Here is a 42979-nt window from a genome sequence, read left to right as displayed (position 1 = left end):
TGGTCGCTCTCCTCATCCTCACCACCGCCGTCGCGGCGCCTATCTATCTGGCCCAACGCACGCCCTACGCCAAGAACGGCAGCGACTGGGCGCAGATCAGCCAGATTGTGAGAGCCCACGCCACGCCTGGGGATGCCATCGTCTTCGACGGCCATGCTTCGCCCTCGCGTCGTCCACGTTTGGCATTGCACACCTACCCGACCGGTTTCGTGGGCCTCAAAGACGTCACATTGAAAACGCCGTACCAGCACTCACCAACCTGGTACGACCTCACTTATTCGGTCGCTCAAGCCGACGCGCGCGGACGACTCACCGGAATTATGCGGGTCTGGCTGGTCGAGTACATCGTGTCCGGCATACCCGACACCTATGCTCTTACCGACCTCCAGAGGGCAGGGTTCTCAACCACGAAAACCTACAACACCCACAGCAGTCGGATTATTGAACTGACCCGGCTATAGAGAACCCCACCACCAACAGGCATAACCCCGTGTGCACGCTAGAGGCGAGGGCCGCGATGGGAAAAAGACCAGCAGGCGCCATTTTCGAACCCTCGGCCGTCATCGTCACCGCCGCACGCGCCATGAGCCACGAGTACGAATTTGGCGGACATTAGAAATTGCACAGGCCGACGCGTCGACCCGTTGCGCGCCCACGCGAACCTCAACACCACTCAGCTGCGTCTCGTCCACGCCCAGTGTGAGGTGGTGCGCGCGGCTCTGGTGCTAGTCGCTGTGGCAGTACCTCGATGGGTGAGGCCCTAGTGGATTCGCTGGGCTATCGCTCTCCCTTTGGCGCTCACTGATCCAAAAATGTTCGGATGGGGAAACGCACCGTCCCCGACTCCATGACTGCCGATATTATCCACGGTGGGTTCGATTTTTAGCGGGGTCCCGGTGGATCTACCTGCCCAGGTTTTGTGCCGCTTTCTTTCAAGTGCAAAGCTGCGATTCGGGATAATTACGCCTAGTTTCATGCGCTCACGCGAGTGCGATCGAGACTGCTAGCCGACCCGATCGAACGGCTGAAAGCGGAACGCTGACTGACGCATCGACGTGTAGGGTCTGGCGCCGAAAGTCAGTCCCTCGCGGTGAACGCGCGGCGGCGGGCCGGGGCCTCCGGCTGGCTGGGCGCCCTTGAATACCGCGAATCTTCTCTGCATCGCTGGAACGACGACTGACGCCGGCCACGGTTGCCCGGCGGTCGGGCGTGGGCCCTACCGCAGCAGCTGGTGCACGAGCTGGTTCCCCAGCCAGGTCTCGTACTGTGTCGGGGTCCAGCCGCGCTCTAGCACCAGCGACCGGTAGACCTCGGGCAGCACGAGGGTGAGGTAGATGTCCAGCGCTCGCGCGGCGTCCATTCTTGGCCGCAGGTGCGCTGCGATCGACTCCAGGTACGCCCCGACCCCGCGTTCGCGGTTGGTGAGGATGCCGGCGGTGATCCTCGCGATGTCCGCGTCGACGCGGGCGCCCTCGAGGTGGGTCGTCACGACGTCGTACATCTGTTCGTACTGGTGCCGCTGCAGGCCGGCGCTGATCCGCAAGCCCTCCTCGGGAGTCCCGGCGGCGGCCTGTACCCACGTCTTGGTCACGGCGAGGGGTTCGATCGCCAGGCGAGTGACCTCCTGCAGGATGTTCGCCTTGCTGCCCAGCGCGGAGTAGACGGTCTGGACTGGGATGTCGGCCCGCTCGGAGATCGCCGCGATGGTTGTGGCCACGTAGCCGCGTTCGGCGAACAACTGCCGGGCGGCTGCAGCGATCTGAGAGCGGGTCGCGGCCGTTTGGCGCTGCCGGTGCGTGGGGCCGACCTTGACATTCACCTCTTCAAAGTAGCACTCTTGTAGTCCTAGCTTCACTATGACGAGAGGGGGCGGACCCAACCATGGGTGCCCTGCCAACGATGACACCGGTCCTGATTGTGGGCGGCGGCCCCGCGGGCCTGACCCTCTCGTTGCTGCTGTCCCGACACGGGGTCCCATCATTGCTGGTGGACAAGCGGACGCGGCCTTCGACGCTGCCGCGGGCCCGCGGGATCCATGCTCGGGCAATGGAGATCGCGCGCAGCTGCGGGGTGGAGGACGCGCTGCGGGCGGTCGAGCTGCCGATCACGCCGGGCGTGCGGTGGCACTCCGTGCTGAGCGCCCCGCTCGCACGCAGTGAGCGGTTCAGCGCGGCGGTCGACGACGACGACGTCAGCCCGTGTGAGGGGCTCGCGGTGGCCCAGGACGTGTTGGAGGAACAGCTCCACGCTCACGCCGCCGGCCGGCCGACCGCGACCGTACGGCAGGGTGTGGAGCTCACCGGGCTGGAGGTGGACCCCGACCGTGTCGTCGCGACAGTGGTCGAGACCGACGGCGGGCGCGAGCAGCGCGTCGAGGCCCGCTACCTGGTCGCGGCGGACGGCGTCCACAGCGGCGTCCGGAGCCGGCTCGGCATCCCGATGGACGGCGAGCCCGACCTGGGCGCCCGCACCTGGATCGCCTTCCGCGCGGACCTAAGCCCGTATGTGGGGCGGAACCCGCACGGCCTTTACGTCCTCACCGGCTCAAGTTCGGTGTTGCTGTGGACCCACCCTGACGACCGGTGGGTGCTCAGCGGCCCCGTCGACCCCGCTGACCCCGACGGAGCGCACGCCGCCGATAAGGTCCGCACGGCGATCGGCGACTCACGGCTTCCTGTCGAGGTGCTCGGCCACCGCGTCTGGACGGCAGCCGCCCAGACCGCGCGGCGGCTGCGGTCCGGCCCGGTCTTCCTCGTGGGAGACGCCGCCCACCGGGTACCGCCCGCCGGGGCGACCGGGGTGAGCACCGCGATGCACGACGCCCACAACCTGGCCTGGAAGCTCGCCGCCGCGCTCGATGGCCGGGCCGGTGACTCGCTGCTGGAGACCTACGAGGCCGAGCGGCTACCGGTCGCTCGTCGCACGGCCGCCGAGGCCCGGGCGATGTGGGAAACCTTCGCCGGCCGGCCGCCGGCGCAGCCCCAACGCTCGATGCGCCAGATCGACATGGGCTACCGGTACGTCTCGGCGGCCATCACGGACGACGACCCTACTGCCCCCGACCCCGACGCCCCCGGCTCGGACTACACCCCGACCGCCCGCCCGGGCTGCCGCGCCCCGCACTTGTGGCTAGACGCCCGGCGGCGCCAATCCACCCTTGACCTGTTCGGCGCCGATCTCGTTCTGCTCTCCGACACAGGTGCCGGCTGGGCGGAGGCCGCGCGCAAAATCAGCGCCGACCCCGCGACACCGTTGCGCTTCCACCGAGTCGACGCGCCCGGCTGGGCCGAACGCTACGGCGTCCGAGCAGGCGGCGCCGTCCTGGTCCGGCCAGACGGGCACATCGCCTGGCGTCGCCCCCACCCCTATACCGACCGGTCCGGCGCGGAGGCGGCAGCGCTCAAGACGGCAATACGCACCGCCCTCTGCGCCGCGGGAGCGGGCGCAGATACGAGCAGTGGCTTACCTACAGCCTGACCTCCGCCGTACTGCGGGCGGATAAACCCGTTGGCAGAGCAGGACTGTTCGGAGCAGCCCGATGTAAGACCTCGATTGAAGTCTCAGTGGAGCAGGGAAGCGTGGCTCTCTCAGGCCTGCTGTACCTTCGATGAAACCAACAGCCATTGGCATATCCGCTGAGTAGGGCGCCCGGTGAGGGAACGGCGGATTCAAGCGGTCGTTGCAACGATGGGCTTTTCTGGATTTGACAGTAGTCGTTGCATGGCTTGGGCGGGGGTGATCCCGCCAAGTGTTTTGCGGGGCCGATTGTTGAGTTCGGTTGCCACTTCGAGCAGCCGTTCGGGTGAATGGATAGAAAGGTCGGTGCCCTTCGGAAAGTATTGGCGCAGCAACCCGTTCGTATTCTCGTTGGTGCCTCGTTGCCAGGGCGAGTGTGGGTCGCAGAAATAGATCGCCATCTTGGTCGCCAGGGTGATCTGCCGGTGCTGGGCCAGCTCGGTTCCCTGATCCCAGGTCAGGGACTTGGCCAGCCGTTCGGGAAGGGTTTTGATGGTTGCCAGCAGGCCATCACGAACGGTGATCGCGTTGTGGTCGCCGGGAAGGTGGACCAGCATGGTGAACCGGGTCTGACGTTCCACCAAAGTTGCAATCGCGGACCGGCAGTTCGACCCCAGGATCAGATCCCCCTCCTAATGACCGGGAACAGCACGGTCGGCCACTTCCGCAGGCCGCTGGCTGATCATGATCATGTCCGGGATCTTGCCCGAGTTTTTTGCGGCAGGTCGTCTTGGACGTCTGATCGCGCGGCCGGTGCGCAAGTGTTGATGCAGGTCAGCCCGCAAGTGGCCACGACCTTGAACATAGAGTGCTTGGTAGATCGTCTCGGGACTCACCCGCATCTCCTGCCGGTCCGGAAATACCACCGCCAGATGATCACTGATCTGTTCCGGACTCCATTTCACACACAACTTCGCCTGCACCAAGGATGCCAGTTCCGGGTGGTCGAACTTACTCCCCTTGGGGCGGCGGCCCCGATGCTCGGCCTGTTTCTGCGCAGCATACGGGGCATACCGGGTTCGTGCTCGCGGGCCGGTCTTGGATCCACCTCGGGCCAGCTCCCGACTGATTGTGCCGGCCGAGCGGCCCACTTCGACAGCGATCATCCGCATACTGGTCCCCGTCAGGTGCAGGTCAGCGATCTGCACCCGCTCCTCCACAGACAGGTAACGCCCCGATAGCTTCGGCTTCGGCAACGGAACCCGACCTCCTGTCGGTTGCCGCCAACGCCGTCCAGTTCGTCGATTCACCCCCACAGCATCACACGCCGCAGACGACGTCGAACCCCCGGCAACTAACACCCAGAACCGTTCCCGCTTCTGAACCAACGCATCCTTCGACCACACAGACAACACCTCACAGACAAACGAGTGTTGCAACGACCGGCTGAACCCGCCGTTCCACTACCGGGCGGTTCGCGTCAGGAGCCCGCTACACAGAACGCCATGATGGCCTGCTGCACGGGGAGCAGGGACGCTTTGAAGCGATGGCCTACGAACGCGCGATGTTCGATCGCGTCGGCGCTCATCTCCTGACCTCGCTGGAACGGCGGGCACGGGTTGAACTGCACGCCAAGAGGAGCGGTATCGAGGAGCGACGCTGTGATCTGGTACGACGCCAGCAGATCTGCGTGCGTACCTGGTCCATCGGTTATGAGCACATCTGCAGACCGGACCGCGGTTTCGAGATCTTCCACCCATCTCGCCCCGGGAATAGCAAGTTCGGCGGGGCAACACTGCACCAGATCGAGAGTCAGGACTCGGGCGGCTTCCTGCCAGGCGCGAGCGACGTTACCGTCCGCACCGACGAACACAAAGCGCAGAATCCGCAGGTCGCGCTGATCACGCAACGCATACAGGTCGGACAGCACCTCGCACGGGTGGTTCATGTCGGTCATCGCGTTGATCACAGGCAGAGCGTTGGCTGTCGCCAGTTCCTCGATCACGTCGATCCGAGCATGACGGACCACGAGAACGTCGGCCCACAACTTCAGGGAGCTCGCAACGTCCGCCAACGCCTCCGGTTTGTCGAGCGTCTCACTGGGGAACACGACCGGCTGCAAGCCCATCAGCGAAGCGCCACGCTCGAACGAGATCCTGGTGCGAAGGCTCGTCGGCGGGAAGAACATCACCGCAGAGCCCGAAAACTCTCGACCCGAGCCAGCACGGTAAGCATCTGCCAGGGCAAAAACTTGCTCGACATCATCAGCCGTCCACTCATCGAGTCGAACTAGATTACGCATCCGCCCACCCTATTTGACTACCGGACAGCGGCCGATAGCCGAACCTCTCCTGGGACAGTTGTGACGTATCCAAAATAGATTGGTCGCGCTGCTTCCACACGGCCCCACTATGAGTGCACCGCAATCGCGGTCCAACTCGACAGAAGCTTTCGGGCAACTCCATCCTGGGACTTGGTGTAGCTATTGCCGTGGAAGCCAACCGGCTACGCGGCCGTTGAACCAGTCTGGGCGTTCCAGCGGGATTCCGTGCCCACAGCCGTTGACAATCTCAATCTCACTGGCAGGCAGCGCTGTGTGAATGACCGCAGCGGAGTCACGCATCAAGGCGCGTTCTCGCCGTCCGACCATCACGAGTGCTGGACCGCGAAACTCTGACCACGCTGCCGGTAACTCGAATCGCATGTTGTCCCCAACGGCGGCGAGCAGCGTAGCTTTCGAAATGTGGGCACTTGTGTGAATGTAATCTTCCATCAGCTCCGGGGGCACAAATAACTCCCGAGCTTGCACTCGGGCGAACCTGCGATTTCGTGCCAGGGGTGCGGCAGCCCCCAGTGCGCGGAGAATGAGCCCCGTAAAGGGCATCGCTTTTGCCTGGGCGCTGACAACCATCGCCCGATCTACGAGTTCGGGGTACTTGGACGCAAGTTCGATAGTGAGCTGTGCGCCCAAGGAAAATCCGATGACGGCCGCGGGGGTCGAGCCGCCACACGACAGCACCTGGCGGAGAGCATCCACCGTCTCGGTGTGTGACCGGTACGGCTCATCGGCGCTCTGGCCATGGCCGGGAAGATCGGGCACCAGCACCTTGTACTCCGATTCGAGGCTCCCTCGAAGTGATTTCCACATCCACCCGGCTACCCCACCGCCGTGTAAAAGAAGCACTGGAGAGCCGTCTTGGGGACCGAAGCTACTTACATGCATAATGATGATGCTCTCACTAGGCCAGGCGGTCATGTTGAAGCGCCCGTATGCCGAACCTTGGGTTCATGCGGTGGTTGCAACACTTAGTGAATGGGTGTTGTGATTGTGAGATATTCGATTTTCGTTAGACCGGATCTGATGCAGGTCTTCTGGGCTCGGATGCAGGCGGGCGATTTCATCTCCGAGGCTGTTGAGCTGATTAAGACCAGCAGACGTACCGGGCACCGCATCCTGCTTGACGCTGGAGGGGTTCGACCTCGCCGTGGCAGGGATCTGAAGGGACGCTGCTTGAGCTTTGCGGAACGGGAAGAGATCGCATTACTGCGCATCCAAGGTCAAACATTGCGAGAGATTGGCGCGGCGGTCGGTCGGTCCGCGTCGACAATCTCGCGTGAGCTACGACGGAACCATGTGGTGGGGATCGGTTATCGAGCAACGAACGCTCACGCTCTCGCGTTTGACCGTGCCGCACGACCAAAGCCTGCGAAGCTGCACGTCAACACGGAACTGCGTGCGAAAGTGGAGCGGGACTTAGCGAAAAAGTATTCTCCGGAACAGATCGCGGGCCGGTTGCGAGTCGAATTTCCCGACAGGGAGGGAATGTGGGTGTCGCCGGAAACGATCTATCAATCTCTTTACGTTCAATCCCGAGGAGCGTTGAAACGAGATCTGACCAGCTATTTACGCACCGGTCGGGCCGTTCGCCGGCCATCCCGGAAAGTTGGACAGCGCAAAAACCGGATCCCGGACATGATCAACATCTCGGAACGTCCCGCGGAGGCTGACGATCGCGCAGTGCCCGGCCATTGGGAAGGCGATCTGATCATCGGCAAAGGAAACCTCAGCGCAATTGGGACCCTGGTCGAGCGCACCACCAACTACACGATGCTGCTTCATCTTCCCGATGGCTATACCTCAGACCTTGTGCGGGACGCTCTCACGGCGAAAATCAAAACACTTCCCGACTCCCTGAGGCACTCATTGACCTGGGATCAAGGAACCGAGATGGGGCAATGGAAAACCATCAGCATCGATGCGGACATCGATATTTACTTCTGCGACCCCCACTCGCCCTGGCAACGCGGAACCAACGAGAACACCAACGGGTTGTTGAGGCAATATTTCCCCAAAGGAACAGACCTCTCAATCCACAGCGCCGAAGACTTGGACTGGGTCGCCCAGGAACTCAACGATCGCCCCCGCAAACGATTAGCGTTTACCAAGCCGATCGAACTGATCGAGAAGCTCTTGTTGCAATAACCGCTTGAATCCGCCGAACGTCTAAAGCGACGCGAGTCCGGTCAGCTTTGCCGACGCCGATGAAACGGTGGGTATCAAGCTTCTAGAGCTTCTTGACCATTTCAATTTCGTTCTTGCTGGAGTCGAGGTTGTAGGGGACGGTGTGACCGGTGGCTACAAAGCCCCGGCGTTCGTAGGTTTTTCGTGCGCGAGAGTTCTCTTCGTGCACATGGAGAGTCAACTGGTCGCCCTCGGTGCGTGCCCAATCTTCGACGGCCGCTAACAAGGCATCGGTCAGTCCCAACTTGCTGCCACGAAAATCGGGGGCTACAGATACGCCCACGAGAAGGGGGCCGGTGTCGTGATCTGGTACGAATCCGGCCATCGTCCCGACCCAACGCCCAGACTCGGCAATTGCAGCGATCGCGATGCCGTGAGCACTTGCGCCGCGCCGTCCGCGCATCCTCCACTCAGCCTCGTCGTAGCTCAGCGCTTCCTCAAGCGATTCAGCAAATGCTGTCGGGGTATCGCGAATCATTTCCAAGCGCAGATCACGAACTTCACGCCAGTCAGCATCGGTTGTTGGACGGATTAAGAATGCGTATGTACTCACCACAGTGAGCCTAACTCAGGGCGCGAAGCCGGATCCGAAGACGAACGTCTTACGGAACGCTCAAACTTCGAGTCCATCGCGGATGACGGTGTGGCCGGATGGCCACTCCGACAGGGGCGCCCGGACAGACAGCGCCAGCGCTGGCCCGGTGTAGGTCTCGGGCTGCAGCTCGTTGTCAATCATGCGAGTCACCTGACCTGGAAGCTCTTTCCACCCAGCCCGTTCGTAGAACCGCACTACATCCGGGCGACAGGTCAAGAAGCCGAACGGCAGGGCCAGATCGTGGAAGCTGATCGACGCCTCTTCCAAGAGACGAAGTCCGATGCCAGACCGATGAAGCGAGGGATCGACACCAACCAATCCCACGTCCCCGACTAACAGACTCGAATCATCATTGATGCGGAGCATCCGTCTGAGAAATCCGAGATGAGCCACGGGCCGGCCCTCCGAGTACCCGATGACACGTCCTTCCGGACGCGCGCCTGACCAACTGCGACCCTCGGCGAACGTGGCGGCGTGATCCGGATATATGCGCGATAGAAGCGCTGCAACCGCATCGTGCTCGTCGCGTGAAAGATCTGCCTCCCACCGGAGTCTCCATACCAGGCCCACCATCACGCCAGGGTAGCCAAGACGCTGAGTGGGACAGGGCCCAGAGGCTTTGGAGCCCTCAGAAGGAACCTTGAATGCGACAACTCGCAATGCCCGGCAGCGGATCCGCCGTGTCGTTGGTTACTGAGAATTAGCTAGCGGCAGGTTAGTTGGTAGATGAGCGTCCGAATATTTTCCCTAGCTTGGGCAGCGGCAACTGGAGGGGGTATGCGATCCGCCGATCAATGAAGTCGTTGCTGGGCGACTATTTGCCGGTGTGTGGCGATGATGTGATCGAGCGCGCCCCGCATCGTGTCGAACGACGTCCAGATGAAGGTCTCTGTTACCTGCATCACCTCGAACAGGCCGTCGCGCTCCTCGACGAACCCAAGAAATCGTTCCGCCGCTCCGGCGGGATACCGAGAATCGCATACTCGCCAGGCTCGGCCGGATACGTGCTCGAGCGTGAACGCTTCGTCTAAGCGCTCGCGCAATTGGCGATCAATGCGTGCAGAATCGTACTGCCCCGTGTGGACAGAAGTTGTCAGGTCAGTCACTGTGGTCCTCAGCTCGCTCACATACTCGGCAGGCACCAAGGGCCGGAGTGACTACGGTCAGAGTCTCTCGACCGCCGCTGGATGTCAAGCCCGCCACGCTAACGTGTGACGGGCTCCGCCCGGGTGACATATTCAAGCTCCGATGACGCTCTCTTCAAATTGGGCAAACAGGTGGGGCTTCGCCTGCCACAGGTCGCTGGGAACTCGCCGGACTCCGCGGCGATAGACTGCGCGCGGGGAGACTAGTGCTTCCTGGACTCTTCCGAAGCTTGCCTGGGTTCTCCGGATCCATCGATGCTTTGTTGAAGGCACTTATGATCTCGGCGTCGTCCCAGGTGGTCGAGTTGGGCTTTGAGTCGTTGTGCGCACCGTTTGTGACTGAGCTCAAGGTCACCGGCGCGGCTATCTCTGTGTCGGCCCATCACGGCCGCCAATCCTCGGTCTGCGCCAGCGGCGGCCTCGCCGCCCAACTTGACACGCTCCAGTTCGAACTAGGCGAGGGCCCTCGCCGGGAAGTTCTCGCCTCGCGTTCCGCGGTCCTCTGTCCGGATGTGGCTGAGGTGAAGGACTCCTCCTTCCCCGTCTTCCTCGAGGCCGCTAAGGGGCTTGGGGTGGAGTCCATGTTCGCGTTCCCTATGTTGATGGGTGCAGCTCTGGTCGGCGTCGTTGATCTGTACTGCACCACAGCTCGTCCCGCTGATGCCGAATTCGTTGCACGCGCCATGCTCATGACGGGCAGGGTGGCGGGCGCCGCCGTGCAGAGGGCGCTGCACTCCGCTGAAAACCACCGCTCTGACGAGTCACCCCTGGCGCCTGCGCTGAGGCGAGAGGTTCATCAAGCAACCGGGATGATCATCTCCCAGTTAGGCATCACCGCCACCGAGGCCTTCTCCCGACTCCAAGGACACGCGTTCGCGTCCGAGAAACGGATCGAAGAGATCGCACACGATGTCGTATCGCGAACACTTACCTTCGCCGACCTCCCCGAATGAAATCCCAAAATGAGATAGGACAGGATCAGATGGACGGCACTTCGCGCGAAGCAGAGATTAATACCGCTTTTGTCACGGTTGCGGACACCCTCACGACCGACTACGACTTGGTCGATCTGCTGCACACCCTCGTTCAAAGCTGCGCCAGCATCCTGAGCATGGAAGCAGGCGGCCTCATGCTCGTCGATGGTGCCGGCGAGCTGCAGCTGATGGCCTCCACGAGCGAAGCTGCGGTTTTTGTCGAAATTATGCAGCTCAACGCCTCCACAGGGCCCTGCATCGACTGCTTCCGCACCGGCGTCGCCGTGTCCGCCGGCAACATTTCCGGCTTAACACTGTGGCCTGCTTTCCAAGCCGCCGCCCTGGAGCAGGGGTTCCACTCGGTTCTGGCTACACCGATGAAGCTGCGGGGAAAGATCATCGGCACGATGAATCTTTTCGGTGCGACGGTGGAGGAGGTAAGCCCGCGGAACGCAGCCGTCGCTCAGGCCCTGGCTGATGTTGCAACAATCGGCATTCTCCAGGAGCGCGTGATTCAGGAGGGACACGTCGTAGAGGCGCAACTACACCGGGCCCTCGACAGTCGGATCCTCATCGAACAGGCCAAGGGCGTCATCGCCAACGAACTGTCACTCAGCATGGACGAGGCGTTCGCTCTGCTTCGAAAATATGCTCGCGACCGGAATCTGACCATCCGATCGGTCTCCGAACACATCAGCAATCGAGAGATAACTGTGCAACACATTTCGGCCGCCTCTCGAGCCTGAAGTCTCGTCTGCGCTGATTCTTCCAAACCGTAGGACTATGGCCATGGGAGGCGTACTGTTCAACTAGTTGCTCCAATCCTTGGCAGCGGAATATCTGTCCGCTTCTGACCAAGGACCGAAATGGCAACCCCAACCACCTCCGCCCCGACCCGACGTTTCCCCTTCCGTCACGGCGCGACCGCAACGATGACAACCTCCCGGAGCAGTCAGGCGTCGCCGCGGAAATTTCCTCCGTCCGTTATCGCCGCGCCGACCGAGGTGGGCTGATGCGCGGCCCACAGCTGTTCACCGTGGACGGCACTGGCGTCACCCAAATCGCAGACTCGGACGAGACTGCGGACGACCTCGATGCACAACTGAGCACTGAGACTGCGGGAACCGCATGAGCGACACCGCCCCCGCTGTCGACTCCCACGAGACGTCCCGCGTGCTGTACGCGGTGGATCGCATCGCCACATGCGTCGACCCGGCGAATATCGACCTCACCGGAACCGTTTCGGTGCCGGTGCTTTTGCCCGTGGTCCCGGCCAACGCGTGACCTTGACCTTGACCTTGACCTTGACCTTGACCTTGACCACAATATGTCAGCCGACTTCCGCACAAGCACGGCACCAATAAAAAGGAAATTCCATGACGTAGGAACGCAGGTTCGTCACCGTCAACCCGCTGTTCGCCCGACCAGGAGAGACTAAAGTCGCCGCCAAGTACAAAGTCTCTAACGATAAGATACTGCCGGAAACGGCGTACCAGATCGTCCACGACCAGACCATGCTGGACGGCAACGCCCGCCTGAATCTAGCGACATTCGTCGGCACGTGGATTGATGACCACGCCAACCGTCTCTACGCAGAGTCGTGCGACAAGAACATGATCGACAAGGCCAGCCTATGAGCCACGTATTTGAAAGCATGGGAACAGTCGCATTCCTCAATCTCCCTGACTCGTCGTTGAGTATTGCGGACGCCGAAGCCCTTCGGAGATTATTCGACCGCGATCATGAACGCTCAAGCTGCGGGCTGGGGGTCTTTGAGGTTCGCGAGGTGGTCATCGGATTATGTGGGCTTTCAGGCGCAGGAGGACCACCGTCAGAGCGCACTGGTGCGGAACCTGTGGCAGAACCCTTTCTCTCAATCACCTTCCAGACGTTCCATAGCCACGGAAAGTATTGTCGACGAAGGTTTCATAAGTGCAACAGTCTTAGTTGATAGATCACCAGACGGGGTTGGCAATCTTGAGGACGCTATTGGGCCCCAACAAAGTCAGCGCGAATGTCCCCCGCATCGTTTCGGCCTGGATGGCTCGCCGCACAATTGTTGTCACGGTCCTCATCGGATGCCTCTCTGCGTTCGCCGCGTGGTTGCGCGTTCCAACGATCGCGCGCGACACTTTGTGGGCGGAGGACGGTCGGAACTTTCTGCAAGACGCGCTGAGTTTTGGTCCCTTGGATTCACTCTTTCTCCCGTATGCGGGCTATCTGCACACACTTCCACGAATTGTTGCCGCGTTGACGGTTCAATTTGTACCCGTCCAATTTTTTGCACTGTCGATGACAGCTGGCGCCTGTCTGGCGGCAGGAGTGATGGCGTCGATCATCTACCTCTGCACTAGGGATGTCGTCTCCTGGGTGCCAGCGCGCGTGCTGATTGCTTCGTTAACAGTGCTGGCACCGCTTGTTCCTCGGGAAGTGCTCGGCAACATGGCGAACCTGCACTCCCTGGTGCTCTGGACGATGCTGTGGGTGCTGCTGTACCGGCCGCGTACCCGCGCAGGCAGATACGCACTGACGGTATTTGCGCTTCTCGGGACGCTGACCGAGATAGAGTCCGTGTTTCTCCTTCCGCTGTTGTTGTGGCAGCCGAAAGACCGTCGCCGGTGGACCGTTCGCAGCGCCTATCTTCTCGGCGTCGCCATTCAACTGACCGTGACCGTGATCGTCCCGCGCGGCCACAACGGCAACCCTCCGGTGGGATTTCCGTCGATCCTGTACGGGTACCTGATCAACAGTGTCGTCCCGCTGTGGGTCCCGCAAAACTCCATCGGAAGTGCCGTTGCGTGGGGCGGAACGCTGCTCTGTCTCGCTCTGCTGGTTCCGTTCCTCATCGCGCTGTTCATCACACTCAAATGGGGCTCGGCCGTTCAACGAGTTGCTGCGATAGCTTTGGCCGCGGGCTCCGCGGTCGTCTATTCGGTATCGGTTATCGAAAACCCGAGCTCGATTTATGACTACGCCGGCATGTCGGCAGCAGCGCTCCGAACGCTCTGGCTGGCCCGATACGGCGTCATCCCCTCGATGATGCTCTGCTCCCTGCTGCTCCTGGCGGCGGGAATCATCATCGCGCGACGAAACGCCGTGTCCGGCTCAGAAACGAAACGACGTCCTACCCAAAATATGTTCATTCAACTTGCAGTAGCCGGAATGGTTGCGCTGTTGCTTGTGCAGTTTGTCCCGCAAAACACCCGACGCTCCTCCGGCCCGCAATGGCAGCCACAAATCGCAGCGTTAAAAAGCGAGTGTCAGCGTGCCGCAGATTCCCATTCGGTAGCAATTGATGAAACCATCCACTGGCATGTTGATGTCCACTGCAGGCGCATCGAATAACAATTTCAATCCCCTAAAGGCGAAGCACTGCGTCGAAGTAACCGACTGAGCATCGGTTCTGGACTGCGATCAGGTTCTGGGCTGAGATCAAAGAACCCGTGCTCCTGTCGGTGTTCACGTGATGGCGCGAGTGGACTTCAGTCGCTTCGTCCCGGTCAGCCACTGGGAAGCTGCGGTCCGAATGGACAGCACGCCGAGCAACCAGGGCACCGTTAAGGCAAGAGCAAATATTGTCCAGTCGGGAACGGTAGGAAAAAATCTGAGCATCAGCCATAAAACCAGCGGGTGGACGAGCACAACGGTGAACCCGGCGTAAGCGAACTGGGTTGCCAAACCGCTGACCAATTTAGGCAAGTGACTGAATGTGACTTCCGTCAGGAGAACCAGAGCGAAAGAGATCGCCGCGGCAACTAACACGCTGACCACCGGTGTGCCGAAGTTACCCACTTTGATATCAAGCGGTGAGTCAATGCCGGTGGCGATCAGAGCAGCAGACACCGCCATTAAAACGCTGCCCAGAAGAGCTGGTTTTGCAATACGTGACCTCATCTGCGCTGCGAAAGTTCCGAGTAACACGAAGATAAGACACGGGAACGCCGAACCGATCGACAGCGGTGTTTGAGCAAGCGTGTTCCCCGCAACATAACCCAGGAGCGAACCGGCAGCCCCGACAGCCCAGACAACTACCGGCGGGAACCGCCCAAGTAATCGCAGCAGCATGACGGTGAAGAACAATGCCGAAACAAACCAGAACGTCGTATAGGGCATTGCCGACTGTTCGCCGTTGTAAAAAGGGCCAAGAAGCCGCCCAATGCTGAACTTTTCCAGCGTCGCATCCAACAAGACAAACGGCACCGCAATCAGCAGCATCCAGCTGACGTAGGGCAACCCAAGAGTTCCCACCCTCTTCGAAAGCTCCTCTGTGAGGGTTCGGCGGTCGGACCAGAAGTACCCTGCGAGAAAGAAAAACAACGGAACATGCCAAGTGAAAAAAAGCGGCCGAACAAGGGACGTGTTGAGAGTATGACCGGCAACAACGGCAACAATACCTAACACCCTTACCCCATCGATCGCGCCAGACCGAGATGACATTTCCCCCACCCCTTCATTGTCTCGCACCAAACTATCCGCTTATTTATTCAACCAATAACGTTCCCCAGACTGTGGTTAATAGAACCCGATTTCGTCCCGGCACTTGCGACGCTGCTAAAAAAAAGCGAATGACATCCAGCGGACAATAGCGGCATCGCCTTTGGGCCACCACGCGCTCGCGTGCTGACACCGCCCGTGAGCCGGACCATCACCGGACACTTTCTCGGCCTGAATCCTGTCTTTTCACCAGGAAGAACGCGGCAGAAAATCCGGGACGATTCACAGGCCTTCAGGGACTGAGCGTGCTGGTGCTGAGTTCTGTGGGAAGCCCGGTGGAATGGAGCTTGTGCGTGGGCTTTGTTCCGGTGTCACGGGGCGTTTTACCTGTCGAAGCGAGCGCCCTCGGGGTTCTGTGGGATCAGTACGAAGACGAGCAGGATGATCGGGCCAACGATCGGTATTAGACCGAGGAAGTACAACGCGCCGCTGCGGTTCGTGTCGTGAAGACGACGCCACGTCAGGGCGAGGCCAGGCACTAGCACTGCGATTCCCCAGATGACAGACAGCGCCACGTAGATGCCGTACCCCGGGCCCATAGTTAGCGAGCCAGCGGCAGTGGGCGGACCATAGATTCCGCCCGCCAGGTTTCCAATGATGAAGAAGATGGCGGCGACAACGACGCTTATCAGAACCCACCACCAGTACTCGCTACGGCTGGCGCGACCACTGAAAGTGGCGTACTTTCGCCAAAATCGTGAGAACGCGATGCTCAGGGATGCGCCGTAGTACGGTGCTGAAAGGGGTACGGCGCCGGTGACCGGTTCAGTATTCGACATTGACTTCCTTAGGTATCTTCTCGGATAACGTGGAGTGAATCTCAACAGTTAATCGCGTTGTTCCCATTACAGTCCGTCGGCGCGCCGACTGTGTCTGCTTTACGCGAACGAAGTCCGTTCGGACAAAGCATGAGCGATTGCCCTTACCTGGGACGATTACCGGGCGATTTTTGCCGCCATCGCGACATCCCGCGTTCGACCTCTCGTCGACCGGTTCGGGCGCCCGTAAGCGGACCCTCACCGGGCACTTCCTCGGCTTGAATCCTGTCTTTTCAGCAGGAAAAACGCGGCACAAAATCCGGGACGGTTCAGCGCTCCAACTGCGGACCACGGGTTTGGGCTGCTGCGAGGATTTCGGACAGCGGATTTGATTGATTTTCTACGCTGCCGTGGTCGGCTGTTGGTAAGCGTAATGCACTTCGTTGGGCCGACGATAGCCGAGGCCTGAATGCCGGCGGCGGCTGTTGTAGAACCCTTCGATGTAGCGGATGATGTCACGCCGGGCCTGCGCTTTGGTGGCGTAGGCGGTGCGGTAGACGCGTTCGTTCTTCAACGCCGAGAAGAACGATTCGGCCATCGCGTTATCCCAGCACACGCCCGTCCTGCCCATCGACGAGCGCATGCCCAAGCTGGCCACCAGTGTCCGGAAATCGGTTGAATCTGCCAACGCTGCCGCGGTCCGAGTGCCAGATCGCGTCGGGCTCGATCAGCGTTGTCGCCGCCGCGTTCTTGAGCGCGTCAGCGACCAATTCGGTGCGCATATGATCGGCGATCGACCAGCCAACAACTTTCTTCGAGTAACAGTCGATCACGGTGGCCAGGTAGATGAAGCCCTGCCAGGTGTGAATGTAGGTGATGTCGCCGACGAACTTGCGCCCCGGGCGGTCGGTGGTGAAGTTCCGCTTCACCAGATCCGGCATGGACGCGGCGGCCGCGGCATCCGCCTCGGTCGTGACCCGGAACGGACGCGGCTGACAGGCGACAAAGCTCTCGGCACGCATGATCTGGCGCACCAGCTCCGGGGAACACTCGGTGCCTTCCTCGGCCAGGTCGACATGGATGCGGCGATACCCGTAAGTCCCATCGGACGCTTCGAAGAAGTGCTGGATTCGAGCGGTCAACGCTTGTCTGCGGGCCGCGGTGGCCGACTGTGGGCGGCCTACCCAGTGGTAGAAACCCGAGGTCGATACCCCCAACCACCGGCACATCTTCACCACCGGATTCAGGTTCCCCGGCGCCTTCTTCTGGGAGTCGACATACTCGTACTTGGCCATCACCGCTGCTCCCGCGCGAAGTAGGCCGTCGCTTTTTTCAGAAACGCGGTCTCCGCCCGCAAGTCCTGATTTTCCCGTTCGAGTTCCTTCAGCCGGGCCTGTTCCGTGACCGTCAACTCGGTCTCCGTCCCGCCGTTAGCCTCCCGATACTTGATCAGCCAGTTGCGGAGGGTCTCCGGGCCCACACCGTAAGCGACCGCGACGTCCTTGATCGATTTCGAGGTGGAGATCACCTCACGGCACAACTCGTCTTTGAACTCCTGAGTGAATCGCCTGCGCAATGCGGACATGCTGCTCTCTCTTCCAGTAGCACCCTCATTTTAAGAGGGCCCACTGTCCGAGATCTCCGGAGCAGCCCAGGCCGCCCCGTTAAGTGGGGCTATCGGGTACTCCCTTAGGCTGCAAAACTTGAGGAGTTGTGTCGTATTTGCGGCAGGCCGTAGCTCCGGATGCATGGTCATTTCATCGGGGTCAGTTCGCCACATCCGAAGGCCAGACAGAGAAGACATCTGTGGTTTTCCAGAACGGCGAAAGTGGTAAAACCGCGCTGCGGACGTTCTTTGTCGATATTGTCATGTTTTGTGCGCATCCACTGTTGCGGATGCCGCTTGCGTTATACAGACAAGAGGTCAATTCGGGCCCATTTCCGGCAGACGAGCCGGAATTTGTTATTGCCGGCCCGGACCCTGACCATCTGCTATTCATCGGTGATGTGGCAGTTGCCGGATACGGTGTTATGGAACACGGGATGACCGTTGCGTCCCACACAGCTCGACTGATCTCCCACGATCGTAGGCGCGGATGCCGGTGGGCAACTATCGGCGCTACCGACCTCACCATCGCGAAGGTGGAGCGAATGGATGATCTGGGGGCCGCCGACGTTGATGTAGTCATCATCATGTTGGGTATCCCCGACGTACTGCTCGCCACAAGCTCAACACGGTGGGCCGCCAATCTGGGGACGGTCATAGATCACATTCAGGATCGTGCCGCAGCCGATTGCCGCATTATTTTGGCCGCAATTCCCCCGATGGGTGACTTTCAGGACATGCCACTGTGGGTACGCAAATTACTGACACTGCAAATCCACCGTCTCAATCAGGTCACACTGGCGGCTTCCGTGCACAGACCCAACACCGTATTCGTACCATTCCCGGACTTGCGGGTCGGAAAAATGTTCGTGGGGGACCTTTTTTCCTGGAAAGCACTTCATCAGATGTGGGCACGCGTAATCGCAGCGGCAACGATGACAGCCCTGGATGAAGCTGGCAAAACGGGCCCACACCTCACAGATGGAGACTGACCCCAGTTGTCAACCTCCACCCCCACACATCACCTGGCACTGCTATCGGTTTGATTGACTCAACCAAATCGTCAGCAAGCCCTCTCCCCAAGCGTTCGCAGTTCGGCGCGAATAGTTGCGACTCGGCCCGCCAGCGAGCTGCTAACTTTTTGGGACACACAAGTTTGCGAGACATTGCCTGTTCATGGCCGCACTATGGACGATGACTGGACGGCATTTCCCGCCATCGCGAGAGCACGCTTTGGACCACTTTTCAACCTGATCGGCTGCCCGCAAGCGGAACCTTGACCGGCCACTTTCTCGGCCTGAATCCTGTCTTTGTCAGAACGAACGCGGCGCAAAATCCGGGACGACCGACCTATTCGTTTGCGCTGAGCAGGGTGAAGTACTGGGTGGTCTCGCCTACAGTCCACGTTCGCAAGAGGTAGGACAGATGCAGGCTAGTTTTCACCCACGAGATATCCTTTGCGCGAAACCCTTCCGGTGTCGTTGCCGTATCGTCTGCCCTAGTTTGCGTCCACCCGCCCGCGGCGAGGGTCTGGGAAAAGTAGGCAAGTACTTCTAGCTGGGTGTGAATGGTGGTGGCTGATTTTCCGGTAACGGCGACGGCGCCCTTACTGACGTAGTTCCCGGGGCTGCCGCCGTAATTATTAGTGTGAACATCTGTGCTGCCGGGGTAAATCAAACCTGATTCCGGCAGCAGGTGCAAAGTGTTGACGTCATACCCACCCGGGACCACGCACCCTGTCAGCAGCAGCAGGCTGATACCGAGAACGCTCAGCCCCGAAAACAGACGGCGCGGTTTTGCCATGGGGAGGCTTTGCCGCCGAGTTACAGTCACAACAACGACTATCTACGGAAGGTTGGGGTCGGGGGTGTTGTCGGTAAACCATGTCCCCGAGAGTTCCGTAATGAGGTCGTTCGTATCGCCCGTGGGCGAGACCCTGGTGCGACAGCTCCCAAAAGGATGCCCGCAAGCCGAACGACCAGCGGTTTTCAACGGACGCCCATCCACAAGCCCACGCCCATCTCGTTCGAGAAGTCGATTACGTTCGCCAAATGGTGTCTCTCGATCCCTGGGAATTTTGACGGAGTTCCAGTGGCTGGTGGCACTCATCTTGCGTGCACTCGCCGACTTCTTAACATTCAACATCCTGAGCTGACGAGGGTGTCTAGCAGGCATTCTTTGCTTACGGTCGGCGATCACCGGCGCCGCCCTCATTCCGTGATGCCGAGGCCGCGTTCGCGCTCTTCGTCCAGAAAATACTCGAGCAGTGTCGAGGTGAGCAGGTTGACTGCCGCAACGAGTTGCGTTTGAGTGCGCAGCACACCAGTGGCAACTGTATCGAGGCGGGCGAGTTGATCTTCCCGATTGGCGAGAATCCCGGCACGCTGCTCCTCAGCAATAGCGGCCATAGTGTCACTGATCGCCATCATCTCGCCGGCAAGGGCCTCAGCGCGGTGGCGGTCAAACATAATTTCGATCCTTCAGTTGGAACTAAACAACAGGTGCAGGCAAGAGCCTGCCATTCGTATCAATTACAGTGTCAAAATATGGCCGTCAGTTCTCAGATAAGCCGAGAGGGGATCTGCGTCAGGTGATCAAAAAATCAGCCTCGTCCCCAACGTCAATTCTCAATATTCGCGCGCAATAGCGGTGCCACGACAATCTCACACGCGTAATCCCCGCATCTAACATCCGACGCAGATCGTGGTAAATCGTTGCCGCATGACGGGTATCCAGTCCGTCGAAAACGTCAGAATCGAACAAAGCCGACGCTAACCCCCTGATTGATTTCTGCCTCCGGGTTGGCTCCACGCAGTGAGGTAAGTTTAATAATGGTGAGGCATCCAGCGGCCATCGATTATGTCCTCATCCCGGTGCCGCTGAGATGCTGAAGGATGACTGAACACCCGGTGCGTGAACCTCACATACCAGCCACTATTCATCGATGTTCGTTCGTTGATAGCGGTTGATTTGGACTGGGTGTGACCGTGGGCCGTGGAACTGCTATTGCCCGGGCTCGGAGCTTCCGTAACACGCCACCTCCGGGTGCCGCTGAGATGCTGCAGGTTGACCATGGGTCCGAGACGTAAACCCACCCCCAAACGCTGTTCACTGTACGACGATTTGCCTCCTGCGCTTGTTTTGGATTGGACGTGACTGCGTGTGTGGTCGAACTGCTGTCGCCCTGAGTCGGAGTCGTTGCGATGATCACACTCCCATCCGCGCCGTTTCCGCTGGCGGGTTTGCACATCTGGAAGAATCCGTCGGCCTCAATCTTTGCCACGCGAACGTTCCCGAGAGTGTCGTCGCCTTCAGCAGCGTCACGGCTGACTTGAACCTCCTCACTGTTCTGATCCTCGAAGAAGAACGGCTCTGTCGCGGGTTTTGCACCCCGGACTCGACACTTGATGACCGCGCAGCAACCCTCGAGCGCCTGATCCACCGACGCCCTCCATGCCGGTCTACGAGCCGCTTGCGATTTACCGTCCTAAGAGTCCGTTCATACTTCTACGGCGAGGACGTGGACCATGTTTCGCCGTAGCAAGCCGCTGATGAGGCGGAGGGTGTTGGCGGGTGACCAACGACAGCATGACCAGGAGCGGGTGTCTCTGGCCCGTCAGGACGGTCGACGCTTTTACATCACCTGGCTTGTACTTGGTCCCGGGATTTTGGCGATGCTTGGCGAGAACGACGGGCCAAGCATGCTTTCCTATGCCGCCGACGGCACCCAGTACGGTATCGGCTTCTTCCTACCCTTCATAGTGGTCCTGTTCGTTCTGGCGTATGTGTGCCAGGAGATGAGTATGCGCGTCGGTGCCGCTACCGGGCACGGATTCGGATACCTCCTCACTCGCCGGTACGGCAAAACATGGGGATGGTTCGGCGCGATCGATCTAATCCTGACCAACCTTGTGACCTTAGTCTCGGAGTTCATCGCAATCCGGATTGGTTTCACCTATTTCCACCTGCCCGCCGGTGCCGCGGCCGCCTCCGGAGTCGCACTTGTCGTGTTCACTCTCGTCGGACGTCGATACCGCGGGTGGGAACGTATCGTCCTTGGCCTGGCCCTATTTAACGGCTTGTTCCTTCTGACCGCGATTCTCACCAAACCGGATGGGGCCTCTCTGGCGCACGCTTTTGTGACCTGGTCCCCTCTGCCCACCGGGAGTATTGTCACCCTGTTGCTCCTTGTCACCTCCACGATCGGTGCAACAGTTACCCCGTGGATGGTGTTCTTCCAGCAAAGCGCCACCGCCGATAAGGGTATGACCGCACGTGACGTCAACCAAGGTCGCTTAGATACAGCCATCGGGGCAGCCCTAGCCGCGGTGTTCGGCTGCGCCGCTCTTATCGTCGGCGCTTCCATCGCCTCCAGAGCACATTCTCACATTGACCTCAGTGCTCTCAACTTCCCGGCGGCAATCGCCGCACACTCAGGACAAGTTGCAGGGATGCTCTTCGCTATCGGCCTCATCGAAGCCGGCGCTGTCGCACTTCTCACCATCTCAGCCAGCACCGCCTACGCGATCGGAGAAACACTGGGCAGGAGCGGCACGATGAACATAGCGGGACGGCAGGGTTTTGTGTTCTATGCAGTCAACACTGCTGCTGTGACGGGCGCAGCATCGATCATTTTGATCCCCGGAGTTCCACTTATCGCGATTGCATTGAATGCCAATGTCCTCGCTACAGTTCTCCTCCCGGTGACGCTGATCTTCCTCGTCATGCTTGCTAACGATCGCCACCTCATGGGATCTCTTACCAATAATCGATCGACAAATATCGCCGCCGGAATTGTCATCGTCCTTATCGGCGCATGCGCGACGGCTTATACGGTCACCGCTTTTCTTCAAACCTTTCATGCTTTGCCAGGATCGTGATGACAGCCCAAGACCAGTTCGACAATCACGAGCCAGCCAGCCACAGATCCGCGCCGGCAGAGAAACCGGGTGGAGGTGACGTTATTCCTGTTGGACTAGCGGAGCTGACTCCTCGGACCCGTGTAGCTCTCTGGGTGCTGCGTATCGCGGCGCTGATATTGACCGGGATGGTAATCGTTATCTTCATCGCCCAGCTTCAACCCCGCTGAAGACGTCTGCGTGCATCCCAGGCCTGGTGGCCCTATGCGGCAGAAAAAGTAAAACCCGGCACTGCTGGCAATATTTTGCGGTGACGCGGTGAGAGCGAGGTTTTTTATTTTTACGGCGTTATTTGACGCAAGGTATCGATCCGGAGCTCACGGGTGTAGCCCATTCTTTGGAGACGTCAGGTGCGGTAGTTGCTCTCGGGACGACCGCTGAGCTGGCCGGCACAGGGGTTGAACCCTTCGTGGGCTTTGCTGTCGAGTGGGGTGTTGAAACGGGAGTCGGTTTAGCGGTCGGTGATGCAAGGAGCTGTGTAACTTCCGCACGGACTTGTACAAGGTCGACCAGGTTCACATCCTTCCCGCCGACCGTGGCGAAACCGGCAATTGGGAGCGTGACAAAGGTGATGTTCCCGCCGGCGAAGCTTTGAGCATCGTGGGCGAAGCTGAGGAGGTTCAATCCGGAGTCGATCGCGATATTTTGTTTCGCAGCGGCAATCAAACTGCTGAGGGTTTCGAAGTTCGTAAACGTGCCCTCCTGCTTCAACTTGTAGGCGAGCGAGATGATGAAGGCCTGCTGGCGACGTGCACGGTCAAGATCGGTGAAATCGAGGGCAGCATTATTGCTATCTCGACGTTGTCGCACGAAGCTGACTGCTTGCGCTGCACTCAGCTGCTGGTTACCCGCCTGGAAGTTCGCCCCCGAGTAAGGATCGGAGGTGGCCTCGTTCAGGCACACTGAGACGGGCTGCACAGCCTCAGCCACCTGGTAGAACGCTGCCATCGTCACTTCAACGAAATGGTCGATCGCCACACCACCGAGAAACTGAGACACGGTGGTGATTTCCTCCTGCCGCGCCGCCGTGCGCGCCTGTTGATAGATATCAGAGCGAGAGAGTTTTGTAGTGTTGAGGAGACGATTGAAAGTCTGATCAAGCTCAAGGCCGTATGCTTCCTTAATTTTCGACTTGGACTCACCGTCAGGGCTGCCGGGTAAGTCGGCGTAGTCGTCTCGTGGAATAGAAATCCCCACAGCAGGTGCACCATTGCCCGGAATGTGAATGAGCATCAACACATTTGTGTTGTAACCGCCGTCAGACCCGTTTCCGGCATGCAAAGCGTCGTAGATTTCTGCGGGAAGAGGCTTTCCGTTCTCGTCTAATCTGCTGTCCAACCCCATAATCAGGATGTTGCTGGCCCCGGTATCTTGCGGTACACCAGGTGTCGGTATCGCCGTCGGCATGACGACTGTCGAACGGTGAATGCTGCCCGCGAGGGAGTTGTACTGGTAGACCACGAACCCAGACGCCACCACCACCATCACCAGCAGCCCAGCCCCGGCAACCCACAAAATGCGACGCCCTCGGCGCGGTGAGTTCTGCCTTGATCGGTGGCGCATCGTCGAACGTGGCGAGGGATCTGGTTCAGGCTGCGCACGCGGGGCCATAGGACTTCCATTCTTTTCAAAACCCAGTCATGGAGCGACCCCGACGTCCTGATAACGCCATAATCGCCCGATCACTGGGTGAGGTAGGGGCAAATCAGTTCAGCCAGCGCACAGCCGACTACCGCCATCGCGCTTTTTTCCCGACAGTGCATTCGACACGAAAGTCATCTTGACCCTGTTTTTTTGAACACGCTTCACGCCGACATACGGGGCACGCGACGAATGACACCGCAAAAAAGTGCTCCTGGAAAAACCCGTAGTCCTCAACCTCACAAAAATGACATTGGAGCAACCGAACGGAATAACTCCGACGAAAGCCCTGAGGTTTGCTCCTCGACTGTTTGGTTCCTGCTGTTGAGCCCACTTGTTCCAAGCCGGATCAGGGCCACCCCAACTCCAGGTCGTTGGGGGAGTTGTGTGGCATGCTTCCCGCTGACGTTCGGTCGGCACCCACGGACCGGATGCCGACCGAACTCATTCTGAAAGCTCAAGTGATCAATTGAGTGCGTAACCCCGCACAGCTGATGTTGCCTGCTCGTGCGGCCCGGCTACTGCAGGAGTTTGAGGAGGTCGTCAGCGATTTCGGTGGGATCGGTTTGTCCGCCGAAGGTGACGACGCGGAGGTGTTTGTTGTTGGCTTCAATTTTGCGGTAGCTGGCCAGGGTTGCGTCATGGTCAGCGCCGAATCCGAGGACCGCGACGCAGACGTAGGTTGTTCCTTGAATTTTTGCTATCTCGGCAGCAAACTCTTCTGCATCGGTGGCTTCACCATCGGTGATGACCAGGGCAAGCAGGGCTGGACGGTCCTGTTTTGGGCGGTCGCCGAATTCCTCCAGGAATGTATCAACAAGAAGATTCCATCCCGGCATGATTTGCGTCCCACCACCCCATTGGATGTCGTCCCATTTGCGCTTCCAGTTGGCGGAGGAGAGGTCGTCGAGGCTTTCAGCATGATCGGAGAACAGGATTGTCATGAGCCCGCCGGCGTCTTCACCGGCGGCGGCTTCACCCTCGGCTTGGGAGTCTTCCGCCCCAAGGACTTCGACGATTCGCCCTAATGCTTCACCGATTACGCTGAGTCTTTGAGCTGACGCGCCCTCAGCGGCCGGCCACGACATTGAACCGCTGGTATCCAGCAGAAGCATGGGCTCCTTTTCCACTCCAGCGTTCACGATGGGGCTGAGGTCGTTGACCGATGGTTCTGTACTGCTCATAAGGGGTGCCTTCCAGTTGGGTTGAGAAAAGTCGAGTCGTATTGTCAGGATCAAAATTTTTTAGCTGTTCAAACGATCTGCTGCGCTTTGGCCCTTGGGTGGCTCATCCTTGGTGGGCCGATCAGGGCCTTTGCTCGCTGCCCGCGGCGACGTGATCGCTTGGCGTTCTGGTGCAGCTGCAACTGCAACTGCAGAACCTTGGGTCCACGCTGCGAGGATGTCATCCGCGCCGGCCTCATGAACCAAATGCTGCTCATGAATTGCGGACACGTTCGGGTCAGCGCCGGCAAGTTCAGCGTGAGCGGACTCCTGCGCATGTTGAGCATGTACACGGTCCCTTACTTGATCGAAACTTGGAGTGGAACGGCTTGTCATCGAGGTCACTGATTTCATGGCCTCGTTCATGTTGTGTTCCATTGCGGCCTGATCGATCTCCGCGTCAAGAACCGCGGCTTCGTCCATCTTTTGCCGCAACAGCTCGCCATTTTCCGCAAAGGTACTTTTCGCCTCTTCGGCTCGAATTTTTCCCGCGTCGAACATTCTCTGCTCGGCAACCAACCGCCCACGAACAGCATCCAGCCGATGCGCGATAGCCCTAGCCGCATCAAGATGACCCGCTTGGGCGGCAGCCCTCCCTTGCGATTCGAGTTGCCGTTCAGCTTCCAGATCAGCTTCCAACTTTTCGCGAGCCAAATTGAACTGCCCGATCACCACCGCGCAAGCCTGCTCCAACCGGTCGTGATCCTCCTCAAGTTGACGGATACTGACCTGCAGAAGCACATGCGGGTCCGTCCGATCATTGATGGCCCGGTCCGCTCTCGCCTTGACGATTGTGTTCTCTTTCGCGAAAATCTCGCTCCACCTAAACGGCATAACCACTCCTCCTCGACATAACGGCGAGCGTAACGCCGCAAACCTAAAAATTGGCTGTTCACAGCCGAAACTAATTCATACCGAACGTCGCAGCGGCCTGCCCCGAAACCTTGCCAGTCGGTTAAACCGATTAAAATTCATCTGCTTCAGCGGGAGTAGTGAGGACTGGAGGTAAGCCCGCCAAGAATTCGGTAGGTTTGCCCGTACCTTGAGCTCGGTTGTGATGGCACGGCGAAATACGGTGGCACAACATTTATGCCGTCCGGCTGGGGTATTCTAAGCCGCGCACCGCCCTAGCGGCATGCCGGGAGAGGTGTTATGAGTCGTCGAAGTGCTTCCTCGCAGGCTCTACCCGCGCATGCCACCGCACCAATGCGTCACGGTCGGGTGCATCACCCACATCCGATACTGTCGATCGTCAAGCTGCTCGCCGGGTTGACCGCGGTGTTGATCGTCTCCGTGACCGCTGTCGCGGCGGCCGCGGTCTACGGCACTGTCTCCAACATTCCGCCCGGCATCCACCTCACGCACCTGGCCGGAGCTTCCCTTGCGCCAGCAGCACCATCGATCGGCCCGATAACCGGTGAAGTCAATATTGTCCTGGCTGGAAGCGATACTCGCACCAACCAGGTTGGGTATCAGAGCAAAGACCAACTCGCGGGCAGTTCCGGCGCCGGTAACAATGATGTGACGATGCTGCTTCACATTTCCGCCAACCACACCAGCGCAACTGTGGTGAGCTTCCCGCGGGACCTGGTGTCAATTCCCCTGTGTGGCAAGAGCATCTCGCACGCCATGTTCAACACCACCCTCGCGATCGGGCTGTCCTGCACGGTAAACACCGTCGAGAAAATGACCGGGCTAACGATCCCGTACGCAGGGATAATCACCTTTAACGGGGTTACTGGCCTGTCGAACGCTGTCGGAGGCGTGACCGTGTGCCTCGCCACCCCGATCAAAGATCTCTATACCGAGCCGCAGCTTGATCTTGCTGCAGGGCAACAAACACTGGTGGGAGACATGGCACTGTCGTTCCTGCGCAGCAGACATGGAGTGGGGGACGGCAGCGACCTTGGACGGATCAGCAATCAACAGATTTTTCTCTCCGCCCTCACCCGCAAAATCGTCAGCGGTGGTGTTCTGAGCAACCCGCTGACACTGTTCAAACTCGCCAACGCCGCGGTGGCTAACGTGCGCTTTTCCGACACACTCGCCAATCCATCGACGCTTGTTTCAATCGCGCTCGCCCTCAAAGGCCTCGACCTCAGCAAAATCGTCTTCGTGCAATACCCAACCGGGAGTGATCCGGCGTACCCGAACCGGGTTGTGCCGCTGCTGGGACCGGCAGCAGCGCTCACCGCAGCGCTGAAGTCCGATCAACCAATCTCGCTCACCGGCAAACTTGGTCGCGCCGCTGTCGCCGACCAGAACGCCGTGACGACACCGATATCAACCCCCACCGGCGCGGCCACTACGGCATCCGGTGCCACGCCGGCTCCGTCCACGATCGCGCTTCCCCCCACGATTACCGGCCAGAGGGCAGACCAAAACACCTGCACGAAAGGTTTCAGCAACCACGGATAAGACTGTGGGCGCCGATTTGTACAGCACGGCCGACATTCCACGGCCTAGATTCGGACTCGCAGCGGGCCTGGTCACTGCAACTTCTGCCCGCAGTGCGCAACCGTGTCCGACATCACCGCCTCAGCAGAAGTTCACGGATGCGAAGTATTTCGGGGAAGTGCGGGCAGTATCGGAATATTCAGAACAACGGTGGATGGGATCCGATTGTCACGATTTGGGCTGAGACGTCGGTGTCCTCGCTGAGGTGATAGGAGGCACACACCCGGTGATATCCGTCCGCGATCTGCAAGGGTGTTCCGTCTAAAGTCCCCTGGACCAAAAGCACAGGGCTGAGTTTTTTACCCTTTCGAACATTCTTCAAATCTTTTGCCACGTACGGGTCATCACTGGGAAGGAGCGGGAGTCGGGAAGCACGGAGGATGTCCTTCGCCTTGTGGAAAACGATAGGTTGCGTTGCGAGATCGCTTGCGAGTCTTTCAGCCGTTGCGGGATCGGTGATGAGGCTGAGGTAAGCGGCGGCGGCTAGGTAGTCGTGGGCTTCCGGTCCCTGTGACCAATGGACTTTCATTCGGACCTCCTGCTAGTTTCAGCAACAATACTGCCAAGGAGGCCGGCCGATGGTCGCGGAGCATCTGACATTGTCGTCACTGCAGCGACGGCAGGTGGATGAGTTCGACGACCGCTCGCATGAGCTGCGCCGACTGGTCAGCGAAGCCGTCGGCACCTTCCTTCTCGTATTTGTAGGTGTAGGCGGCAGTGTGGTGGACACGCTCAGCCATGGGGCGATCGGGCGTGGTGCTGAGGTAACGGCGCCGGGGCTGATGGTGACGGCGATCATTCTTTTCATGGGAGCGAATTCCGGCGCCCACCTCAACCCCGTGGTGACTCTCGCGTTCGCTATCCGTACCGATTTTCAATGGCGCCGAATACCGGGCTACATTGGGGCCCAACTCGTCGGCTCGATCACCGCTGCCGCGGTTCTTCGACTCACGTTCGGCGGGAGTACAAGCCTGGGAGTCACGATCCCAGGCCCTGGGTTCAGCGATTGGCAGGCAATGCTCATCGAGACTGTTCTCACCTTCGGGTTGGTCAGCGTTGTTCTGGGAGCTGCTTCAGGTGCTCAAAACATTGGAGCGCTGTCCGCTGTCGCGGCAGGAAGTTACGTTGTGCTCGCCGGATTGTGGGCAAGCCCAGTCAGCGGTGCTTCCATGAACCCAGTCCGATCAGTGGGGCCGGCCATTGTGAGCGGAAATTACACCCACTTGTGGATTTACCTGGTCGGGCCACTCCTCGGCGCTCTCCTCGCTTGCCCCCTCGCGCAGATACTCCGCGGATCCGGCGGCGGTACGGTAGCGTCCAAAGCAGCCCAAGGTACGCGTTAGCGAAAAGGCGAAACGAAGCCCTCGAGCAACACAGGGTGTGCGATGCTCCCCGCGTGATCGCGACAGGCTCAACACCTCAACTGCCTGGCCGACATCCTTTGCGGTACTGACAGCTGGCCGTGAGCTGCCACCCACCAGTCCACCGGCGATACTCACCAATCGAGGGTTGGTCTGTCACTTTCCCTCCCGAAGCGGCGCCCGACACGATCCCACATCGTCGAGGTTGTCACTCAATTCATAAAGTTCGCTCGCAGAGGTCGATTCGACCCAGGAATCGGTTCACAGCACATAGAGTCCTAGCATGTCACCACACCTGCCCGAATTTTTGTGGTCGTCGACAATGCTCGAACAGCGGGGCTCGATCCCTGCGTGGAGTGGGCTTCAGCGGTGACCGCCGGATCAAGACCATGCATCAGATAGCGTCGCGACGAACAAGATCAGTGGAGTGATCGGTGCGCCGACCAGGCCCGTACATGGGCAGCAGATCACCCACCCCCCTTCCTCAATCAGCCGCACAACTCCCGCGACCATACTCGCGCGCCGTCTACCAACGCCGCCGCATCGTGGTTGCCTTGGCCACTCTCGTCTTGTTGGCAATAGCCGGAACAGTCGGATTCGGGGTCTACCAGTACAACGAACTGTCGAACGGCATTCACCGATCAACGATCGATATTCCCGGGGTAAAGCAGAATACCGGAGCGACGAACATCCTCATCATGGGGTTGGATAGCCGGCTTGATGAGAACGGGCACCAGCTCCCGGCCGCCGTGTATAACGCCTTGCATGCAGGTGGCGGTTCCGACGGCGGATACAACACGAACGTTCTGATCCTGATCCATATCCCAGGCAACGGCGATCCGGCGGTTGGGATATCCATCCCCCGAGATGATTACGTTTCCCTGCCAGGCCATCCCGACGGGGTGTCGAAGTCCAAGATCAAAGAAGCGTATGGATTGCAATTGGATCAGACGCTGACCCAGTTGGTGAAGACCGGCTCGCTCAGTCACGCGGCGGCCTACCAGAAGGCACGAGATGCTGCCCGACAAGCGGAAATAACAACAGTGTCGCAATTCCTTGGAGGCGTCTCCATTGACCACTTTGTTGAAGTCACCATGGCGGCGTTCTACGAAGTTGCCGACGCGGTCCAGCCAATCACGGTCTGCCTGAACGAGGCAACCTCCGACCCGTACTCTGGCGCGAACTTTCATGCTGGGAAGCAACAACTGAGCGCTTCCCAAGCGGTCGCGTTCGTCCGGCAACGCCGTGACGAAAGCAACCCGGCACTGAACTTTACCGACCTTGACCGGGAACGTCGACAGCAAGCATTCATCCTGTCCCTCGCCCACCAGCTCAAACAACAGAACACGTTCACGAACATCGGGACGATGGAGACGCTAGCCGGGGTCGCTAAGCAAAACATCGCGGTCGACTCAGGGCTGAATCTGCTGAGCTTCGCCAGCGATGCGCAGAGCTTTGCCGGCGGCAAGATCAGCTTCGTCACCCTACCCATCAGCGGATTCGCGACAATCGGCGGACAAGACGTTAACACGGTCGACCTGAACCAGATTCATGTCCAGGTCGCCCATCTCCTCGCGCCACCCGCATCGCGCACCACCGCGCCACAGTCAAGTACCCCGGCATCACCGAAACACAGCTCATCGAGCTCAGCCACAGAAGCATCCACGCCCGCACCCAACGCGCAACCACCCCTCCCGGCCGGATCTATTCCCTGCGTCAAATAAAGACTGGCACTGACGTCTCGAAGAACGCACTGGATGGTGCTTGGGCACCAGAAACGACCCTGCTCGGCGCAGGGAAACCCCACATCCGCCGTGGCAGTCGCATTCGGGTACAGACTCCTCGAGATCCTTCCGACGATTGGACTAGGACCTCGACTGTCACCAGGAGATCGGGAAATGCACACCGGTTGAACAACAAAACGGGCGATTGAGTCGCAACTGGTAGGAATCTCGACGGGCGCCATAGCAAAGTTCGAGGAAGGTAGATCTGCGGCGCCGCGTGCTCACCTGCGTGGCTTACATGTTAATCGCGCGGACCGCTGCGGTGACTGTCTTTTGCGGAAGTGAGCTGATCGGGATGTTCGCATCGCTGGTTTGCGCATGTAATATCGGAACGCGAAGTGCTGATCGTTAGCTGAGGCTCCTTCGCGGACAGATGCCAGCGACCCGAAACGTCGAGAGACGCCCAGGGTTAGGGCAGGTCACCCCGGATTAAGGGGTAACTCCGATTGGCTCCCGGTGACACGGGTTTACGCCGCGAAGTGCCAAAGGTCTTACGTGGACAGGCATCCTGGGCTTTGATGCCCAAGTCTTGCCCTTCGCATCACCGGAAGGGAGCGTCATCCATGAGCGATAGTCATAGTACGCGCCTCCTGCCGTTCTGCCACGCTCTCTAGCCTCTTATGGGCTACCGCTGCTGTGAGCGGTAGGAGGAGCCCCACTGTTTGGCGAGTCCATTCGCTTCCCCGTCAAGCCGAGGAACGAGCAATGTTCTCTGCCGTTGGATTTTAATTTTTCTTTGACCTTTCCCGCAGTGCGGGACGGAAGGCAACAATGTCAAATAACATCGACACTTCGTCAACGCCGCCGGTAACAGCAGCTCTCGATTCCGCACATATTGGCGACATTCACGGTGCCCTCGGCACCATCAAGGCCGGCGACACAGCGCCCCGGCGAAAACTCTCTGCGAAGCTGCGCACGCTGCTGGCGATCATGGGCCCTGGTCTCATTGTCATGGTCGGCGACAATGACGCTGGTGCGTTCGGCACTTACACCCAAGCTGGTCAAAATTACGGGACGACGCTGCTGTGGACTCTTCTTCTGCTCGCGCCGGTGCTGTTCATCAGCCAAGAAATGGTGCTGCGCCTTGGCACGGTCACCGGGGTTGGCCATGCCCGACTTATCTTCGAAAGGTTCGGCAAGTTCTGGGGCGCATTTAGCGTCATCGATCTGTTTGTGTTGAACGCGCTGACCATCGTGACGGAGTTCATCGGCATTAGTTTGGGCCTCAGCTACCTTGGTATCCCGCAAATTCCTGGGATCATCGTGTCGGCCGGCGCTGTCATTGCGGCAGTGAGCACGGGTTCGTTCCGCCGATTTGAGCGCCTCAGCCTGATTCTGGTTGTCGGTTCATTCCTGCTGATCCCAATTTTTCTGATGGTCCACCCGCCACTGGGACAGATTGGCCATAACTTCGTGATTCCAGGAATGCCGGCGGGCGCGGAACTGTCAACGGTCATGCTGCTCATCATCGGAATCGTCGGCACCACGGTTGCCCCCTGGCAATTATTTTTCCAGCAGTCCTATGTGGTTGACAAGCGGATCACTCCTCGTTTCATGAACTACGAAAAAGCCGACCTTGTGATCGGAATCGTGATCGTGATCGTCGGTGCAGCAGCCATTTTCTCCTTTACCGCCGCGACTTTCGCGGGACGACACGAGTTTGGTAACTTCACCGACGCCCTCGGTGTTGCGGTGGGATTAGGAAAGTACGTGGCGCCCTTCGCGGGCGTCTTATTCGCCATCGCCCTCATCGACGCATCGATCATTGGTGCCGCCGCAGTGGGCCTGTCGACCTCGTACGCCCTCAGCGATGTCCTCAATTTCAAGCATTCACTGCACCGCAAACCATGGGATGCGAAAGGTTTTTACGCTGTCTTTGCCGGACTGCTTGTCGTAGCAGCGGTCATTGTCCTCATCCCGGGTAGCCCACTGGGGCTGCTTACCGTCGCAGTCCAGGTACTCGCTGGGATCCTCCTCCCCTCGGCTGTCGTTTTCCTGCTCCTGCTCTGCAATGACAAGGAAGTTCTCGGACCCTGGGTCAACGGAAAATGGCTGAACATTGTTACCTCAGCGGTGATCGCGATTCTTGTGATGCTCTCAATCGTCCTCACGTCCAGTGTGTTGTTCCCCGACATCAGCGGGGCAACGATCCTCTGGATCCTCGGCATCGGCAGCAGTCTCGCTATCGTCTTTGCGGTTTGCTTCGCCATCACGCGACGCATCCGTTCAAGCTCCATGGCCGCTATACCAATCGATCGCACCCAGCGAGCCGGGTGGAGGATGCCTCCGATCTCTCAGCTCACCCGGCCCGAGATGTCTCCCGGTCGAAAAATCGGACTTACAGTGCTGCGCGGATACCTGCTGATCGCAATGCTCCTCGTGATCGTCCGCGTCGTTCAGCTCGCCCTCGGTCACTAAATCAAAAGTTCACTCTTAGCAACGGAGACTACAAATGAACCAAAAGATGCACGACAACACGCTCAGGGCCGGAGGCCGAGCGCACCCCGGCGATTACACGCGGATCGCTCCCTCGCCTGAATCGTTGGCTGCTGTTCTCGGCCGATTTGCAAGCTTCGGGAGCATTCCACGAATGAGCAAGCCGCGGAGACCAGGAGTGCAGACGGACCGACTCGATAGTCGCTGATGAGCGGTCTGCGGCGAGGAGTGCGCTCAAGCGACCGCGCACTCCTCGCCCACTGCGACTGCGACTGCACAACGCGGTCACGCCACACTGAATCGCATTAATTGAGAGAAGCACGGCTATGGGTCCCACAGATTTCGAGTTCGCGTTAAGGGTTCTATTGGCTACCGGGTGCGGCCTGATCATCGGGTTGGAACGCCAATTTCGCTCACGAACTGCAGGCCTTCGCACTCAAGCGCTGGTCGCCGCGGGGGCTGCGGTGTTTGTTCTGTTCGGCGAACAAGCATCGCTTCCGCAAGCACCACTCCAGATCGCGGCGTACGTGGTCTCCGGAGTGGGATTCCTTGGCGGCGGTGTGATCCTACGGCAGGGCTTCACCGTTCAAGGCCTCAATACAGCGGCTACTCTCTGGTGCTCAGCAGCCGTCGGGTGCCAGGCCGCCGCGGGCCATCTTCTACCCGCACTAACAACAACCGGTGTTGTCGTTGGTATCCACCTCCTCCTTCGTCCGCTGGGGCGCCTTGTCGATCGCACACCCGGAACGAAAGAAGAAACGATTGGTCAATATACGCTGATGGTTCTGGTCCGCCGGAAACAGGAGCCCCAGTTGCGCGCACAGCTGGTGCAGGCACTCTCCGGCCCACAGTTTGCACTCCGCCGAGTGACCAGCGGCGAAGTCGAAATACAGCCGCCCGGAGCAGCCATGGTGGAGCTGAGGGTCGAAATATTGATCGAGGGAAATGCGCACGCCCTTTTAGATGGTCTCGTGACTCGCCTGTCGCTTGAGCACGGAGTGAGTAGCCTCTCCTGGCAATCCGACGATGCTGAACAGCACAGTGAAGACGATCGGGATGATCTTCCCCGGGCGAGCCAACGACGACCAAAACAAAGCGACAGGTAGAAAGAAATCCGACACGGGACTGCCGATTGCCCCGAAGCCACGTCTCAAAATCATTGGCGGAGTGCGCGGTGTAGCTGTCTTCATTTCGGAGCTTCTAGTTTCGTGGGGTCGGCTTGCTCGGCCAGGCATTTAAAGCTGAGCAGAAGGAGCTCAACGGTGAGGATGCTCTAAAGGTCTTCCAGCGAAGGCAAAATTACGCGGATGCCGGGGTATTGGTCCGAGAGAATCTGCCGGTCACGCCCGAACGGGCTTGTGACTCCACGCTCGTGGTTGCCAACCGCGACAATATGGGTGAGTCCTCTGGCTCCCTTTAGCTGCGCAGCGCCCAACAAGACGAGTTCCGCAAAGGGGACACCCGTGAAGTGGTGAAGGTTCACTCCGACTGTTGACGCCGATCGAAAATAGGTCATGTCCCGCGGGGTGGTGTAATTTCCGGCCTCGGTGTGGGGCAGTGGTTTCAGCTTAGGCGGTCGTGAGTTCGGGGATCAGGTTCACCCCCTCGATCGTCTCGGTGGGGTTGTTCATGGTCGTCAGTTCAAGCATCGAGGCTTCGGAGAAGTGTCGGCGGTCGCTGGCCTCCCATTCGTCGTGCTGCTCGATCAAGACGGCGCCGGCGAGCCGTAGGAGGGCGGCGGGGTTGGAGAAGACGCCGACGACGTCGGTGCGGCGTTTGATCTCTTTGTTGACCCGCTCGAGCGGGTTGGTGGACCAGATCTGTCGCCAGTGCCGTTGCGGGAACCCGGTGAAGGCGAGCAGGTCCCCTCGGGCATCGCTGAGCATGGCCGCGACCTTCGGGTGCGAACGCTCAAGCATGCGGGTGACCTCGTCGAATTGGGTTGCGACGTGCTCGGCGTCGGGCCCAGCGAAGATCGTTCTGATGATCGAGGCGACCATGTCCTGGGAGCCCTTGGGCACGACGGAGAGCACGTTGCGCATGAAATGCACCCGGCAACGCTGCCAACTCGATCCCTGAAAGACGGTGCTGATCGCCTTCTTCAACCCCGAGTGCGCGTCCGACATCACCAGCGCCACTCCGTCGAGGCCGCGGACCTTCAGAGACCGCAAGAACCCGGTCCAGAAGCTCTCATTCTCGGTGTCACCAACGTCGAAGCCCAGCACCTCCCGGCGCCCGTCGGCTGCAACCCCGACCGCGACGACGACCGCCTGGGAGACGATCCGATGGTTGACACGGGCTTTGCAGTAGGTGGCGTCGAGGAACACATACGGGTAGTCGATCGCAGTCAGGGTGCGGTCGCGGAAGAGGGCGATCTGCTCATCCAGGCCCGCGCAGATGCGTGAGACCTCGGACTTGGAGATGCCGGTGTCGGCGCCGAGAGCTTTGACGAGATCGTCGACTTTGCGGGTTGAGACTCCGTGCAGGTAGGCCTCCATCACGACCGCGAACAGAGCCTGATCGACGCGGCGTCGACGCTCAAGCAGCGCCGGGAAGAAGGTCCCCTGCCGAAGCTTTGGGATCGTAAGCTCCAGATCTCCCGCCGTTGTCGACAGAGCCCGCAGTCGGGAAGCGTTCCCGGTCTGGTAGCCAATATTGGGACGGAAGAGGGCGCCTTAGGCTTGAGGCATGGCAGAAGCGCACGCGATCGACCTTGACACGTGGCCCCGGCGAGAACACTTCGAGCACTACCTCACGCGTGTCGAATGCAAGTAAGCGGTCACAGTTGACGTCGACGTAACCGAGATGGTTGCAGCACGTCGCGAGTCGTCGTACAAAAGCTACCTCGCGCAGATCTGGGCCATCTCGTCGGTGGTGAATCGTCATGCCGAGTTTCGGATGACCCTCGTGGATGAAAAGACGTCCGCCACATGGGACATCGTGCACCCCGCGTTCACCGTCTTTAATGCCGAGAGCGAGACATTCGCCAGCGTGTGGTCTCCGTTTCACGCCGACTTCCCGACCTTCCATGCGAATGCCGCGGACGTCTTGACAGAACACCGCAACACCACGTCATGTCAGCCGCAACCAGATGTGCCCGCCAACACGTTCGACATCTCAAGCGTCCCGTGGGTGTCGTTCACGGGATTCAGCCTCCACATGCGCGACGGCTGGAAGCACCTTCTACCGATCCTCACCCTGGGCCGGTACCGAGAAGTCCAGGGACGAACCACAATGCCACTCGCCATTCAGATTCACCACGCTGCCGCTGATGGTTTCCACACCGCCCGCCTTATTCAAGAACTTCAAGAACTCTCTACCAACCCCTCCCGGCTACCCCGATAAAAGACAGTCAACGCGACACATCACGGGCCAATACAGCTTCGCGCCGAACACGCCGATGCTGTGGCTCTTGGGAACCCTCGGCAGGCGAGGTCTGGACGGGACCCTTTACGCTGAAACCATGCAACAGCCGTCTTCGATCATGGCTCAGTATCTTGCCCGGAGGGACTTCACGCAGAGCGGATCAGCGTTCTCGACTCCATCAAGTGAGCTAGTGCCCGGCATCAAGGACGCAGCACCGGTGATGCTCAAGGTGGCTCTTATCGATGAGGAAGCCCGCGGCTCGGCTCTTCTTCAATGGTGGCAGGGCCGGGGTTCAGCAACAGCACTTCAACGCGATCAGACCGCGACACTGATGATCAGAGCCACCGGCTCGCGGAATCTGATTGAAATGGCCCACAACGATCTCGACGTTGTCGCAACGCAAATACTGACCACAACCGTGCTCACCCTGCACGATGGGAAGAAACCCGGACCTGATGTCGACTTGGTGCCTTTGCGACAGTGGTTCAGCGAGTTGTTGGAATCGACCTCGACAGATCCCTTGATCCGCGTCGCGGCCGACCTTGTCGAGGCTCTCCTGACAGAAACACGTCCCGAAGATGAGCGTGCGCTACATGGCGACATCCACCATGGCAATGTGCTCGATTTTGGTGACCGGTGGGCGGCAATTGACCCCAAGGGTCTCGTCGGTCATCGCGTATTCGACTATGTAAATATTCTCTGCAACCCCTCAACAGACGTTGCGATCGAAAACCTCCATAATCGTCTCGAAAACATCTGCGAGCTGGCACGAATAGATCGCGCATTGCTGGCTCGATGGACGATCGCATGGTGCGGTCTGTCACTGACCTGGATGCAAGGCGGTGAAGGTTCGTCTGGGCTTGGGCGAACAACCCGACAGGTTGCCGGCACCTTGCTCAGTGACCTATAGCTGTCACCACACACCCGAAGGGAAATCTTCGCGGCGGCCTACATGTTGATGTGAGCAAATTTGAGTCGAGTCTGCTTCTCCGTACCCGGCGCGGCAGATGATTTTCGGGCTAGTTTTTCACAGAGGGTCATGAATGTTTTCTTCTGTCAAGACGCCGCTCAGGGAGCCGTTCAGGGAGGACCTGGTGGGTGGGTGCCTATCATCTTCCGCACTCCTGAGGTCACCGGTAACTTTCCTTACGCGCACTCTCTTGTCGGGTTGTGCTGGGGTGTTTCGTCGTTTGGATTCGCGTTCGAAGGACAGGACGATACCGATGGCGGCGAGGGTGCTGACGAGTGCTGTGCCACCGGATGAGAAGAAAGGGAGAGGCACTCCCAGGACGGGCAGCAAACCGAGGACAACGGCGATATTGACAGCAGCCTCGCCGATGATCCACGCCGTTACCGCTGCGGTTGCGATTCGGGCGAACCGGTCAGTAGTGGTGCCGATAATTCTCAGCAACACCACGGCGAGAACGGCGAAGAGAAACAGCACAAGAACTGTGCCAATGAGACCGAGCTCGTTACCGATGACGGCGAAGATGAAGTCCGTGTCCGCGGCGGGAAGCCAGCCCCATTTGGATTTCGAGTTTCCCAGGCCAACGCCAAAAACACCGCCAGAAGCAAGTGCGTAATAGCTGTTCTGGATTTGCCAACCGACCCCTGTTGGGTCAGCGGATCCCGGGTTCAGGAACGCCAAAATTCGGATCAGCCTGTTTGGCCGGGAAACAGCGAGCAACACGGCAACCACAGAAGCCACCCCGAGCGTGAGCGCTAGGTGTTTGAGGGGTGTGCCGGCGAAGAACAGTGCACCCAGAAGCATCCCGCCCAGGATGATGGTCGTGCCGAGGTCACCGCCGATAGTGACCAGACCGATTGCCGCGCCTGACACGAGCACGACGGGCAGAAACGAGTATTTCCAGTCCGTGATTTTTTCGTACCGCTTCACCAAAAACATGCTGACCCAGATGGCCAGCGCAATTTTCAGCACTTCGGACGGCTGAAGCGACAAACTTCCCAGTCGCAGCCAGTTGCGGTTTCCGCCAACTTCCATGCCGAGGGGGGTGGCAAGGACGAGCAGTTGCAAGATACACGCCCCAATGAGTAACAGCCGAGCATGCTTTTTCCAAAAAGTGCTGGGGATCTGCGCGATGACGAGCATGAGAGGGATTCCGACCAGTGCACTGGCGCTCTGTTTGCCGAACACGGCAAAAAAACTGTCGCCGGCACTATGAGAATCGACGAAAGAGGAGGAAAGGACCATTGTCAGTCCAAAGCCGACCATGAAAAAAGTGGTCCCCAGCAGCAAGTAATAGTTGAAGGACTCGACATGGAACAACCGGCGAACAGCGATCCGCGCGGGAATAGCCCCGGCCCGGATGGGCGGTTTGGGCGGGTTCTCGGCCAGTCGCCCAGGTTGCCACCCCAAAGTCTTTTGGATCCCGATCATGAGTAATTTCTTTCTGCTCGGGTCTGTCTGGAATTCAGGTACTCTCTCGCGCGTCTCGTGCGAGGGACTGCTGTCGGTTTAGTTGTCACTGTGACGTGCGCCACAGTTTGGTTACCCGAGTTGGGGTGAAAATCAGGCCGATATGGATGGTTGTGTGTAGCGCAGCTCGTGCTCGACTGGAGAGAGATATCCCAGCTGGGAATGACGGCGCTGTCGGTTGTAGAAGATCTCGATGTAGTCGAAGATCGCGTTCGCCAAGTCGAGCCTTGTGCGCCATTTCTTCCGGTTCAGAAGTTCTATCTGCATGGTCGACCAAAATGACTCCATCATGGCGTTGATGCTCCTATGTCTGTCAAGTCGTAATTTCACCTGTCGTCGGGTTGACCTTGATGAGCTGGTAGACCTCACGGATGACGTAGCGCTTGAGGCATCGGATGATGTCTCGTTTGCTTTTGCCTTCGGTGGTTCGGCGGGCGACGTATGCTTTCGTCTGCTCGTGGTGCTGCATGCGCACGATCACTGTGCGGTAGATGGCAGCATTGAGTTGGCGGTGTCCGCCGTAATCGAGTTTGAGACCATAAACATGGCCCTCAACGCCGCGTGAAACCACTAACCCACCGAGTCAACTGAACTCGGGGCAGTCCCACGTGTCCCAGATGGGAACCTCTACCGCTACAGCTCAGGAGCAGGATTCGCCTGGAGAGCACTCGCTTCGCCCATACGCAGCAACCACAAGACTCAACATCACGAAACTCCATTCAGCTTGATACGGTCATTTGCTCGCCTCACAAACGAGTCCGCTTCGGCATGGGAGAATCGGCCAGTCCCATACAAACGACGGCTCAATGACATATTCAACGGATGACCTGACGTAGTCGTGAAGCTCGCCTGCCATCGCTGGCGTCCCAGGTATTTCCCCTTGGTTGCTGTTCCGCTCTGCAGCTGCTTCCACAGAACCGTGCCGACCTTCACCGTTGGTTTGTAACCACTCCAGATGGTGAAGCCGAGATCATCGGTGACGAGCCCGTAGTACTCGTGACGGTTCGTGCCCGAGAGTTCAGGGGCAACAGCAACGATTCCCGTTGCAAATCCCACGACATTGCGGGCGACGTAGACCTCTTCGGATGGGTACATTTTGCGTAACGCATCCGACCGACATTGGCTTGGCAACTAGATGGCGAAGAACACAACGCCGAAATACAAGACGAAGAAGACCGCGAATACGACTCCCACCACAGCCAGTACGCGGATACCCTCGACCGGCGAATCGGTGAAGGATGAAATCACCTTAAACAGCACGACAAGGCCGAATGGGATGCTCACCCACGCGGCGCCGAGGTTTTTCGGACGTTGAGTCGACTTGCTATCGTCGTCTTCAGCTTTCGGAGAACCGACCCGAGACCCGCGCGAACCCTTCGCCTTCGCCACAGTTCCCCCTGTTCCACCGAGCTCCGCAGGCGCGGACGGCGTTCGATACTGAGGCCCGTATCCCGACATTGTCTGCCAATTTCAGGAAGATCGCTGCGTAATGAGCGAAGTGTCGTCCTGTCTTGACGGACTCGGTACCGGGGCACCCGACTGCGCCTCAACTACGGCAAGTATGTATGCACGCCAGCGAAGTAGCTTCAGCGACGCGATCGATGCCCACCCCATTGCGCCGATGGCCCCATGTACGAAGTTCCCAACTACTGAACCCACCGCAGCACCATAGCCGCCAAATCAGGCCACGATTGTGGTGCGACCATCGACTCTCCCGCCATAGACGGGGGGGGTACACGCAAGACGGACGACCACCGGACGCGATTTCGTGCCCTCGCGAAAGCACTCCCAAGAGCACTTTTTGACCGATTCGACCGCCTGTAAGCGGAACCTCGAGCGTGCGCCGCTTCGCTTCGAGCTTGTGCGATAGCGTCGTGGCATGAATTCGCTAAACCTCCGTTGGGCCGACGTAGAGGATGCGCGAGGCATCGCCGAGGTGCACGTTGCGTCCTGGCGATCTGCCTATTGCGGACTCATCGATCAGCAGGTTCTTGACGAGCTTAGCGTCTCGACACGCGCAGACGGCTGGAGGCTGATCCTGTCGGAGATTGCCGTTCCTCGCCCCAGGGAAATGACACCGCACCGCATCCTCGTCGCTGATGTTGACGAGCGAATTGTCGGTTGGGCAAGTTTTGGGGCTGGACGAGATAAGGGCATGACCGATCAGGGCGAGATTGCCGGGCTCTATGTACATCCTGAATTTTGGTCCCAAAAGATTGGGCACGCGCTAATGGTGTCTGCTGAGCAGCATTTGTCAGATGCCGACTTTCAATCCGCATATCTATGGGTGCTCTTTGGGAACACCCGTGCGATCTCGTTTTATGACCGACACGGCTGGACAGCTGATGGCGAAGAAAAGGTGGGCAATGCTGGTGGGGCGAAAGGCCTTCACGAGCAGCGTCACGTCCGAGCGCTGCACTCGACAAAGCCGATCGGGGATGCTGAGTAGTCACAGCGATCCCTTGACCCGCAAGCGGAACGTCAAGCGGGCGTTCTACCGCGACCGTCTCGTGGACCGAATGCGTTGATCGCTTCAACGTCACTGGCTATCGCAAGTATGTATTCATCGACCCACTCCCGGATGTTCGGGTAGGTGCTCGACTGGATAATTTCGGACGCAATGGTCTGCGAATCGAGAGCTGTTCGGCGCAGCGCGAGGCCCGACTGAGACAGTCGCGCCCATGACGCAGCAGGGGTCCCGTAGGGCATGCCGATGCTTCCCGAATTGAGAACCCATCGACGGTCAACAAGTCGAATGAACGGCATGTGTGTATGACCGCAGACCACAGCTCGAGTCTCTTCGCCGAGGCCCTCGAATGCCTCCGACCACCGCGATAGTCGGGTGTCTACGAGCACGACTTCCTCGTCGTCCCTAGGCGTTCCATGACAGAACAGGACCGATCCAAACCCGTCCAGATCTACCGAGACCGGGTGCGGCAAGGCCGCGAGTAATTCGATGTGAGCCGCTGAGAGTTGAGCTGCGGCCCAGGCATCGATTGGGAACGGCTCAACATCAGCAGACCAGTGGCCCTGGGCGAGAGTGACGATGTCGCGGTCGGCATTCCCTCGGACGAGCAACACCTGGTCCCCGAGTCCCGTCAGGCGGTCGAGGACTTCTGACGGTTGTGGGCCTGCGGCATGGTCACCGGTGACGACAATGAGATCCGCGTTCTGGACGTCTGGTTCGGCCAGCACAGCATTCAAGGCGGGAAGAACCCCGTGGATATCCGATAGAACAGCGATGGACTTGGGCATACGACGAGTCTGTCAGCCTCGCGCTCTCGCCCGGAAGCGGAACCTCGGCCGGGCACTTCCTCGGCCTGAATCCTGTCTTTGTCAGAACGAACGCGGCGCAAAATCCGGGACGACCGACTTACTCGTCGGAGCTTATTCGGGTCCAATATTTGGTGGTTTCGCCTTCCCTCCATGCTTCCACTGAGTAGGAGAGATGGAGGCTTTGTTTCCCCCACGAGATGGTACTTGCGGGCAAGCCTTCGGGTGTGGTCTCCTGATCACTTTTTCCATTTTGCGTCCATCCGTCCGCGGCAAGGGTCTGGGAAAAAAAGGCGAAAACCTCAAGCTGGGTGTGGATGGTGGTGGCTAAATTTCCGATACTTGCGACGGCGCCCTTACTGACGTAGTTTCCGGGACTCCCGTTGTAATAGTTGGTGTGAACATCTGTGCTGCCGGGGTAAACCAAAGCGGATTCGGGCTGCAGGTGCAAACTGTTGACGTCGTATCCACCGGGGACCGCGCACCCCGTCAGCACAAACAGGCTGAGACCAAGAACACTCAGCCCCGAAAC

General features: G+C 59.3%; 34 protein-coding genes, 6 pseudogenes and 1 riboswitch. Of the genes and pseudogenes, 17 read left to right on the top strand and 23 right to left on the bottom strand.

The annotated features are described in order from the left end of the window. Positions 1 to 461, top strand: a pseudogene (locus RCH11_RS17110) (hypothetical protein); the annotation flags it as partial. A 755-nt stretch (positions 462 to 1216) separates the two neighbouring features. Here the strand turns inward: RCH11_RS17110 and RCH11_RS17105 are convergent. Then, positions 1217 to 1819: a TetR/AcrR family transcriptional regulator gene (locus tag RCH11_RS17105; RefSeq protein ID WP_327058230.1), complete on the bottom strand. Its 603-nt coding sequence runs from the start codon at positions 1817 to 1819 to the stop codon at positions 1217 to 1219. A gap of 62 nt (positions 1820 to 1881) precedes the next feature. Between RCH11_RS17105 and RCH11_RS17100 the strand changes: the two genes are divergently transcribed. Further along, the gene (locus tag RCH11_RS17100) at positions 1882 to 3477 is read left to right on the top strand and encodes an FAD-dependent monooxygenase (protein ID WP_327058229.1); all 1596 of its coding nucleotides are present in this window, start codon (positions 1882 to 1884) and stop codon (positions 3475 to 3477) included. Positions 3478 to 3668: 191 nt separating this feature from the next. On the opposite strand, the pseudogene RCH11_RS17095 reads toward RCH11_RS17100, so the two are convergent. The 3 genes and pseudogenes from RCH11_RS17095 to RCH11_RS17085 form a co-directional block, all read right to left on the bottom strand. Continuing rightward, positions 3669 to 4844, bottom strand: a pseudogene (locus tag RCH11_RS17095) (IS30 family transposase). Positions 4845 to 4936: 92 nt separating this feature from the next. Continuing rightward, positions 4937 to 5758 (bottom strand): ornithine carbamoyltransferase, encoded by an 822-nt coding sequence (locus RCH11_RS17090; RefSeq protein ID WP_327058228.1) that lies wholly within the window; start codon positions 5756 to 5758, stop codon positions 4937 to 4939. 180 nt (positions 5759 to 5938) lie between these two features. Beyond that, complete coding sequence (locus RCH11_RS17085; RefSeq protein WP_327058227.1) at positions 5939 to 6712, bottom strand: alpha/beta fold hydrolase; 774 nt, start codon at positions 6710 to 6712, stop codon at positions 5939 to 5941. Between the two features lie 57 nt (positions 6713 to 6769). On the opposite strand from RCH11_RS17085, the gene RCH11_RS17080 reads away from it, so the two are divergent. Beyond that, positions 6770 to 7939, top strand: a complete 1170-nt coding sequence (locus RCH11_RS17080; protein ID WP_327058226.1) for an IS30 family transposase — start codon at positions 6770 to 6772, stop codon at positions 7937 to 7939. A gap of 82 nt (positions 7940 to 8021) precedes the next feature. On the opposite strand, the gene RCH11_RS17075 is transcribed toward RCH11_RS17080, so the two are convergent. The 3 genes from RCH11_RS17075 to RCH11_RS17065 form a co-directional block, all read right to left on the bottom strand. Beyond that, entirely contained in the window at positions 8022 to 8531 is a 510-nt protein-coding gene (locus tag RCH11_RS17075) for a GNAT family N-acetyltransferase (protein WP_327058225.1), read from the bottom strand. A 60-nt stretch (positions 8532 to 8591) separates the two neighbouring features. Beyond that, positions 8592 to 9146, bottom strand: a complete 555-nt coding sequence (locus RCH11_RS17070) for a GNAT family N-acetyltransferase (RefSeq protein WP_327058224.1) — start codon at positions 9144 to 9146, stop codon at positions 8592 to 8594. A 218-nt stretch (positions 9147 to 9364) separates the two neighbouring features. Continuing rightward, complete coding sequence (locus RCH11_RS17065) at positions 9365 to 9679, bottom strand: hypothetical protein (RefSeq protein ID WP_327058223.1); 315 nt, start codon at positions 9677 to 9679, stop codon at positions 9365 to 9367. A gap of 374 nt (positions 9680 to 10053) precedes the next feature. Between RCH11_RS17065 and RCH11_RS17060 the strand changes: the two genes are divergently transcribed. The 4 genes from RCH11_RS17060 to RCH11_RS17045 all read left to right on the top strand — a co-directional run bounded on the left by RCH11_RS17060 (position 10054) and on the right by RCH11_RS17045 (position 14037). Next, complete coding sequence (locus RCH11_RS17060; RefSeq protein WP_327058222.1) at positions 10054 to 10671, top strand: GAF and ANTAR domain-containing protein; 618 nt, start codon at positions 10054 to 10056, stop codon at positions 10669 to 10671. Positions 10672 to 10700: 29 nt separating this feature from the next. Continuing rightward, a complete protein-coding gene (locus RCH11_RS17055) occupies positions 10701 to 11438 on the top strand; it encodes a GAF and ANTAR domain-containing protein (protein ID WP_327058221.1) in 738 nt (245 codons plus the stop codon). 382 nt (positions 11439 to 11820) lie between these two features. Next, complete coding sequence (locus RCH11_RS17050) at positions 11821 to 11976, top strand: hypothetical protein (RefSeq protein ID WP_327058220.1); 156 nt, start codon at positions 11821 to 11823, stop codon at positions 11974 to 11976. Between the two features lie 756 nt (positions 11977 to 12732). Beyond that, positions 12733 to 14037: a hypothetical protein gene (locus RCH11_RS17045; protein ID WP_327058219.1), complete on the top strand. Its 1305-nt coding sequence runs from the start codon at positions 12733 to 12735 to the stop codon at positions 14035 to 14037. A 114-nt stretch (positions 14038 to 14151) separates the two neighbouring features. Here RCH11_RS17045 and RCH11_RS17040 read toward each other — a convergent pair whose 3' ends face one another. The 3 genes and pseudogenes from RCH11_RS17040 to RCH11_RS17030 all read right to left on the bottom strand — a co-directional run bounded on the left by RCH11_RS17040 (position 14152) and on the right by RCH11_RS17030 (position 17529). Continuing rightward, positions 14152 to 15156, bottom strand: coding sequence for an acyltransferase family protein (locus RCH11_RS17040; RefSeq protein WP_327058218.1), 1005 nt, complete (start codon positions 15154 to 15156; stop codon positions 14152 to 14154). Positions 15157 to 15509: 353 nt separating this feature from the next. Continuing rightward, positions 15510 to 15965 carry a DUF805 domain-containing protein gene (locus RCH11_RS17035; RefSeq protein WP_327058217.1) on the bottom strand — a complete coding sequence of 152 codons (456 nt, stop codon included), beginning with the start codon at positions 15963 to 15965 and terminating at the stop codon, positions 15510 to 15512. Between the two features lie 379 nt (positions 15966 to 16344). After that, positions 16345 to 17529: pseudogene (locus RCH11_RS17030) on the bottom strand (IS3 family transposase). Positions 17530 to 17750: 221 nt separating this feature from the next. On the opposite strand from RCH11_RS17030, the gene RCH11_RS17025 reads away from it, so the two are divergent. Further along, positions 17751 to 18542, top strand: coding sequence for an SGNH/GDSL hydrolase family protein (locus RCH11_RS17025; RefSeq protein WP_327058216.1), 792 nt, complete (start codon positions 17751 to 17753; stop codon positions 18540 to 18542). Positions 18543 to 18900: 358 nt separating this feature from the next. Here RCH11_RS17025 and RCH11_RS17020 read toward each other — a convergent pair whose 3' ends face one another. Together RCH11_RS17020 and RCH11_RS17015 are read right to left on the bottom strand one after the other, a co-directional pair. Then, positions 18901 to 19353, bottom strand: coding sequence for a hypothetical protein (locus RCH11_RS17020; RefSeq protein ID WP_327058215.1), 453 nt, complete (start codon positions 19351 to 19353; stop codon positions 18901 to 18903). Between the two features lie 407 nt (positions 19354 to 19760). Continuing rightward, positions 19761 to 20018 (bottom strand): hypothetical protein, encoded by a 258-nt coding sequence (locus RCH11_RS17015; RefSeq protein WP_327058214.1) that lies wholly within the window; start codon positions 20016 to 20018, stop codon positions 19761 to 19763. 1059 nt (positions 20019 to 21077) lie between these two features. Here RCH11_RS17015 and RCH11_RS17010 point away from each other — a divergent pair. After that, positions 21078 to 22430, top strand: a complete 1353-nt coding sequence (locus RCH11_RS17010; RefSeq protein ID WP_327058213.1) for an NRAMP family divalent metal transporter — start codon at positions 21078 to 21080, stop codon at positions 22428 to 22430. 327 nt (positions 22431 to 22757) lie between these two features. Here RCH11_RS17010 and RCH11_RS17005 read toward each other — a convergent pair whose 3' ends face one another. From RCH11_RS17005 to RCH11_RS16995, 3 genes are all read right to left on the bottom strand, one after another. Continuing rightward, positions 22758 to 23930 (bottom strand): LCP family protein, encoded by a 1173-nt coding sequence (locus RCH11_RS17005; RefSeq protein WP_327058212.1) that lies wholly within the window; start codon positions 23928 to 23930, stop codon positions 22758 to 22760. Between the two features lie 698 nt (positions 23931 to 24628). Beyond that, positions 24629 to 25294, bottom strand: a complete 666-nt coding sequence (locus RCH11_RS17000) for a vWA domain-containing protein (protein ID WP_327058211.1) — start codon at positions 25292 to 25294, stop codon at positions 24629 to 24631. Between the two features lie 60 nt (positions 25295 to 25354). After that, positions 25355 to 26167, bottom strand: coding sequence for a PspA/IM30 family protein (locus tag RCH11_RS16995; RefSeq protein WP_327058210.1), 813 nt, complete (start codon positions 26165 to 26167; stop codon positions 25355 to 25357). Positions 26168 to 26554: 387 nt separating this feature from the next. Between RCH11_RS16995 and RCH11_RS16990 the strand changes: the two genes are divergently transcribed. From RCH11_RS16990 to RCH11_RS16970, 5 genes are all read left to right on the top strand, one after another. Next, positions 26555 to 27751, top strand: a complete 1197-nt coding sequence (locus RCH11_RS16990) for an LCP family protein (protein WP_327058209.1) — start codon at positions 26555 to 26557, stop codon at positions 27749 to 27751. Between the two features lie 617 nt (positions 27752 to 28368). Next, on the top strand, positions 28369 to 29133 hold the full coding sequence (locus RCH11_RS16985) for an MIP/aquaporin family protein (protein WP_327058208.1): 765 nt from the start codon (positions 28369 to 28371) through the stop codon (positions 29131 to 29133). A 563-nt stretch (positions 29134 to 29696) separates the two neighbouring features. Continuing rightward, positions 29697 to 30875, top strand: coding sequence for an LCP family protein (locus tag RCH11_RS16980; protein WP_327058207.1), 1179 nt, complete (start codon positions 29697 to 29699; stop codon positions 30873 to 30875). Between the two features lie 397 nt (positions 30876 to 31272). Continuing rightward, positions 31273 to 31442: riboswitch (M-box (ykoK) riboswitch) on the top strand. A gap of 264 nt (positions 31443 to 31706) precedes the next feature. Next, positions 31707 to 33353, top strand: a complete 1647-nt coding sequence (locus RCH11_RS16975) for an Nramp family divalent metal transporter (protein WP_327058206.1) — start codon at positions 31707 to 31709, stop codon at positions 33351 to 33353. Between the two features lie 344 nt (positions 33354 to 33697). After that, on the top strand, positions 33698 to 34477 hold the full coding sequence (locus RCH11_RS16970) for an MgtC/SapB family protein (protein ID WP_327058205.1): 780 nt from the start codon (positions 33698 to 33700) through the stop codon (positions 34475 to 34477). Positions 34478 to 34939: 462 nt separating this feature from the next. Here RCH11_RS16970 and RCH11_RS16965 read toward each other — a convergent pair. Then, positions 34940 to 36007 (bottom strand): annotated as a pseudogene (locus RCH11_RS16965) (IS256 family transposase); the annotation flags it as partial. A gap of 154 nt (positions 36008 to 36161) precedes the next feature. Here RCH11_RS16965 and RCH11_RS16960 point away from each other — a divergent pair. Further along, positions 36162 to 36716, top strand: a pseudogene (locus RCH11_RS16960) (CatA-like O-acetyltransferase); the annotation flags it as partial. Next, positions 36643 to 37647, top strand: a complete 1005-nt coding sequence (locus RCH11_RS16955; RefSeq protein WP_327058204.1) for an aminoglycoside phosphotransferase family protein — start codon at positions 36643 to 36645, stop codon at positions 37645 to 37647. The pseudogene RCH11_RS16960 and the gene RCH11_RS16955, both read left to right, overlap by 74 nt. 117 nt (positions 37648 to 37764) lie before the next feature. On the opposite strand, the gene ftsW is transcribed toward RCH11_RS16955, so the two are convergent. From ftsW to RCH11_RS16930, 5 genes and pseudogenes are all read right to left on the bottom strand, one after another. Further along, positions 37765 to 39135, bottom strand: a complete 1371-nt coding sequence (gene ftsW, locus RCH11_RS16950; RefSeq protein WP_327058203.1) for a putative lipid II flippase FtsW — start codon at positions 39133 to 39135, stop codon at positions 37765 to 37767. 132 nt (positions 39136 to 39267) lie between these two features. Then, positions 39268 to 39471, bottom strand: a pseudogene (locus RCH11_RS16945) (IS3 family transposase); the annotation flags it as partial. A gap of 16 nt (positions 39472 to 39487) precedes the next feature. Then, entirely contained in the window at positions 39488 to 39745 is a 258-nt protein-coding gene (locus tag RCH11_RS16940) for a hypothetical protein (protein ID WP_327058202.1), read from the bottom strand. Between the two features lie 134 nt (positions 39746 to 39879). Next, complete coding sequence (locus tag RCH11_RS16935) at positions 39880 to 40269, bottom strand: hypothetical protein (RefSeq protein ID WP_327058201.1); 390 nt, start codon at positions 40267 to 40269, stop codon at positions 39880 to 39882. Positions 40270 to 40305: 36 nt separating this feature from the next. Further along, positions 40306 to 40458 carry a hypothetical protein gene (locus RCH11_RS16930; protein ID WP_327058200.1) on the bottom strand — a complete coding sequence of 51 codons (153 nt, stop codon included), beginning with the start codon at positions 40456 to 40458 and terminating at the stop codon, positions 40306 to 40308. A gap of 595 nt (positions 40459 to 41053) precedes the next feature. Between RCH11_RS16930 and RCH11_RS16925 the strand changes: the two genes are divergently transcribed. After that, positions 41054 to 41623 (top strand): GNAT family N-acetyltransferase, encoded by a 570-nt coding sequence (locus tag RCH11_RS16925; protein WP_327058199.1) that lies wholly within the window; start codon positions 41054 to 41056, stop codon positions 41621 to 41623. Between the two features lie 32 nt (positions 41624 to 41655). Here the strand turns inward: RCH11_RS16925 and RCH11_RS16920 are convergent, their stop codons facing one another. Further along, positions 41656 to 42429: a metallophosphoesterase family protein gene (locus tag RCH11_RS16920; RefSeq protein ID WP_327058198.1), complete on the bottom strand. Its 774-nt coding sequence runs from the start codon at positions 42427 to 42429 to the stop codon at positions 41656 to 41658. 118 nt (positions 42430 to 42547) lie between these two features. Continuing rightward, on the bottom strand, positions 42548 to 42979 hold a 432-nt coding region (locus RCH11_RS16915), incomplete at its 5' end, for a hypothetical protein (RefSeq protein ID WP_327058197.1).

Source organism: Glaciihabitans sp. GrIS 2.15 (genome assembly GCF_035984695.1).
Lineage (GTDB): Bacteria > Actinomycetota > Actinomycetes > Actinomycetales > Microbacteriaceae > Lacisediminihabitans.
The sequence above is the reverse complement of the archived record's forward strand: the minus strand, read 5'-3'. Positions and strand labels throughout refer to the sequence as shown.

Bases quoted from the DNA above. Each gene is read 5' to 3' on its own strand.
- RCH11_RS16925 (WP_327058199.1), top strand. From the start codon at position 41,054: ATGAATTCGCTAAACCTCCGTTGGGCCGACGTAGAGGATGCGCGAGGC.
- RCH11_RS17020 (WP_327058215.1), bottom strand. From the start codon at position 19,353: ATGGCAAAACCGCGCCGTCTGTTTTCGGGGCTGAGCGTTCTCGGTATC.
- RCH11_RS17090 (WP_327058228.1), bottom strand. From the start codon at position 5,758: ATGCGTAATCTAGTTCGACTCGATGAGTGGACGGCTGATGATGTCGAG.
- RCH11_RS16920 (WP_327058198.1), bottom strand. From the start codon at position 42,429: ATGCCCAAGTCCATCGCTGTTCTATCGGATATCCACGGGGTTCTTCCC.
- RCH11_RS17080 (WP_327058226.1), top strand. From the start codon at position 6,770: ATGGGTGTTGTGATTGTGAGATATTCGATTTTCGTTAGACCGGATCTG.
- RCH11_RS16975 (WP_327058206.1), top strand. From the start codon at position 31,707: ATGTCAAATAACATCGACACTTCGTCAACGCCGCCGGTAACAGCAGCT.
- RCH11_RS16995 (WP_327058210.1), bottom strand. From the start codon at position 26,167: ATGCCGTTTAGGTGGAGCGAGATTTTCGCGAAAGAGAACACAATCGTC.
- RCH11_RS17000 (WP_327058211.1), bottom strand. From the start codon at position 25,294: ATGAGCAGTACAGAACCATCGGTCAACGACCTCAGCCCCATCGTGAAC.
- RCH11_RS17055 (WP_327058221.1), top strand. From the start codon at position 10,701: ATGGACGGCACTTCGCGCGAAGCAGAGATTAATACCGCTTTTGTCACG.
- RCH11_RS17045 (WP_327058219.1), top strand. From the start codon at position 12,733: ATGGCTCGCCGCACAATTGTTGTCACGGTCCTCATCGGATGCCTCTCT.
- RCH11_RS17035 (WP_327058217.1), bottom strand. From the start codon at position 15,965: ATGTCGAATACTGAACCGGTCACCGGCGCCGTACCCCTTTCAGCACCG.
- RCH11_RS16955 (WP_327058204.1), top strand. From the start codon at position 36,643: ATGGTTTCCACACCGCCCGCCTTATTCAAGAACTTCAAGAACTCTCTA.
- RCH11_RS17010 (WP_327058213.1), top strand. From the start codon at position 21,078: ATGTTTCGCCGTAGCAAGCCGCTGATGAGGCGGAGGGTGTTGGCGGGT.
- RCH11_RS17050 (WP_327058220.1), top strand. From the start codon at position 11,821: ATGAGCGACACCGCCCCCGCTGTCGACTCCCACGAGACGTCCCGCGTG.
- RCH11_RS16970 (WP_327058205.1), top strand. From the start codon at position 33,698: ATGGGTCCCACAGATTTCGAGTTCGCGTTAAGGGTTCTATTGGCTACC.
- RCH11_RS17085 (WP_327058227.1), bottom strand. From the start codon at position 6,712: ATGACCGCCTGGCCTAGTGAGAGCATCATCATTATGCATGTAAGTAGC.
- RCH11_RS16985 (WP_327058208.1), top strand. From the start codon at position 28,369: ATGGTCGCGGAGCATCTGACATTGTCGTCACTGCAGCGACGGCAGGTG.
- RCH11_RS17015 (WP_327058214.1), bottom strand. From the start codon at position 20,018: ATGTTTGACCGCCACCGCGCTGAGGCCCTTGCCGGCGAGATGATGGCG.
- RCH11_RS16935 (WP_327058201.1), bottom strand. From the start codon at position 40,269: ATGTACCCATCCGAAGAGGTCTACGTCGCCCGCAATGTCGTGGGATTT.
- RCH11_RS17070 (WP_327058224.1), bottom strand. From the start codon at position 9,146: ATGGTGGGCCTGGTATGGAGACTCCGGTGGGAGGCAGATCTTTCACGC.
- RCH11_RS17100 (WP_327058229.1), top strand. From the start codon at position 1,882: ATGGGTGCCCTGCCAACGATGACACCGGTCCTGATTGTGGGCGGCGGC.
- ftsW (WP_327058203.1), bottom strand. From the start codon at position 39,135: ATGATCGGGATCCAAAAGACTTTGGGGTGGCAACCTGGGCGACTGGCC.